The 55713-nt window shown below is 67.2% G+C and carries 53 protein-coding genes and 2 pseudogenes (1 of these 55 only partly in view); 29 read left to right on the top strand and 26 right to left on the bottom strand.

Going from position 1 to position 55713, the window contains the following annotated elements; all coding sequences use genetic code 11:
• Both EO141_RS07945 and EO141_RS07940 read left to right on the top strand, forming a co-directional pair.
• Positions 1 to 1085, top strand: the 3' portion of a protein-coding gene (locus tag EO141_RS07945; protein ID WP_104582240.1) for a formylglycine-generating enzyme family protein. The gene continues 778 nt to the left of window position 1, outside the view; the window shows 1085 of its 1863 coding nt (coding positions 779-1863); the start codon falls outside the window, past its left edge; the stop codon is at positions 1083 to 1085.
• Between the two features lie 253 nt (positions 1086 to 1338).
• Entirely contained in the window at positions 1339 to 2586 is a 1248-nt protein-coding gene (locus EO141_RS07940) for an AcvB/VirJ family lysyl-phosphatidylglycerol hydrolase (protein WP_127168913.1), read from the top strand.
• A gap of 25 nt (positions 2587 to 2611) precedes the next feature.
• Here EO141_RS07940 and xseA read toward each other — a convergent pair whose 3' ends face one another.
• Both xseA and queG read right to left on the bottom strand, forming a co-directional pair.
• On the bottom strand, positions 2612 to 3949 hold the full coding sequence (xseA, locus tag EO141_RS07935) for an exodeoxyribonuclease VII large subunit (protein WP_127168912.1): 1338 nt from the start codon (positions 3947 to 3949) through the stop codon (positions 2612 to 2614).
• Positions 3950 to 4003: 54 nt separating this feature from the next.
• On the bottom strand, positions 4004 to 5071 hold the full coding sequence (gene queG, locus EO141_RS07930) for a tRNA epoxyqueuosine(34) reductase QueG (protein WP_104649052.1): 1068 nt from the start codon (positions 5069 to 5071) through the stop codon (positions 4004 to 4006).
• Between the two features lie 24 nt (positions 5072 to 5095).
• On the opposite strand from queG, the gene EO141_RS07925 reads away from it, so the two are divergent.
• The 6 genes from EO141_RS07925 to EO141_RS07900 all read left to right on the top strand — a co-directional run bounded on the left by EO141_RS07925 (position 5096) and on the right by EO141_RS07900 (position 12779).
• A complete protein-coding gene (locus EO141_RS07925; RefSeq protein WP_127168911.1) occupies positions 5096 to 6583 on the top strand; it encodes an NAD(P)H-hydrate dehydratase in 1488 nt (495 codons plus the stop codon).
• Positions 6580 to 7080: a tRNA (adenosine(37)-N6)-threonylcarbamoyltransferase complex ATPase subunit type 1 TsaE gene (gene tsaE / locus EO141_RS07920; RefSeq protein WP_127168910.1), complete on the top strand. Its 501-nt coding sequence runs from the start codon at positions 6580 to 6582 to the stop codon at positions 7078 to 7080. The genes EO141_RS07925 and tsaE overlap by 4 nt, the downstream gene beginning before the upstream one ends.
• 70 nt (positions 7081 to 7150) lie before the next feature.
• Positions 7151 to 8854, top strand: a complete 1704-nt coding sequence (locus EO141_RS07915; RefSeq protein WP_127168909.1) for an N-acetylmuramoyl-L-alanine amidase — start codon at positions 7151 to 7153, stop codon at positions 8852 to 8854.
• 137 nt (positions 8855 to 8991) lie between these two features.
• On the top strand, positions 8992 to 10860 hold the full coding sequence (gene mutL / locus EO141_RS07910) for a DNA mismatch repair endonuclease MutL (protein ID WP_127168908.1): 1869 nt from the start codon (positions 8992 to 8994) through the stop codon (positions 10858 to 10860).
• Positions 10860 to 11798, top strand: coding sequence for a DUF1684 domain-containing protein (locus tag EO141_RS07905; RefSeq protein ID WP_164739115.1), 939 nt, complete (start codon positions 10860 to 10862; stop codon positions 11796 to 11798). The genes mutL and EO141_RS07905 overlap by 1 nt, the downstream gene beginning before the upstream one ends.
• Positions 11799 to 11828: 30 nt before the next feature.
• The gene (locus EO141_RS07900; protein ID WP_127168907.1) at positions 11829 to 12779 is read left to right on the top strand and encodes a TraB/GumN family protein; all 951 of its coding nucleotides are present in this window, start codon (positions 11829 to 11831) and stop codon (positions 12777 to 12779) included.
• Between the two features lie 46 nt (positions 12780 to 12825).
• Here EO141_RS07900 and phaR read toward each other — a convergent pair whose 3' ends face one another.
• The 3 genes from phaR to gluQRS form a co-directional block, all read right to left on the bottom strand.
• Positions 12826 to 13395: a polyhydroxyalkanoate synthesis repressor PhaR gene (gene phaR, locus EO141_RS07895; RefSeq protein WP_127168906.1), complete on the bottom strand. Its 570-nt coding sequence runs from the start codon at positions 13393 to 13395 to the stop codon at positions 12826 to 12828.
• 159 nt (positions 13396 to 13554) lie between these two features.
• On the bottom strand, positions 13555 to 14295 hold the full coding sequence (locus tag EO141_RS07890; protein WP_126947308.1) for a beta-ketoacyl-ACP reductase: 741 nt from the start codon (positions 14293 to 14295) through the stop codon (positions 13555 to 13557).
• 84 nt (positions 14296 to 14379) lie between these two features.
• A complete protein-coding gene (gene gluQRS, locus EO141_RS07885) occupies positions 14380 to 15279 on the bottom strand; it encodes a tRNA glutamyl-Q(34) synthetase GluQRS (RefSeq protein ID WP_127168905.1) in 900 nt (299 codons plus the stop codon).
• Between the two features lie 97 nt (positions 15280 to 15376).
• On the opposite strand from gluQRS, the gene htpX reads away from it, so the two are divergent.
• Positions 15377 to 16255, top strand: a complete 879-nt coding sequence (htpX, locus tag EO141_RS07880) for a protease HtpX (protein WP_119131434.1) — start codon at positions 15377 to 15379, stop codon at positions 16253 to 16255.
• Positions 16256 to 16370: 115 nt separating this feature from the next.
• On the opposite strand, the gene EO141_RS07875 is transcribed toward htpX, so the two are convergent.
• The 4 genes from EO141_RS07875 to EO141_RS07860 all read right to left on the bottom strand — a co-directional run bounded on the left by EO141_RS07875 (position 16371) and on the right by EO141_RS07860 (position 20826).
• Positions 16371 to 18440 carry an EAL domain-containing protein gene (locus tag EO141_RS07875; protein WP_126945445.1) on the bottom strand — a complete coding sequence of 690 codons (2070 nt, stop codon included), beginning with the start codon at positions 18438 to 18440 and terminating at the stop codon, positions 16371 to 16373.
• Positions 18441 to 18557: 117 nt separating this feature from the next.
• Complete coding sequence (locus tag EO141_RS07870; RefSeq protein WP_115676883.1) at positions 18558 to 19739, bottom strand: NAD(P)/FAD-dependent oxidoreductase; 1182 nt, start codon at positions 19737 to 19739, stop codon at positions 18558 to 18560.
• A complete protein-coding gene (locus tag EO141_RS07865; RefSeq protein WP_104582185.1) occupies positions 19736 to 20284 on the bottom strand; it encodes a YaeQ family protein in 549 nt (182 codons plus the stop codon). The genes EO141_RS07870 and EO141_RS07865 overlap by 4 nt, the downstream gene beginning before the upstream one ends.
• A 62-nt stretch (positions 20285 to 20346) precedes the next feature.
• On the bottom strand, positions 20347 to 20826 hold the full coding sequence (locus EO141_RS07860) for a YaiI/YqxD family protein (RefSeq protein ID WP_127168904.1): 480 nt from the start codon (positions 20824 to 20826) through the stop codon (positions 20347 to 20349).
• A 267-nt stretch (positions 20827 to 21093) separates the two neighbouring features.
• Between EO141_RS07860 and EO141_RS07855 the strand changes: the two genes are divergently transcribed.
• Positions 21094 to 21303 carry a cold-shock protein gene (locus EO141_RS07855; RefSeq protein WP_006451993.1) on the top strand — a complete coding sequence of 70 codons (210 nt, stop codon included), beginning with the start codon at positions 21094 to 21096 and terminating at the stop codon, positions 21301 to 21303.
• 171 nt (positions 21304 to 21474) lie between these two features.
• On the top strand, positions 21475 to 22173 hold the full coding sequence (locus EO141_RS07850; protein WP_115676885.1) for a glutathione S-transferase: 699 nt from the start codon (positions 21475 to 21477) through the stop codon (positions 22171 to 22173).
• Between the two features lie 118 nt (positions 22174 to 22291).
• On the opposite strand, the gene EO141_RS07845 is transcribed toward EO141_RS07850, so the two are convergent.
• On the bottom strand, positions 22292 to 23167 hold the full coding sequence (locus EO141_RS07845; RefSeq protein ID WP_127168903.1) for an alpha/beta hydrolase: 876 nt from the start codon (positions 23165 to 23167) through the stop codon (positions 22292 to 22294).
• A 169-nt stretch (positions 23168 to 23336) separates the two neighbouring features.
• Between EO141_RS07845 and EO141_RS07840 the strand changes: the two genes are divergently transcribed.
• Together EO141_RS07840 and EO141_RS07835 are read left to right on the top strand one after the other, a co-directional pair.
• Entirely contained in the window at positions 23337 to 24893 is a 1557-nt protein-coding gene (locus EO141_RS07840; RefSeq protein ID WP_127168902.1) for a YdiU family protein, read from the top strand.
• A gap of 94 nt (positions 24894 to 24987) precedes the next feature.
• On the top strand, positions 24988 to 25548 hold the full coding sequence (locus EO141_RS07835; protein WP_104582190.1) for an adenine phosphoribosyltransferase: 561 nt from the start codon (positions 24988 to 24990) through the stop codon (positions 25546 to 25548).
• 180 nt (positions 25549 to 25728) lie between these two features.
• On the opposite strand, the gene dbpA is transcribed toward EO141_RS07835, so the two are convergent.
• On the bottom strand, positions 25729 to 27105 hold the full coding sequence (gene dbpA / locus EO141_RS07830; RefSeq protein WP_104649036.1) for an ATP-dependent RNA helicase DbpA: 1377 nt from the start codon (positions 27103 to 27105) through the stop codon (positions 25729 to 25731).
• Between the two features lie 101 nt (positions 27106 to 27206).
• Between dbpA and EO141_RS07825 the strand changes: the two genes are divergently transcribed.
• Complete coding sequence (locus EO141_RS07825) at positions 27207 to 29099, top strand: ATP-binding cassette domain-containing protein (protein ID WP_104582192.1); 1893 nt, start codon at positions 27207 to 27209, stop codon at positions 29097 to 29099.
• Positions 29100 to 29304: 205 nt separating this feature from the next.
• On the opposite strand, the gene EO141_RS07820 is transcribed toward EO141_RS07825, so the two are convergent.
• Together EO141_RS07820 and EO141_RS07815 are read right to left on the bottom strand one after the other, a co-directional pair.
• The gene (locus tag EO141_RS07820) at positions 29305 to 29730 is read right to left on the bottom strand and encodes a barstar family protein (protein WP_119131439.1); all 426 of its coding nucleotides are present in this window, start codon (positions 29728 to 29730) and stop codon (positions 29305 to 29307) included.
• Complete coding sequence (locus EO141_RS07815; RefSeq protein WP_127168901.1) at positions 29727 to 30176, bottom strand: ribonuclease; 450 nt, start codon at positions 30174 to 30176, stop codon at positions 29727 to 29729. Before EO141_RS07815 ends, EO141_RS07820 begins: the two co-directional genes overlap by 4 nt.
• A 259-nt stretch (positions 30177 to 30435) precedes the next feature.
• Here EO141_RS07815 and EO141_RS07810 point away from each other — a divergent pair, with 259 nt between their 5' ends.
• Entirely contained in the window at positions 30436 to 31047 is a 612-nt protein-coding gene (locus EO141_RS07810; RefSeq protein ID WP_104582195.1) for a superoxide dismutase, read from the top strand.
• 361 nt (positions 31048 to 31408) lie between these two features.
• Here the strand turns inward: EO141_RS07810 and EO141_RS07805 are convergent, their stop codons facing one another.
• Complete coding sequence (locus EO141_RS07805) at positions 31409 to 32242, bottom strand: inositol monophosphatase family protein (RefSeq protein WP_016905058.1); 834 nt, start codon at positions 32240 to 32242, stop codon at positions 31409 to 31411.
• Positions 32243 to 32358: 116 nt separating this feature from the next.
• On the opposite strand from EO141_RS07805, the gene EO141_RS07800 reads away from it, so the two are divergent.
• From EO141_RS07800 to EO141_RS07790, 3 genes are read left to right on the top strand one after another with little or no spacing between them, the layout of a single operon-like run.
• Positions 32359 to 33132, top strand: coding sequence for an RNA methyltransferase (locus EO141_RS07800; protein WP_127168900.1), 774 nt, complete (start codon positions 32359 to 32361; stop codon positions 33130 to 33132).
• A gap of 51 nt (positions 33133 to 33183) precedes the next feature.
• Complete coding sequence (locus EO141_RS07795) at positions 33184 to 34113, top strand: phosphate/phosphite/phosphonate ABC transporter substrate-binding protein (protein ID WP_164739114.1); 930 nt, start codon at positions 33184 to 33186, stop codon at positions 34111 to 34113.
• The gene (locus tag EO141_RS07790; RefSeq protein ID WP_127168898.1) at positions 34110 to 36227 is read left to right on the top strand and encodes an EAL domain-containing protein; all 2118 of its coding nucleotides are present in this window, start codon (positions 34110 to 34112) and stop codon (positions 36225 to 36227) included. Before EO141_RS07795 ends, EO141_RS07790 begins: the two co-directional genes overlap by 4 nt.
• 96 nt (positions 36228 to 36323) lie before the next feature.
• Here the strand turns inward: EO141_RS07790 and epmB are convergent, their stop codons facing one another.
• Entirely contained in the window at positions 36324 to 37352 is a 1029-nt protein-coding gene (gene epmB, locus EO141_RS07785; protein ID WP_127168897.1) for an EF-P beta-lysylation protein EpmB, read from the bottom strand.
• Positions 37353 to 37455: 103 nt separating this feature from the next.
• Here epmB and efp point away from each other — a divergent pair, with 103 nt between their 5' ends.
• The 6 genes from efp to EO141_RS07755 are packed head-to-tail and all read left to right on the top strand — an operon-like array spanning position 37456 to position 42476.
• On the top strand, positions 37456 to 38022 hold the full coding sequence (gene efp, locus EO141_RS07780; protein ID WP_002802373.1) for an elongation factor P: 567 nt from the start codon (positions 37456 to 37458) through the stop codon (positions 38020 to 38022).
• 4 nt (positions 38023 to 38026) lie between these two features.
• The gene (locus tag EO141_RS07775) at positions 38027 to 38875 is read left to right on the top strand and encodes a hypothetical protein (RefSeq protein ID WP_127168896.1); all 849 of its coding nucleotides are present in this window, start codon (positions 38027 to 38029) and stop codon (positions 38873 to 38875) included.
• Positions 38876 to 38893: 18 nt separating this feature from the next.
• The gene (locus EO141_RS07770) at positions 38894 to 40231 is read left to right on the top strand and encodes a TRZ/ATZ family hydrolase (RefSeq protein ID WP_164739113.1); all 1338 of its coding nucleotides are present in this window, start codon (positions 38894 to 38896) and stop codon (positions 40229 to 40231) included.
• Positions 40232 to 40260: 29 nt separating this feature from the next.
• Positions 40261 to 40980 (top strand): bifunctional 2-polyprenyl-6-hydroxyphenol methylase/3-demethylubiquinol 3-O-methyltransferase UbiG, encoded by a 720-nt coding sequence (gene ubiG / locus EO141_RS07765; RefSeq protein WP_127168894.1) that lies wholly within the window; start codon positions 40261 to 40263, stop codon positions 40978 to 40980.
• 55 nt (positions 40981 to 41035) lie between these two features.
• Positions 41036 to 41758: a phosphoglycolate phosphatase gene (locus tag EO141_RS07760; protein ID WP_343135008.1), complete on the top strand. Its 723-nt coding sequence runs from the start codon at positions 41036 to 41038 to the stop codon at positions 41756 to 41758.
• 28 nt (positions 41759 to 41786) lie between these two features.
• Positions 41787 to 42476 carry a phytoene/squalene synthase family protein gene (locus tag EO141_RS07755; protein ID WP_126947267.1) on the top strand — a complete coding sequence of 230 codons (690 nt, stop codon included), beginning with the start codon at positions 41787 to 41789 and terminating at the stop codon, positions 42474 to 42476.
• Between the two features lie 177 nt (positions 42477 to 42653).
• On the opposite strand, the pseudogene EO141_RS07750 reads toward EO141_RS07755, so the two are convergent.
• Positions 42654 to 42878, bottom strand: a pseudogene (locus EO141_RS07750) (acyl-CoA thioesterase); the annotation flags it as partial.
• A 25-nt stretch (positions 42879 to 42903) separates the two neighbouring features.
• Here EO141_RS07750 and EO141_RS07745 point away from each other — a divergent pair.
• A complete protein-coding gene (locus EO141_RS07745; RefSeq protein WP_206514790.1) occupies positions 42904 to 43275 on the top strand; it encodes a hypothetical protein in 372 nt (123 codons plus the stop codon).
• Between the two features lie 81 nt (positions 43276 to 43356).
• Here the strand turns inward: EO141_RS07745 and EO141_RS07740 are convergent, their stop codons facing one another.
• On the bottom strand, positions 43357 to 43584 hold the full coding sequence (locus EO141_RS07740) for a hypothetical protein (RefSeq protein ID WP_127168892.1): 228 nt from the start codon (positions 43582 to 43584) through the stop codon (positions 43357 to 43359).
• Between the two features lie 35 nt (positions 43585 to 43619).
• Positions 43620 to 44585 carry a tetratricopeptide repeat protein gene (locus tag EO141_RS07735; RefSeq protein ID WP_127168891.1) on the bottom strand — a complete coding sequence of 322 codons (966 nt, stop codon included), beginning with the start codon at positions 44583 to 44585 and terminating at the stop codon, positions 43620 to 43622.
• Between the two features lie 20 nt (positions 44586 to 44605).
• Between EO141_RS07735 and EO141_RS21685 the strand changes: the two are divergent.
• From EO141_RS21685 to EO141_RS07720, 3 genes and pseudogenes are all read left to right on the top strand, one after another.
• A pseudogene (locus EO141_RS21685) lies at positions 44606 to 44746 on the top strand (transposase); the annotation flags it as partial.
• Between the two features lie 457 nt (positions 44747 to 45203).
• On the top strand, positions 45204 to 45692 hold the full coding sequence (locus tag EO141_RS07725; RefSeq protein ID WP_024940409.1) for a pyridoxamine 5'-phosphate oxidase family protein: 489 nt from the start codon (positions 45204 to 45206) through the stop codon (positions 45690 to 45692).
• A 182-nt stretch (positions 45693 to 45874) separates the two neighbouring features.
• Positions 45875 to 46165, top strand: a complete 291-nt coding sequence (locus EO141_RS07720; RefSeq protein ID WP_024940408.1) for a hypothetical protein — start codon at positions 45875 to 45877, stop codon at positions 46163 to 46165.
• 5 nt (positions 46166 to 46170) lie between these two features.
• Here EO141_RS07720 and eutC read toward each other — a convergent pair whose 3' ends face one another.
• The 6 genes from eutC to yidD form a co-directional block, all read right to left on the bottom strand.
• On the bottom strand, positions 46171 to 47022 hold the full coding sequence (gene eutC / locus EO141_RS07715; RefSeq protein WP_127168890.1) for an ethanolamine ammonia-lyase subunit EutC: 852 nt from the start codon (positions 47020 to 47022) through the stop codon (positions 46171 to 46173).
• Positions 47019 to 48428, bottom strand: a complete 1410-nt coding sequence (locus tag EO141_RS07710) for an ethanolamine ammonia-lyase subunit EutB (protein ID WP_104649022.1) — start codon at positions 48426 to 48428, stop codon at positions 47019 to 47021. The genes eutC and EO141_RS07710 overlap by 4 nt, the downstream gene beginning before the upstream one ends.
• Positions 48425 to 49789: an ethanolamine permease gene (gene eat, locus EO141_RS07705; protein WP_127168889.1), complete on the bottom strand. Its 1365-nt coding sequence runs from the start codon at positions 49787 to 49789 to the stop codon at positions 48425 to 48427. The genes EO141_RS07710 and eat overlap by 4 nt, the downstream gene beginning before the upstream one ends.
• Before the next feature lie 205 nt (positions 49790 to 49994).
• Entirely contained in the window at positions 49995 to 50834 is an 840-nt protein-coding gene (locus tag EO141_RS07700) for a M23 family metallopeptidase (RefSeq protein WP_164739112.1), read from the bottom strand.
• The gene (locus EO141_RS07695; protein WP_115676899.1) at positions 50834 to 52183 is read right to left on the bottom strand and encodes a dihydroorotase; all 1350 of its coding nucleotides are present in this window, start codon (positions 52181 to 52183) and stop codon (positions 50834 to 50836) included. Before EO141_RS07695 ends, EO141_RS07700 begins: the two co-directional genes overlap by 1 nt.
• On the bottom strand, positions 52180 to 52473 hold the full coding sequence (gene yidD / locus EO141_RS07690; RefSeq protein WP_104586168.1) for a membrane protein insertion efficiency factor YidD: 294 nt from the start codon (positions 52471 to 52473) through the stop codon (positions 52180 to 52182). Before yidD ends, EO141_RS07695 begins: the two co-directional genes overlap by 4 nt.
• A gap of 90 nt (positions 52474 to 52563) precedes the next feature.
• Between yidD and dksA the strand changes: the two genes are divergently transcribed.
• Complete coding sequence (gene dksA, locus EO141_RS21895) at positions 52564 to 53607, top strand: RNA polymerase-binding protein DksA (protein ID WP_126945386.1); 1044 nt, start codon at positions 52564 to 52566, stop codon at positions 53605 to 53607.
• A gap of 244 nt (positions 53608 to 53851) precedes the next feature.
• Here the strand turns inward: dksA and EO141_RS07680 are convergent, their stop codons facing one another.
• Complete coding sequence (locus EO141_RS07680; protein WP_127168887.1) at positions 53852 to 55108, bottom strand: MFS transporter; 1257 nt, start codon at positions 55106 to 55108, stop codon at positions 53852 to 53854.
• Complete coding sequence (locus EO141_RS07675; protein WP_127168886.1) at positions 55105 to 55542, bottom strand: SufE family protein; 438 nt, start codon at positions 55540 to 55542, stop codon at positions 55105 to 55107. The genes EO141_RS07680 and EO141_RS07675 overlap by 4 nt, the downstream gene beginning before the upstream one ends.
• Between the last annotated feature and the right edge of the window lie 171 nt (positions 55543 to 55713).

Raw genomic sequence — 55713 nt, 5'->3', positions numbered from 1 at the left:
CCGACGCACGCGCGCGTATCGAGCGCATGCGCCGTGCCCAGATCGCCGCCTTGCACGACGCCGGCCTGCACGATCTGACCTCCCCGCGCGGCCTCAAGGCGGCCGGCGAAACGCTGGCCGAAGTGCTGCGCATCGCTGATCCAGGCGATGCGGTGGCCGGCGATCTGCGGCGGCGGCTGGAATTGGCCACCCATTACGGCAGCTTCCGCCCCGGGCAGGTGTTCACCGACGGGCTCAAGGTCGGTGGGCGTGGTCCGCAGATGATCGTGGTGCCGCATGGCGCGTTCCAGATGGGCGCAGGCGATGCCGAGCCCGGCGCTTCCGACAACGAGCGGCCGTCGCATTACGTGCGTTTCGCGCGCGGCTTTGCGTTGTCGATCACCGAAGTGACGGTCGCCGAGTTCCGCCAGTTCGTCGAGGCGACCGGCGCCCGCCCGCGCGCCACCCGGCGCGGGCATTCGGTGGTGTACGACGAGCGCAGCGGCAACTTCATCCGCCGCAGCGGGGTGGATTGGCAGTCCGACTACAACGGCGCGCAGGCCGCCCCCAACAGCCCGGTGATGCACGTCAGCATCCGCGACGCCGAAGCCTATGCGAGCTGGCTGTCGGAACAGACCGGCCGCCACTACCACGTGCCCAGCGAGGCCGAATTCGAATACGCGGTGCGCGCCGGCACCACCGGGCGCTATCCCTGGGGCAATGCCGGCTCGCCGCCGCTGGATGCGGGCAACTTCACCGGCGGCAACGATGTCTCGCGCAGCGGCCGGCACTGGAACAACGGCTTTGTCGGCTACGGCGATGGCTTCTGGGGCCCGGCGCCGGTCGGCAGCTTTCGCGCCAACGCCTGGGGGCTGCACGACATGGGCGGCAACCTGAGCGAGTGGGTGGCCGACTGCTGGCATGCCAGCTACCGGCGCGCGCCGGCCGACGGTGCGGCGTGGTTCAATCCCGGCTGCCGGCAGCGCATGATCCGCGGCGGCAGCTGGGCCAATTCGCCGCAGCAGACGCGTGCGGCCTGGCGGCAGTCGCAGGATTCGGACAGCACCAGCGCGCGGATCGGCTTTCGCCTGGCGCGCGGCATCTAGGGCGCAGTTGCATTGCCGATGCGCATGCGCGGGTTTCACCCGCATGGCCAGCGATCGCCGATCGCCATGTTGCGTGCCATACCCGCGTCTCGGGGCGCGACATCGACGACGACGTGCACGGTCTTCCGCGTCGCGGCGGCCACACACCGAGGTGAGCGCGCTGGCTTAACCGCAGCGAACACCAGCCGTGGTCGCGCTGGAACCGGTCACCCTGGCAGCGGTCCAAGCGCCAGCGCTTGCGAGGATTGCGGTGATGGGCTGGGGAATCAAACTGTTTCGTTGGGTCGTTGCACTACTGCTGATCGGCGGCAGCGGCTACGCCGTGGCGCGGCATCTGCAGGACGGAAATACCGCCGGGCATTACCGCTCGGTGGAGGTGCTGCGTCCGGAAGGCACGCCGAAGGCCATGGTGGTGCTGTTGCCCGACAGCGGCCATGCGCAGGACGGCCAGCGGCTTGCCGAGATGCTGAGCAACGACGGCGCGCTGGTCGCGGTGGTCGATACCGCCAACTATCGCGAACGCGTGCGCGCCCATCATGCGGCCTGCAGTTCCCTGGCCGACGATGCCGAACGCTTGGGCAAGAAGTTGCTGCGCGCCGAGCATGTCGACGCATTCCTGCCGCCGGTCCTGGTGGGGCAGGGCGATGGCGCGGTGCTGGCGCGGCAGGCGCTGGCCTCGGCCGCGCCCGACGTGCTGGGTGGCGCGGTTGTCGCCGATGGCGGCGCCAGCGCTGGCGGCCTGGCCTGCGCACGCGACATGCCCGATGCCAACCAGGGCTTCCTCGACGATCTAGTCGACGCTGCCAGCCCCGCGCAGATCGCTGCCGCCACCCGCGGCCATTTCCTCGCGGCCCAGGCGCACGGTGTGGGCGATCTGCCGCTGGTCGAACTGCATGCGCCCGGCAGCGACCGCATGGTGGTGATGCTGTCCGGCGACGGCGGCTGGCGCGAATTGGACAAGGGCATCGCCGCGCAATTGCAGCAGCAGGGGGTGTCAGTGGTGGGCTGGAACAGCCTGCGTTACTTCTGGGCCAGCCGTACGCCGCAGCAGGTCGGGGCGGACCTGGACCGGGTGATCGCAAGCTATCGGCAGCGCTGGCATATCCAGCACGTTGCCTTGGTTGGCTACTCGTTCGGTGCCGATGTGCTGCCGTTTGCCTATCCCGAGCTGTCGCCGCAGCAACGTGCGTCGGTGCAGTTTGTCAGCCTGCTGGGCCTTGCCCATCAAGCCGATTTCAAGGTGCGCGTCGGTGGCTGGCTGGGCTGGCACAACGATGCCGAACGTGATGTGGAACCGGCGATCCAGTCGCTGGACGCGCATCGCCTGCAATGCATCTACGGCGATCAGGAAAAGGACACGTTGTGCCCGGAGCTGCGCGCGCGTGGCGTGCAGGTGGTGGCGCGTCCGGGCGGGCATCATTTCGACCACGATCCGGTGGTGCTGGCCGGGCTGCTGCTGCAAGGTTGGCAGCAGGCGGCGCAGACGCCCGGTCACGGTTAGCGCGCGCGTGATGTCTTGCCGGGTGTCAGGCGTCGCCCGGCTCGACCCGCACCACGATGCTGCCATCGGCCAGCTGCGCACGCAGGCGCTCGCCGGCGCTGACCTCGGCGGCGCTGCGCACCACGCTGCCATCGGCGGGGCGGGTCACGATGGCGTAGCCACGCGCGACGGTGGCCAGCGGGCTGACCGCTTCCAGCGAGCGTGCCAGGCTGCGTAGCCGCAGCTGGTCGTGCTGCAGGCGCCGTTGCATCGCTGCCTGCGGATGCAGCGCACGCAGCCGTTGTTGCAGCGTGGCCAGGTCGCGTTGCGGGTTGTGCGCCTGCAGGCGCGCCTGCGACCGTTGCACCCGCGCCTGCAGGCGCTCCAGCACCTGGGTCAGGCGCGCGCGCAGCTGGCGTCCGGCATCCTGCTGGCGGCGTTGCAGCAGCTGCAGCCGCGCCTGCGGGCTGTGTGCACGCAGGCGCAGGGCGAGCCGGTCGGCGCGCTGCATCGCAGTGGCCAGCGCATGCTGCTGCAGCTGGGCCATGCGCGCATGCGCGCGACGCACGCGCGCAACCAGCTCGCGCTGATCGGGCACCAGCAGTTCGGCCGCCACCGACGGCGTGGGCGCACGCACATCGGCCACGAAATCGCTGAGGCTGAAGTCGGTCTCGTGCCCGACCGCCGACACCACCGGCGTGCGCGTGGCGGCAATCGTGCGGGCCAGGCGTTCGTCGTTGAAGGCCCACAGGTCTTCCAGCGAGCCACCACCACGGGTGATCAGAATGACGTCGTAGCGCCCGGACGCATCGGCGCGCTGCAACAGCGAGGTGATCTGCGCAGCGGCGCTGTCGCCCTGCACCAGCGAGGGCAACAGGTCCACTTCCAGCAACGGAAAGCGGCGCGCCAGGACGCTGAGCACGTCGCGTACCGCCGCGCCGCTGGGCGAGGTGATCACCGCCAGCCGCCGCACATGCGCCGGCAACGGCTGCTTGCGCTCGGCATCGAACAGGCCTTCGGCGGCCAGGCGCGCACGCAGTTCGTCGAAGGCGCGCCGCAGGGCGCCTTCGCCGGCCTCTTCCATGTGGTCGAGCACCAGCTGGTAGTCGCCGCGCGCTTCGTACAGCGTCAGGCGTCCGCGCGCGAGCACACGCAGGCCTTCGCGCGGCTGGAACTTCAGCCAGGTGCTCTTGGGCTTGAACATCGCGCAACGGATCTGCGCGCGCGCGTCCTTGAGCGTGAAGTACAGATGGCCCGAGGACGGGCGCGTGACGCTGCTCAGCTCTGCTTCAACCCACACCAGCGGGAAGCTGCCTTCCAGCAGGTCGCGCGCGAGCGTGTTGAGCTGGCTGGGGGTGAGGATCTGTTCGTTGCGGTCGGCCATCACCGCATTATCCCGCAGCGGCGATGCGCATGCGTGAGCGTATCCGGCGCAAACCTACAAACCGTGTTGCGCCAGCGCCCAGCCCACGTGTTCGCGTACCAGTTCCGAGTCGTCGTGGCGGCGCGCCTCCAGCGCCGCCAGCACCTCCGGCGTGCCGGGTGCATTGCCCAGGCCGACGGCGATGTTGCGCAACCACCGCTGATGGCCGCTGCGGCGGATCGGGCTGCCTTCGGTGCGGCGCAGGAATTCGTCTTCGTCCCAGGCGAACAGTTGCGGCAGCGTTGCCACATCCAGCTCGTTGCGGGCGCGGAAATCGGCTTCGTCGGTGCGCTGGGCGAACTTGTTCCAGGGGCAGACCAGCTGACAGTCGTCGCAACCGAAGATGCGGTTGCCGATCGGCTTGCGCATCTGCTCGGGAATCGCGCCCTCGTGCTCGATGGTGAGATAGGCGATGCAGCGGCGCGCATCCAGCCGGTAGGGGGCGATGATGGCCTGGGTCGGGCAGATGTCGATGCAGCGCGTGCAGGTGCCGCAATGCGCGGTGGCCGGGGTGTCGATGGGTAAGGGCAGATCGAGGTAGATCTCGCCCAGAAAGAACCACGACCCGCCCTTGCGATCGATCAGGCAGGTGTGTTTGCCGATCCAGCCCAGGCCCGCGTTACGCGCCAGTGCCCGCTCCAGCACCGGTGCCGAATCGACGAATACCCGATAGCCGAATGCGCCGACTTCGCCCTGGATGCGCTCGGCCAGTTTCTGCAGCCGGTTGCGCATCAGCTTGTGATAGTCGCGCCCCAGCGCGTACCGCGCCACGTAGGCGCGGCGGCCGTCGTGCAGGGTGTTCCAGGCTTCGCTGTCGTCCTTGCGGCCGTAATCCATGCCCACCGACAACACGCGCAGGGTGCCGGGCACCAGCTCCTGCGGGCGCGAGCGCTTGTCGCCGTGCTGGGCCATCCAGTGCATGGTCCCGTACAGGCCTTCTTCCAGCCAGCTGCGCAGATGTCCCTCGTCTTCGCCCAGCTCGATGCCGGTAATGCCGCAGCGCTGGAAGCCCGCCTCGCGCGCAAGCGCACGGATGCGCGCGGCAGCGTCGGTGGGGTCGGGACGGGCGAGGACGGCAGACATGGTGACAAGTATAGAATTCCCGGCATGTACGCACCGCTCGATCTTTACGACACCGCCGCCGCGCGCAGGCTGGACACGCAGGCCACCACGCTGCTCGGCGGCGACGGCTATACCTTGATGCAACGCGCCGGGCAGGCCGCCTGGCAGGTCCTGCTGGAACGCTGGCCACGGGCACGCCGCATCGTGGTGGTCTGTGGCACCGGCAACAACGGGGGCGATGGCTATGTGCTGGCACGCCTGGCGCAGCGGGCCGGGCGCCAGGTGCAGGTGGTGCATCTTCCCGGGCACGGCCCGGCCGCGCCGCTGGCGCAGCGCGCCTGCACCGACTATCTGGGCGTGGGTGGTGCGATCGACCTGTTTCCATCTCCGCTGGCGCAGGCCGATGTGATCGTCGATGCGCTGTTCGGCATCGGCCTCAACCGCGCGCCCGACAGCGAGACCGGCGCGTTGATCGATGCCATCAACGCCGCCGGCGTGCCGGTGTTTGCGCTGGATGTGCCCAGCGGCATCGATGCCGATCACGGCGTGGCCTTCGGTGCTGCGGTGCGCGCGGACGCCACCTTGCAGTTCATCGTGCCGCACGTGGGGCTCTACACCGGCGATGCGCTGGAGCATGCCGGCACGCGCGCAGTCGCGTCGCTGGACGTGCCGGATGCGGCATTCGACGGGCTGACGCCGGCCGCGCACAGCTGGGAGATCGACGCCCTGGCCGCGCAGTTGCGCCCGCGCCGACGCAATACGCACAAGGGCGAATCCGGGCGCGTGTTGTGTGTCGGCGGCAACCTCGGCAGCGGCGGGGCGATCATGCTGACCGCCGAAGCGGCCTTGCGCAGCGGCGCCGGGCTGGTGCAGGTCGCCACCCGCGCCGAGCATGTCGCGCCATTGCTGGCGCGCTGCCCGGAAGCCATGGTGCGCGCGCTGCAGGCCGGCGACGACATCGCCGCGCTGGCCGATGCGGCCGACGTGGTCGCACTGGGGCCAGGGCTGGGTCAGGACGCCTGGGCGCAGCCGTTGTGGCACGGCGTGTTGGCGTCTGACAGTGCCGTCGTCATCGATGCCGATGGCCTGAACCTGCTGGCCGCCAACCAGGTGCCGACGCGCGGCCCGCGCGTGCTGACACCGCATCCGGGCGAAGCCGGCCGTCTGCTGGGGATGTCGACCGGGCAGGTTCAGCACGATCGGCTGGCTGCCGCAGACGCCTTGGCCAAACGTTTCGATGCCGTGGTGGTGCTCAAGGGCGCCGGCAGCGTGATCGCCGCGCCGCACGCAGTGCCGCGCATCATCGACGCCGGTAATCCGGGCATGGCGGTCGGCGGCATGGGCGACCTGCTGACCGGCGTGATCGCAGCCTTGCTGGCGCAGGGTTGGTTGCCGTTCGATGCGGCAAGCCTGGGTGCCTTGCTGCATGCCTGCGCCGGCGATGCGGCTGCGCGCGCGGGCGAGCGCGGCCTGCTGCCGACCGATCTGCTGCCCGAACTGCGTCGCCTCGCCAATGCCGGAGCCATTGCATGAGCCAGCTCAGCGCACACCTGGTCGATGCGCAGGCCACCGAAACCCTGGGGCAGGCCCTGGCCGCGGTACGGCCCGCCCGCGCAATGGTGCAACTGCACGGCGATCTCGGCGCAGGCAAGTCCACACTGGCTCGTGCGCTGCTGCGCGCACTCGGCGTCACCGGCCCGATTCGCAGCCCCACTTACACCCTGGTCGAGCGTTATCCGCTCAGCACCGGCGACGAGGCCTGGCACCTGGATCTGTACCGCATCGGGCAGGCCGGGGAACTGGATTTTCTCGGGCTCGACGAGGGCAGCGCGAGCCTGTGGCTGGTCGAATGGCCCGAGCGCGGCGCGGGCGCGTTGCCGCCGGTGGACCTGGACGTGGAACTGGCGGTCGATGGCGAGGGCCGCAGCGTCACGCTGCTGGGCCGCAGCCAACCCGGGCGCGACTGGCTGACGCGGCTGTCAGGCCTGCCGCAGTTGCAGCGTCTTTTTGCCGGCTCACAACAACAATGAACGCCAGGTTGTGGATTATTAAGGGAAATCACCTTGCAATTCACACGCTCGGGTGTTTGAATCCAGCGCCATGACACCGGGGTTCCGCCAGTTCTGTGTTTCCGCCCTGACCGCCAGCCTCAGCCTGGCGGTTTTTGCTGCGTGGGCCGGCGAAATCAAGGGTGTCGGTATCAGCACCGGTGCCACCGGCACGCGTGCGGAGATCCAGCTGGCCGGCAGCGGCGGATTCAAGACCCTGTCGCTGGCCAACCCCAATCGCCTGGTGGTGGATTTTCCCGATTCTTCCGGTGTGCGTGGCCTCAAGTTGCCGCCCGCAGCTGGCCTGGTGACCTCGGTGCGGACCGGCCAACCGGTGCCGGGCACCTTCCGGGTGGTCTTCGAGCTGGCGACGCCGGTCACGCCGTTGAAGCCGCAGATGCAGACGCTGGGCAGTGCGTCGACCCTGGTGATCGAGTGGCCGGGCGATTCGCCGGTCTCCGCCGGCACGGTGGCTGCCAACCCGACAACACCTGCGACGCCGCCGCCGCGCCCGGCCAATGCACAATCCGAGGCGGCCCGCGCGACCGCTGCGTTGGCGGCGTCTGCGCAGCGTGCGTCGGTGGTGCCGCCTGCGCCGGCGCCCGCACCGTATGTCCCTGCCTCGGCCATGCCCAGCGTGACCCCGGCGCCGGTACCGACGACGGTGGCCACCGGCGTGCCGACACCGCGTCCAGGCACGGCCGCGGCCGCGGTAACCACCAGCGCGTTCGCGCCAGCCGGCACTGCCGGCAACTCCTCCAATCGCACCGTCGCCACCGCCGGTACGTCGCCAGCACCCGCGATGACAGGCAACGCCGCATCGCCGGCTGCCATCTTGAATGGCGGCAATGCGCCGATGGGCGCCGCGTCGGGTAATGCCGTGACTGCCACACCGAATACCGCCGGCGGCGTTGCCGCGGCGGACAGCGACGATTTGCCGCCGCGTCCGGTACTGCCCAGCGAGGCCTCGCGGATCAAGATGGCACCCGGAATGCGGCCGCTGATCGTTGCGATCGATCCGGGACACGGTGGCCAGGATCCGGGCGCCATGGGCCCCACCGGCAAGCGCGAAAAGGATGTCACCCTGGCCGTCGGGCGTGAACTGGCGCGCCAGATCAACGCCACACCCGGCATGAAGGCCTACCTGACACGCGATACCGACGTGTTCATTCCGCTGCCGATGCGCGCGCAGAAGGCACGCGCCGCCAAGGCCGACATCTTCATCTCCATCCATGCCGACGCTGCCGAGAATCGCAGTGCGACCGGCTCGTCGGTCTATGTGCTGTCGACCAAGGGTGCTTCCTCGCAGCGCGCGCGCTGGCTGGCCGACAAGGAAAATGCCGCCGACCTGGTCGGCGGCGTGCGTCTGCAGCAGACCGAAAGCACGCTAGCCAATGTGCTGCTGGATCTGGCGCAGAGCGGCCACATGAAGGCCTCCGAGGATGCGGCAGGGCACGTGCTCGGCGGCCTCAAGCGGATCGGCAACAACCACAAGCCGCAGCTGGAACGCGCCAACTTCGCGGTGCTGCGCACCTCCGACATGCCGGCGATGCTGGTGGAGACCGCCTTCATTTCCAATCCGGACGAAGAGCGTCGCCTGATCGACCCGGCCTACCAGCGCAAGATCGCCGCGGCCGTGCTGGATGGCATCGATACCTTCTTCACCCGCCAGCCACCGCCAGGCACCTTGTTTGCCGCGCGCGCGCAGGCCGAAGCCGATGCCGGCGTCGGCACCGTGGCCGGCGGCAGCCGCTGAGCCGCTCGGCTATCATTCCGCACTGATTCCTTGATGACGGCGCCCGTGCGCCGCCGGATTGCCGTGCCGACGTCTGCCTTGCCTGTTACACCCTTGATGCTCCGCCCAGCTTGCGTCCAGCGCGAGCGCCTGCGCTGATGGCAATCCGTCAGCTCCCCGAGATCCTGATCAACCAGATTGCCGCCGGCGAAGTCGTCGAGCGGCCTGCGTCGGTGGTCAAGGAACTGGTCGAAAACGCACTCGATGCCGGCGCCACCCGCGTGGATATCGAGCTGGAAGAGGGCGGCGTGCGGCTGATCCGCATCCGCGACAACGGTGGCGGCATCACTCCCGACGAACTGCCGCTGGCGGTGTCGCGGCATGCCACCAGCAAGATCGCATCGCTGGACGATCTGGAGACCGTGGCCACGCTCGGCTTTCGTGGCGAAGCGTTGCCGTCGATCGCCTCGGTCAGCCGTTTCACCCTGATTTCGCGCCGCCACGATGCCGAACATGGCTCCGCGCTGGAGATCGACGGTGGCCGCCTGGGCGAGGTGATGCCACGTGCACACGCGCCCGGCACCACGGTCGAAGTGCGCGAACTGTTCTTCAACGTGCCGGCGCGGCGCAAGTTCCTGCGTGCCGAGCGCACCGAGCTGGGGCATATCGAAGAGTGGCTGCGTTCGTTGGCGTTGGCGCGGCCGGATGTGGAGTTGCGGGTTTCGCACAACGGCAAACCCTCGCGTCGCTACAAGCCGGGCGACCTGTATTCGGATGCGCGTCTGGGCGAAACCCTGGGCGAGGATTTCGCACGGCAGGCCTTGCGCGTCGATCACAGTGGCGCCGGTCTGCGGCTGCACGGCTGGGTCGCCCAACCGCATTACTCGCGCGCCAGTACCGACCAGCAGTATCTCTACGTCAACGGCCGCTCGGTGCGCGATCGCAGCGTCGCGCACGCGGTCAAGATGGCCTATGGCGATGTGCTGTTCCATGGCCGCCAGCCGGCCTACGTGCTGTTCCTGGAGCTGGATCCGGCGCGCGTGGACGTCAACGTGCATCCGGCCAAGCACGAGGTGCGTTTCCGCGAGGCGCGGCTGATCCACGACTTCGTCTACCGCACCTTGCAGGACGCGCTGGCGCAGACGCGCGCCGGCGCGATGCCCAACAGCAGCGCTACGGAAGGCACCGGCGATGCCGGCGCGGTGCCGGCGAGCATGCTCGATCGTCCAGGCTACGGAAGCGGAAGCAGCAGCAGTGGCGCCGGTGGTGCCGGCTACGGCCAGTGGACGCCATCGCAGACCCCGCTGGGCCTGCGCGTGGATGAGGCGCGTGCGGCCTATAGCGCGCTGTATGCGCCGCCGCCCAGTGGCGCGCAGCAGCAGGCGGCACGCTTGCCCGAGGGCGCGGGAATGGGCCTGCCGGCGACTGCCGCAGACAGCGGCGTGCCGCCGCTGGGCTATGCCGTGGCGCAGTTGCACGGCATCTACATCCTGGCCGAGAACGCCGAAGGCCTGATCGTGGTGGACATGCATGCCGCGCACGAACGCATCGGCTACGAGCGGCTCAAGAACGCGCACGACAGCATCGGCCTGCACGCGCAACCGCTGTTGGTGCCGATGACGCTGGCGGTGGGCGAGCGCGAGGCCGACACCGCCGAGCGCGAAGCCGACACGCTGGCCAGCCTGGGCTTCGAGGTCACCCGCGCCGGCCCGCAATCGCTGCACGTGCGCAGCATTCCCGCATTGCTTGCCAATGCCGACCCCGAGGCGCTGTTGCGCGACGTGCTTGGCGACCTGCGCGAACATGGCCAGAGCCGGCGCATTGCCGGGGCGCGCGACGAGCTGCTCTCCACCATGGCGTGCCACGGCGCGGTGCGCGCGAACCGGCGCCTGACTGTGCCGGAAATGAACGCACTGCTGCGCGACATGGAAATCACCGAGCGCTCGGGCCAATGCAACCATGGCCGGCCGACCTGGGCACGGTTTACGCTGGGCGAAATCGATCGCTGGTTCCTGAGGGGGCGCTGATGGCTGCATTGCACAGGGGGAACCGCTGGCTGCTCGGCACGCTGGTGTGTGCGGCGCTGGCCGGCTGCGGCAAGGACGCACCGCCGCCGGCGGCACCGGCCGCACTCGACAAGGCCTTCCTGGCCGACAACGCCGCCTGGCGCGAAGCGCGCCTGACCGAGCTGCGCGCGCCCGATGGCTGGACCAGCCTGGTCGGCCTGCACTGGCTGTCGCTGAAGGCGCACTACATCGGCAGCAGCGCCGACAGTGGCATCAGGCTGGCGGTCGGGCCGCCCAAGCTGGGCATGGTCGCCACCGAGGCCGACACGGTCTGGTTCGTGCCCGAGCGCGGCGCGGCCTTGAGCGTCGATGGCAAGCCGCTGACCGGCCGGATCCGCTTCCAGTCCGATCGCGACCCGCAGCCGACCTTCATCCATTTCGATGGCGGCAAGGGCGTGTTGAGCCTGATCCATCGCGGCGACCGCAACGCGCTGCGGGTCAAGCATGCCGACGCGCCGTCGCGCAGTCACTTCGCCGGGCTGGAGTACTGGCCGGCCGATCCGTCCTGGCGCATCAGCGCACGCTATGTGCCCAACGATGTCGGCAAGACCATTCCGATCGTGGACATCGTCGGCATCAGCAGCGAGCAGCCCAATGCCGGGGCCATCGCCTTCGAGCGCGATGGCAAGGCGTATCGGCTGCAGACCATCGGCGAACCCGGGCGGCCGATGTTCGTGGTGTTCGCCGACCGCACCAGCGGGCACGGCAGCTATCCGGCCGGGCGCTTCCTGGACCTGGACGTGCCCGACGCCTCCGGGCATGTGGTCCTGGATTTCAACCGTGCCTACAACCCGCCGTGCGCGTTCACTCCGTTTGCGACCTGTCCGCTGCCGCCGCCGGAAAATCGCATCGACCTGGCGGTATCGGCAGGCGAGAAAACCTACAAGGTGCCGCACTGACGTGGAGACAGCGACGTGGTAGAGGCAAGCATGCGCACCCGGCTGGCCGCCTGGTGCTGCGGCGCGGTGATCGCGCTGGGGCTGTGGGGCGGGGCAGCCGCGCCGACCTGGGCACGTGCCGGCCACGACACGCCTGCCGGTCCGCCGGTGCCGTTGTTGTGGAAGGTCGATGGCAAGGGCGGCACGCTGTATCTGCTGGGCTCGTTCCATGTGCTCAAGCCCAGCGATTACCCCTTGTCGCCGGATGTGATGCAGGCATTCGCCAAGGCCGACCGGTTGGTGTTCGAATTGCCGCCGTCCGATGCGCAATCGCCCGAACTGGCCGGCCGCATGCTGCAGGCGGCGCGGCGCAGCGACGGGCGTCGCCTGCAGGACGTACTCGATCCAAAGACCTGGCAGGCGCTGACCAGCTACGCACGCAAGCGCGGGATGCAGGTGGACAGCTTGCAGCCACTGGAGCCCTGGTTCGTGGCGTTGACGATCAGCCTGGCGGAGATGAGCCGGCAAGGCATGGATCCGGCTGCCGGCCTGGACCATTACCTGATGGCGCAGGCGCAAGCCCAGGGTAAACCGGCCGATGGGCTGGAGCGCGCCCAGGAGCAGATTGCCTTGCTCGACGGCATGTCGCCCACCGAGCAGCATCAGCTGCTGGAAGAGGCGCTGGACGACGCCGGCACCACGGATCAGCTGCGTCACTTGCACGCGGCCTGGCGCAATGGCGATGTGCACACCCTGTCCACGCAGATGGCCGAGCAGATGCGGCGGCACTATCCGGCGCTGTACCAGGACATCAATGTCGAGCGCAATGCGCGCTGGGTGCCGCGGCTGGAACAGCGGCTGGGCAAAGGGAGCGGGACCACGCTGGTGGTGGTCGGTGCGCTGCATCTGCTGGGAAGCGATGGAGTGGTCGAGCGCCTGCGCGCGCGTGGGTACCACGTGGAGCGGATCTGCGCGGCCTGCGCGGAGCAGGCTGGCCGCTGACTGGCGGCGCCGTGGAGCGTCTCACGCTCCAGGCGCCGCGCTTGCGTTACCCGCGGTTGCGGGTCTTGCCGGTGGTGCCGGCGCTACCGGCAGCAGTGCCGTGGGTGCCGGTGCCCATCGGGCCGCTGCCCATGCCGCTCGCCCCCGGCGGCGGCGTACCAGGGCCGCCCGGACGCCCGAAACCGGCGCCGAAGTTGCGCTGGAACTCCTGCCACAACTCCAGGTTGCGCTCGGTCAGCTGGTTCATCATCGCCCACGGGGTCTGCCCGAGCAGGTTGCCCATCTGCTGGCGGAACTGCTGCTGCTGATCCAGGAACACCTGCATGCTGCGCTCCAGGTAGTTGCCCATGAAGCCCTGCAGCGAGTCGCCGTAGAAACGGATGATCTGGCTCAGCAGCTGGGTCGACAGCATCGGCTCGCCGTCCTGTTCACGGTCGGCAATGATCTGTAGCAAGACGGCGCGACTGAGGTCTTCACCGCTCTTGGCGTCGCGTACTTCGAATTCTTCGCCGTCGATGATGAGCTGGCGCACATCTTCGATGGTGATGTAGCTGGAGATTTCCGTGTCGTAGAGACGGCGATTGGGATACTTCTTGATGATGCGAAGTCCGGCCATGGAACGTTCACTCACAACGATAGTGCGCGCAGGATGGCGCACCGCAGCAGCCCTTGCAACCGCCGCAAGGCCTTATTTTCTTAAGCGGACACCAAAAAAATGCTGCGCAGCATGATTTTCAAGGGTTTTTCATGCTGCATCGCGAAGTTGCAGCAAACGTTACCAGCCCATGTGGTGGCCGCCGTTGATATCCAGATTTGAGCCCGTGATCCAGGCGGCCTCTTCCGCCACCAGGAAGGCCACCGCATAGGCGATTTCCTCCGGGCGGCCCAGGCGGCCGGTGGGGATGTCGGCGACGATCTTGGCGCGCACCTCTTCCGGGACCGCCATCACCATGTCGGTGGCCACATACCCCGGCGACACGGTATTGACGGTCACCCCGAACGCGGCATTTTCGCGTGCCAGCGAGATGGTGAAGCCGTGCATGCCGGCCTTGGCGGCCGCGTAATTGGCCTGTCCGTATTGGCCCTTCAGGCCGTTGATCGAGCTGATCTGGATCACCCGTCCCCAGCCGCGCTGGCGCATGCCTTCGATCACCGGGCGGGTGACGTTGAAGACCGAGTTGAGGTTGGTGTTGATGACGTCATGCCATTGTTCGGCGGTCATGCGATGGAAGGTGGTGTCGCGGGTGATGCCGGCGTTGTTGACCAGAATTTCGATCGGCCCAAGCGCTGCCTGGACTTCTTCGACCAGGGCGCGCGCATGCTCGGAAGACGCCACGTCGCCGCGGAACAGGGCGATGTCGTAGCCCTGGGTCTGCATGCGCTGCTGCCAGGCCTGGGCTTTTTCGGCATTGCGGAAGTTGCTGGCCACCCGGTGGCCCTGGTCGGCCAGGCGCTTGCAGATGGCGGTGCCGATACCGCCGGTGCCGCCGGTGACCAATACGACGCGAGATGTCATGACGACTCCAATGGACAGGATAAGACGATGGCGGTCAGGGCACAGGCGCGCTGCCTGGCCCGATGCCGGTGCTGGGGCGCAATTCTAGTCACGCCGGGGCGGTGATGCGCGTCCGTTGGCATCCAGATACAGCTGCCGGGGCAACCGCTGCGGCAAAAAATGCTGCATCGCATGCTGCAGCACGGTGTCGAGCGCGGCACGGCGCGGCAATGCCGCCGGATCCTGTCCCAGGACCGCCCAGGCGGCGTGCAACGCCGGTTGTGGGTCTGCATCGTCCAGCGCAGGCGCGGCGTGCGACTTGGACAGCTTGCGGCCGGCGTGGTCCAGGATCAGCGGCAGGTGCAGATAGCGTGGCTGCGGCAGGCCCAGCGCGCGCTGCAGCAGCAACTGACGTGGGGTGGAATCGAGCAGGTCGGCGCCGCGCACGACATCGGTGATGGCCTGCGCGGCATCGTCGACCACCACCGCCAGCTGGTACGCCCAGTAGCCGTCGGCGCGGCGCAGCACCACGTCGCCGACATCGGCATGCACGTCCTGCACCACGTGGCCCTGCAGCGCGTCGTCGAAGCCGACCGGTGGCTGTGGGGGCACCCGCAGGCGTACCGCACGGCGGGCGCCCAGCGGCGCCACGCAGGCATGGTGGATGCCGCCCATGCCGGCAAGATCGGCGCGGCTGCAACTGCATTCGAAGGCCAGTCCCGCCTCCAGCAAGCTGGTGACGGCGGCGTCGTAGTGCGCGTGGCGGTCGGATTGATACAGCACCGGCAGGTCCGGGCGCAGGCCGAAGGCGGCCAGGGTGCGCAGCTGACGTTCGCAGGCGCCGGGCTCGGCGCGCGGTGGATCGATGTCTTCGACGCGCACGCACCACTGGCCACCGGCGTGCCGCGCGAGCAGCCAGCTGCCGAATGCCGCCAGCAGGGAGCCGAAGTGCAGCGGGCCGGTCGGGGAGGGCGCGAAGCGGCCGCGGTAGAGGAGGGCTGGCATGATCGGCTGAATCGTCGGTCAGGTGATCGCTTGATTTCAAGCGCTGACGACCGCAGATCCGCTGCAGGTCATCCTGCTCGCGTGGAGTCATCGCACCATGTTCAACCGCATTTTCCTGTTCCTGCTGACCAATTTTGCGGTGTTGATGCTGGCCGGCATCGTGATGTCGGTGCTGGGCGTCAATCCTGCGCAGATGAGCGGCCTGCTGGTGATGGCGGCCGTGTTCGGGTTCGGCGGCTCGTTCATCTCGTTGCTGCTGTCCAAGTTCATGGCCAAGCGCAGCACTGGCGCGCAGGTGATCACCGAGCCACGCACGCCGACCGAGCGCTGGTTGCTGGAGACGGTGCGCCGTCAGGCCCAGGCGGCCGGCATCGGCATGCCGGAGGTGGCGGTCTACGACGGCCCGGAAATCAATGCCTTCGCCACGGGCGCCAACCGCAACAACGCGCTGGTCGCGGTGTCCACCGGGCTGCTGCAGAACATGAGCCAGGACGAGGCCGAGGCGGTGCTGGGCCATGAAATCGCACATGTCGCCAATGGCGACATGGTCACCATGGCCTTGCTGCAAGGCGTGCTCAATACCTTCGTGATCGTGCTGGCACGCGTGGTCGGCGGCATCATCGACAGCGCCATGTCGGGCAACCGCGATGGTGGCCGCGGCTTTGCCTACTACATCATCGTGTTCGTGCTGGAGATGGTGTTCGGCCTGTTCGCGACGATGATCGCGATGTGGTTCTCGCGTCGCCGCGAATTCCGCGCCGATGCCGGTGGTGCGCAGCTGGCGGGTCGCGGCAAGATGATTGCCGCACTGGAGCGCCTGTCGCTCAACCACGGCCAGAGCACCTTGCCCTCGCAGGTGCAGGCCTTCGGCATCTCCGGCGGTGTGGGCGACGGGCTGCGCCGGCTGTTCCTGAGCCACCCGCCGCTGGCCGAGCGCATCGCCGCGTTGCGTGCCGCCAACGGTGCGGCGATGTAAGACGGCCTTGCCAGATGCCCGCGTGGCGCATTGGTTCACGCCAGCCAACAAAAAACCCGCAGCACGCGGGTTTTTTGTTGGCTGGCGCGAGGTGCCAGCGATGCGGCTGCAGGCCTCAGCCGAACTCGTAGTTCATCAACGGCCCGGTCGGTGCGACGAAATCGCCTTGCACATAGTCCACCCCCGCGCTGAAGAAGCTGCTCATCGACTGCGCATCGGCCACGAACTCGGCCACGGTGAGGATGCCGGCCGGCTGCGCGCGCGAGGTGATCTCGCGGATCTTTTCCTGGCTTTCGCGGGCCGAGGCCACTTCGCCGGTGATGCCGCGATCGAGCTTGAGGAAGGCCGGCTGGAAATGCGCCAGCAGCTGGAACGAATCCAGGCCCGAGCCGAACTGTTCCAGCCCGACCTTGCAGCCCATCGCCGACACCGCCGCCAGGAACTGCTGGGCGTTGCGCAGGTGCGTGAACACCTTCGATTCCGGCGTCTGCAACCACAGCCGTTCGCCCGGCACGCCATACACGGCCAGCTGCTCGCGGATGATGTCGACCATCTGCGGATCGGAAAACGAGTTGGGCCCGATGCGTACCAGCAGGTGCGTGGCGTGTCCCGCACGCTGCCGCTCGCCAAGCTGGCGGATCGCGCGCGCCACCACCCAGCGGTCGATCTCGGTGATCAGATCGTGTTCTTCGGCGATCGCCATGAAGGCGTTTGGCGACATCATCTCGCCGTTGCGCTCCAGCCGCAGGAAGACCTGATACAGCTCCAGCGGCTCGCCCTGCAGGTTGAGCACCGGCTGGTAATGCAGCAGGAAGCCGTCGCCGGCCAGTGCCTCGCGCAGCTGTTGCACCCAGCGTTCGATGCGTTCCTCTTCGGCCCGGTCGGCCGCTGCCGGGTCGTAGATGCTGACTGCATTGCCGCCCAGCTCGGCGGTGGTGCGTACCGCCTCGGTACCGCGGTTGAGCACCTGCCCGATGCTGGCGATCTTCTCGCCGATCTGCACGCCGCCGATGCTCACCGTCACCGTGGCCGAGCGCGCGCCAATGCTGAAGACGTGCTGCGCGAACGCGTCGCGCACCAGTTCCGCCAATGCGTGCGTGCGCGCGTAATTGCCGTCCATCAGCAACGCGAAGCTGTGCTCGCCGAAACGCGCGGCGACCACGCTGTCATCGGTCACGCTGGCCACATGCGCGGCCAGGGCGGCGATCAGCGCGTCGGCCGAATCCAGGCCGATCTCGGGCAGCAGGCGCGCGTAATGGTCGGGCTCGATCAGCAGGAAGCCGGACTGGCCTTCGCTGCGGCCGGCGCGCGCCACCGCCTGTTCCAGCGCCACCATGAAGGCGGGGCGGTTGAGCAGGCCGGTGACCTGGTCGCGCTGACGCAGGTCCTCGACCTCGCGCGCCAGCTCCGGGTCGAATTCCTCGCGGCGGCGGAACACCACCTGGATGCACGGCTCGCCTTCATACGTGGCGGTGGCGAACTCCATCGTCGCCGGGAAGGTGTCGCCTTCCAGCCGGCGCGCGTCGACCTTGTACTGCGCCGGCGGCGGCTCGCCCTTGGACATCGCCTTGAGCAACTGCTTGAAATCGTCGACGTACTGCGCGGCGATCATGTCCAGCAGCGACACGCCCTCGACATCGTCGAACGACTCGAAGCCGAACATGTCCAGGTACGCCTCGTTGGCACGGATATGCATGCCTTCGTGCACATAGGCAATCGGGTCGCGCGAGGAGGCGATCAAGGCATCGCAGCGCCGTTCGGTTTCGCGCATCTGTGCCTCGATGCGGCGCAGCCCGCGGCGTGCCTGCAGGTCGGCCCATTCCGAGCGCACCAGCGCCAGCAGGTGTTCGGGGCGATGACGCAGCACGATGGCGCGGATGCCATGCGCGGCGGCCTCGACCAGCGCGTCTTCCTCGATCCGCTCGGCCAGCAGGATGATCGGGATGTCCTTGCCGCTGCCGGCGATCTGCTGCTGCAACACAGTCATCGGGATCTGCAGCGCCTGCCCGTACAGGGCCAGGTCGATCTGCCCCGACAGCATGCTGGCGAGCTCTTCCGGGGTCTGCGGTCGCGATGGGCGCACCGCGATGCCGCCGTTGCGCAACGCGGTCACGATCGCCTCTGCGCCTTCGACGCTGTCGTCGACCATCATCAAGCGGAGGGTGAGATCTTTACCTTTTTGCATGCGCGTTTCCCTGGCGACGGGCTTTAATATACGAAGGAACTCGACTGCGTCCATGTCTGTGGACAAGGCCGCAGCCGGGGTGAGACTCAGGCCACGTTTCCGCCTGAGGACGTCGCATCAGGCTACGCTCCCGGCGGCGTGACCGGACGCCCATGCCCACTGAAAGTTGTAGCCGCCCAGCCATCCGGTCACATCCAGCACCTCGCCGACGAAGTACAGGCCGGCCACCAGGCGCGACTCCATGCTCGCACTGGAGACCTGGTGGGTATCGACACCGCCCAGCGTTACTTCAGCGGTGCGATAGCCTTCGGTTCCACTGGCGATCAGCGGAAAGGCGGCCAGCAGGTCGGCGGCGGCCTGCAACTGCGGCGGGTCGAGCTGGCGGACCGGCTTGTCCGGCAACCACACCTCGCACAGGCGCTGGGCAAACCGCCGTGGCAGCACGTCGGCCAGCACGTTGCGCAGCTCGGTGGCGCCCCGCTGGCGTTTTTGTTCGCGCAGCCACGCGGCGGCGTCCTGGCCCGGCAGCAGGTCCAGGCGCAGCTCGTCGCCGGGTTGCCAGTACGAGGAGATCTGCAGGATGGCCGGGCCGCTGACGCCGCGATGGGTGATCAGCATGAAGTTGCGGAAGCTGGCGCCGTTGCACTGCGCCTGGACCGGTACCGCCAGCCCGGACAGATCCTGCAGCCGCTCCTGGTGCTTGCCGCTCAAGGTCAGCGGCACCAGCCCGGCGCGCGTCGGCAACAGCGTGTGGCCGAACTGCTGGGCCAGCGCGTAACCGAAGCCACTGGCGCCCATGCTCGGGATCGACAGCCCGCCGGTGGCCACGATCAGCGACTGCGCCTGCACGCGTCCCTGGCTGGTCTCCACGGTGAAGCCATCGCTGTCACGCTGCACCGAATGCACCTTGCAGTCGGTACGCACCTGCACGCCGGCCGCGTCGCATTCGTCCAGCAGCATGCGCACGATCTGCTTGGACGAGATGTCGCAGAACAGCTGGCCCAGCTCTTTCTCGTGATAGGCGATGCCGTGGCGCTCGACCATCTCCACGAAATCCAGCGGGCTGTAGCGGGCGAGGGCGGACTTGCAGAAGTGGCGGTTGGCCGAGAGGAAGTTGCCCGGGGTGGTGCCGGTGTTGGTGAAGTTGCAGCGCCCGCCACCGGACATCAGGATCTTCTTGCCGACCTTGTTGGCATGGTCGATCACCAGCACCTGGCGGCCGCGCCGGCCGGCGGTGAAGGCGCTCATCAGTCCGGCCGCGCCGGCGCCGACGACCAGCACGTCGCAACGCGTGCTCATTCGGCCGGAGCTTGCCGCACCATCGGGGTCAGGGTGACGCTGCCGTGGTCGGCCAGCATCTGCACCTCGCCGTCCTGGATGATCACATCGAAGCGCATGCCGCGCTGGATCAGCGCGCCCAGCGCTTCGGTGGCCTGCGACTCCAGTTCGAGCACCCGCAGGTTGCGGTGCCGGCCCAGCGCGTTGGCATGCTTCTTCCACCAGGTTTCGGTGGCCTGGCCGCCGTAGCCGATCACCACCACCTCGCGCGAGCGGTTGCAGGCCTTGCGCACGCGGCTCTCGTCCGGCTGGCCGAGGTCGATCCACAGGTCCGGGTCGCCGGTGTAGTCGCGCCGCCACAGGTCGGGTTCGTCCTCGTTGCTGAGGCCGCGGCCGAATTCCAGGCGGTCGTCGGCAAACAGCGCGAACGCCAGCAGCCGCACCATCAGGCGTTCGTCGGTTTCGGAGGGGTGCTGGGCCAGGGTCAACGAATGGTTGGCGTAGTAGCCACGGTCCATGTCGCTGATCTGGAGTTCCGCCCTGCGGACGGTGGCGGTAAGGGCCATCAGGATGCCGGTTGCAAAGGGCGCCCATGATACGCCCCCGCTGCAACCCCGGCGTGCGGCGCTCAGCTGCGCGCCACCTCGGCCAGCCAGCGGTCCAGCTGGGCGGCAAATGCCTGACGGTCGCGCGGATGCAGGGCCGCAGGCCCGCCAGTGACGACGCCGGCGCCGCGCAGTTCCTCCAGAAAGCCGCGTACCGACAGGCGCTCGTTGATGCTGTCGCTGGTAAACGGCTCGCCACGCGGGCTGACGGCGGCCGCGCCGGCCTGCAGGACGCGGGCAGCCAGCGGGATGTCCTGGGTGACGACCAGGTCGCCCGCAGCCACCCGTCCGGCAATGAGGTCGTCGGCCGCGTCCGGCCCTCCGGGGACCTGCAGCGCACGCACATGCGCCAGGCGAGGGGTCTGCAGGAAATGATTGGCGACCAGTGTCACGGCCGCGCCGGTCCGTGCGGCAGCGCGGAAAAGAATGTCGCGAATGACTGCCGGGCAGGCGTCGGCATCGACCCAGATCTGCGGGCGGGACGGCGGGGGAGGCGTATTCATGTGCTGAAATCGGGAGGGAAAGGGCCTGACAGGTGGTCGGATCCGGCCTGACAGTAAAAAATTTGACGCAGGGTGTCGCTTTTTGCTGGGAACACGAGTACTGTGCACGCACTGTGTTTGCAAGGGTCACCGTGAATCGTGGCCTGATGCAGCCGGATCGTTACAGATCTCGCTTCATCGTTCCGCTTTACCAACGCCTGCAACTCAGTCTCAGCTCCGGCTTTTCGGACGCTGCGATTTATCCATCTATAGTTCAGGAGTTTGTAAATGTCAGATCGTCAGAGCGGTACCGTGAAGTGGTTCAACGATGCCAAGGGCTTCGGCTTCATCACCCCGGAAAGCGGCCCGGACCTGTTCGTGCATTTCCGTGCCATCCAGGGCACCGGCTTCAAGTCGCTGCAGGAAGGCCAGAAGGTGACCTTCGTCGCCGTGCAGGGCCAGAAGGGCATGCAGGCTGACCAGGTGCAGGCGGTCTAATCCGTCTGCAACCGTAAGGTTGCCAAAACGCCGGTCGCGCAAGCGACCGGCGTTTTTTATTGGGCGCGATCTGATCGATGCGCTAGAGCCGGGCAGATCGACCCGCGCAGGTGAGCGCAGCGACGACACGCGGCTCGGTAGCATAGGTGCTTTCCGCGCGCAGTCCCTGCCATGATCACTGTCCACCATCTCAACAATTCCCGTTCCCAGCGCGTGCTGTGGCTGCTGGAAGAACTGGCGCTGCCGTACCAGATCGTCCGGCATGAGCGCGATCCCAAGACCATGCTGGCACCGGCGGCCTTGCGCGCCATTCATCCGCTCGGCAAGTCGCCCATCGTCGTCGACGGCGATCTGACCGTGGCCGAGTCCGGCGCGATCCTGGAGTACCTGACCGAACGCTACGACACCGAGTGCGCCTTGTCGCCGTCGCCGCGCCCGCTGGAGTCGCCGGAGCGCCTGCAATTCCGCTACTGGATGCATTACGCCGAAGGCTCGGCGATGCCGCCGTTGCTGATGACCCTGATCTTCGGGCGCATTCGCAGTGCGCCGATGCCGTTCTTCGCCAAGCCGATCGCACGCGCCATCGTGGACAAGGCGATGGCGGGCTTTGTCGGTCCGCAGCTCAAGCTGCACCTGGACTGGATGGAGCAGTCGCTACAGGCACGCGAGTGGTTTGCCGGCGAGCGTTTCACTGCGGCCGACATCCAGATGAGTTTCCCGGTGCAGGCGGCTGCTGCACGCGGCGGCGGGCTGGAGAGCTATCCACGGCTGCGTGCCTTTCTCGCGCGCATCGAAGCGCGCCCGGCATATCAGGCCGCGTTGAAGAAGGGCGGCCCGTTCGCGCTGATGGGGCGCAAGCCGGCCGGGTGACATTGCGGTCGCCGTGTCTACCGTGCGCCCACAGAAGCTGCAGGTCACCGTGCCTTGACGGTGTCCTGCCAGGGTTGGCGACTCCCGACTCCCGGCTCCCCAATCCGTTACCGCCCCATCACGGCGCCCGACACTGCCGCAGGAACTGCAACGTGTCGCGCAGCACCGGCGAGCGCTCGGGTGATTTGCGCAGTGCCAGCACCAGGCCGAGATGGCCCATGCCCGGGTAGATCTTCAACTCGGCCGTGCCCCCCGTGCGTTGCAGGGCCTGCTGCAGCGAGGTGCTGTTCTGCAGCTCGACCACGTGGTCGGCATCGCCGTGCAGCAACAGCATCGGCGGTTCATCGCCGCCAACGAAGTGCACCGGCTGCGACTGCTGTTGCGTCTGCGGCGCCTCGCCGAAGATCTCCACCAGTTCCGGGTCGCTGGTGGGCAGGAAATCGTACGGCCCGGCCAGCCCCACCACCCCGCACAGCTGGCGGGGCTGCAGGCCTTGCGTCTGCAGCCAGCGCGCATCGGTACCCAGGAGCGCGGCCATATGCGCACCGGCGGAGTGGCCCATCACCGCCAGGCGCGTCGGGTCGCCGCCATAGGCGTGGGCATGCCGATAGCCCCAGCCGGTGGCAGCGGCGGCATCGGACATGAAGCCTTGCGGCCCCACCTGCGGATACTTGCGATAGTCGGCCACCATCGCCACCACGCCCTGGCGCGCGAGCGCACGCCCGACCCAGCGATAGTTGGCGCGCGTTCCGCGCTTCCAGGTGCCGCCATAGAAGAACACCACCACCGGTGCATCCACCGCGCCACGCGGCTGGTAGACGTCCAGTGCCAGATCATGCGCCGCATCGAACACCTGGTCGCGATGCTCGACGATGCCGTCGCGGCTGGATGCGGCGTTGATGCCACCGAAGAACACGCTGCTGCAGGCGGTCAGCGTCAGCGAACCGAGCAACAGGAGGGCGGGGCGAAACCAGCGATAAGCGCGCGAAGGCATGGGCGATGTCTGTCGAAGGGCAGGGAGGAATAACGCTGTGGTTGTCGCCAGCATGTGCAGGACGAGTCCGCTTGCTGGCGGCCAGCTGATCGAAGATACGGTACGTGCGCAAAGCCGGATGCGTGGTTGCCCATGCGAAGTTCATTGTCGTTGGCCTACGCTGGCAGCCATGACGACCCTGCAATTTGACAACCGCCTGCGCCAGCAGCTGCCTGGTGATCCGGAACAAGGTCCACGCCGCCGCGAAGTGCGCGCCGCATGGTCGGCGGTGGCGCCGACACCGGTCGCCGCGCCGCGCCTGTTGGCGTATTCGGCAGATGTCGCGCAACGGCTGGGGCTGGACGCCGCGGAGATCGGCAGTGCGCGCTTTGCCGAGGTGTTTGCCGGCAATGCGGTGTATCCGGGCATGCAGCCATGGGCGGTCAATTATGGCGGCCACCAGTTCGGGCATTGGGCCGGCCAGCTGGGCGATGGCCGGGCGATCTCGCTGGGCGAGGCGATCGGGGTCGATGGCGGCCGCTACGAGCTGCAGCTCAAGGGCGCCGGCCCGACGCCCTACTCGCGCGGGGCCGATGGCCGGGCGGTGCTGCGCTCGTCGATTCGCGAATTCCTGTGCAGCGAAGCGATGCATCATCTGGGTGTGCCGACCACACGCGCGCTGAGTCTGGTCACCACCGGCGATGCGGTGGTGCGCGACATGTTCTACGACGGCCGGCCGCAGCGCGAACCGGGCGCGATCGTGTGCCGGGTGGCGCCCTCGTTCATCCGCTTCGGCAATTTCGAGTTGCCCGGTGCGCGCGGCGATCTTGCGCTGCTGCGGCAATGGGTGGATTTCACCATCGCGCGCGATTTCCCGCAGCTGGAAGGTGCCGGTGAGGCGTTGTACGCGGCATGGTTCGCGCAGGTCTGCGAGCGCACTGCGGTGATGGTGGCGCACTGGATGCGGGTGGGCTTCGTGCACGGGGTGATGAATACCGACAACATGTCGATCCTGGGATTGACCATCGATTACGGCCCCTATGGCTGGGTCGACGACTACGACCCGGACTGGACGCCAAACACCACCGACGCGCAGGGGCGTCGCTACCGCTTCGGCACCCAGCCTCAGGTCGCCTATTGGAACCTGGGGCGCCTGGCGCAGGCGCTGGCGCCGCTGTTTGCCGACCAGGCGCGGTTGCAGCAGGGCCTGGACCGCTTCCGCGATACCTACCTGGCCTGCGACCGCCACGACACCGCTGCCAAACTGGGCCTGGCCGACTGCCGCGACGAGGATCTGCAGTTGATCGATGCGCTGCGCGCGCTGATGCTCGACGCCGAGATGGACATGACGCTGACATTCCGCGGCCTGATCGCGTTCGCGCAGGAAAATCCTGATCCGGATCCATTGCACGAGGCGTTCTACGACCAGGACAAGCGCCTCGCGCATGCCGCGCAGCTGCAGGAATGGCTGCAGCGCTACGCCGAGCGGCTGCAGCAGGACACGCTGTCGCCGGATGCGCGGCGCGAACGCATGCGCCTGGCCAACCCGCGTTACGTGCTGCGCAATTATCTGGCGCAGCAGGCGATCGACTTGGCCGAGCAGGGCGATCCATCCGGCGTGCAGGAATTGCTGGAGGTCATGCGCCGGCCCTACGACTACCAGCCGGGCCGCGACGCGTTTGCCGCGCGGCGGCCGGACTGGGCGCGCGACCGCGCCGGTTGCTCGATGCTGTCGTGCAGTTCCTGACGCGCTCAGATGCAGGTATGTCGTAAACCCAGCGTCGTCAGGCCGCGCAGCCTAGAATAGGGGCGTCCCCACCGGCCCTGATGCCACTGCCACCATGACTGACTGCACCCGCTGCGCCGGCACCCATTCTTCCGGACCCAATCAATGGTCCGAGCGCATCCGCGACATCGCCGATTTTCCCAAGCCGGGCATCGTCTTCAAGGACATCACGCCGCTGCTGTCCGACGGCCCGGATTTCGCTTCCGCGCTGGACGAAATGGCGCAGCCCTGGCGCACCACGCCGCTGGATGCGGTGCTGGGCATCGAAGCGCGCGGTTTCATCCTGGGAGCAGCCCTGGCGCGCGAACTGCGCACCGGCTTCGTGCCGGTACGCAAGCCCGGCAAGCTGCCCGGGCGGACGCTGATCCAGGAATATGCGCTGGAATACGGTACCGATCGCATCGAGATGCACGAGGATGCGTTGCCGCGCGGTGCCCGTGTCTTGATCGTCGACGACGTGCTGGCCACCGGCGGTACGCTGCGCGCGGCCTTGGGTCTGGCCGCACAGCTGGAACTGGAAGTGGTCGGCGCGGCGGTGCTGGTCGAGCTGCTGGCGCTGCAGGGCCGCGAGAAGTGGGCCAACGATGTACCGCTGCTGGCCACGCTGAGCTATTGATCCAGGCCTCTTTCCGACTGCGCGTCTCGCTGCTCTGACGGCCTGCAAACCGGCGCAACGGTCGTGCCGCCGTGTGCAGATCGCCCATGTGTGCCAGCGTGCGCATCCCTGTGGATCCCGCGGCGGGTGCTGTCGCCGCCGCGCGATCGATTGGTCGGCAGGATCTCTGCCGCAGCTTGGTTACAGCTTGCTGACCCGGAACCGGCGGCCCTTGATCTTGCCCGCATGCAGATGAGCCAGTGCCTTGGCGACGTGCGCGCGGGCGATGGCGACATAGGAGCGCGTGGGGTAGATCGCGATCTTGCCGATCGCCGCGCCCGAGAGCCCGGCTTCGCCGGTCAGTGCGCCGAGGATGTCGCCGGCACGCAGCTTGTCGGTCTTGCCGCCATCGATGCGCAGCGTGGTCATGGCCGCCTGCGGCAGCTGCGCGGGGCGGGCGGTGGCCAGCGGTGCGCGCGACCAGGTCAGCGGCTGGCCTTGTTCGGCTTCCAGCGCCTGCGCGCGGCCGGTCTCGCGCGAGGCCACCAGGCTGAGCGCCAACCCGCGCTTGCCGGCGCGTGCGGTACGGCCAATGCGGTGGCGGTAGGTCTCGGTATCGGTGGGCAGCTCGTAGTTGACCACGGCCGACAGGTCTTCCACGTCCAGCCCGCGTGCGGCCACGTCGCTGGCCACCAGCACGTTGCAGCTGCGGTTGACGAAGCGCACCAGCACTTCGTCACGGTCGCGCTGTTCCATGTCGCCATGCAGCGCGAGCGCGGAAAAGCCGAACTCCTGCAGCGAGCCGGCCACTTCGTCCACTTCCTTGCGGGTATTGCAGAACACCACGCTGGATTCGGGATTGAAGCGCAGCAGCAGGCCGGCGACGGCCTTCTGCCGGTAGGTCGGGTCGACCTCGAAGAACTGCTGGTCGATTTCCGGCGCGTTGTCGGCGCCTTCGACGGTGATTTCGATCGGGTCCTTCAGGATCTCGCGCGCCAGCGTGCGGATGATGTCCGGGAAGGTGGCCGAGAACAGCAGGCTCTGGCGGTGCTTGTCGCAGCGGCTGGCGATCTCGCGGATGGGTTCCTCGAAGCCCATGTCGAGCATGCGGTCGGCCTCGTCCAGCACCAGCGTGCGCACGCCGCCCAGATGCAGGGCGCGCTTTCGGGCCAGTTCCTGGATGCGGCCGGGCGTGCCGACCACCACTTGCGGGTCATGCGCTTCCAGCGAGGCCAGTTGCGGGCCCAGCGGCATGCCGCCGGTGAGCACCACCAGCTTCATGTTGGGGATGCCGGTGGCCAGCTTGCGCAGCTGCTTGCCGACCTGGTCGGCCAGTTCGCGGGTGGGGCAGAGCACCAGCGCCTGCGCACGGGTCACTGCCGGATCGAGCTTTTGCAGCAGGCCCAGCCCGAAGGCGGCGGTCTTGCCGCTGCCGGTCGGCGCCTGGGCGATGACGTCCAGCCCCTGCAGGATCGGCGGCAGGCTCTGCGCCTGGATGGGAGTGAGGACGGTGTAGCCAAGGGCGTCGATGCCGGGGGCCAGGGCCGGCGACAGCGGCAGCGCGGAGAATTCGTTCATGGCGCATTTTAGCGGGAATCGGGAGTGGGGAATGGGGAATCGCAACGGCGAGGCTTTTTCCATTCCCGATTCACCATTCCCGATTCCCGTACAATCAGCGCATGCCCTTAATCACTCTGCAAAGCGTCGACTACAGCGTCGGCGGCCCCTTGTTGCTGGAAAAAACCGACCTCACGATCGAGCCGGGCGAGCGTATCGCCCTGATCGGCCGTAACGGCGCCGGCAAATCGACCTTGATGAAACTGATTGCCGGCGAGCTCAAGCCCGACGACGGCGAAGTGCGCGTGCAACAGGGCGTGCGCATCGCGCGGCTGGAGCAGGAAGTGCCGCAGGGCACCGGCGGCAGCGTGTTCGACGTGGTGGCCGACGGCCTGGGCGAGCTGGGTCATTGGCTGGCCGAGTTCCATCAGCTCAGCCATGCCGAGGTGTTCGATGCCGATGCGTTCGGCAAGGTGCAGGCCAAGATCGATGCAGCCGAAGGCTGGGCGCTGGATCAGCGCGTCAGCGAAACGCTGACCAAGCTGGAACTGGACGGCGATGCGGAGTTTGCGCGGCTGTCCGGCGGCATGAAGCGGCGCGTGCTGCTGGCGCGCTCGCTGGTGTCCTCGCCGGATGTGCTGCTGCTGGACGAGCCGACCAACCACCTGGACATCGAAGCCATCGACTGGCTGGAGTCGTTCCTGAAGAACTGGAACGGCAGCGTGTTGTTCGTCACCCATGACCGGCGCTTCCTGCGTGCGCTGGCCACCCGCATCGTCGAGATCGATCGTGGCCAGGTCACCAGCTGGCCGGGCGACTGGGCCAATTACGAGCGCCGCCGCGAAGAGCGGCTCAATGCGCAGGCGCAGGAAAATGCGCGCTTCGACAAGATGCTGGCGCAGGAAGAGATCTGGATCCGCCAGGGCATCAAGGCGCGGCGCACCCGCGACGAAGGCCGCGTGCGGCGTCTGGAATCGATGCGCAACGAGCGTGTGCAACGCCGCGACCTGACCGGCAACGTGCGCATGGAAGTCTCGCAGGGCGAGTCCTCCGGCAAGAAGGTGATCGAGGCCAAGGAGGTCGGCTTCGCATTCGGTGCGCGCACGATGGTCAAGGATTTTTCGACCATCATCCAGCGTGGCGACCGCATCGGTCTGATCGGTCCCAACGGCAGCGGCAAGACCACCTTGCTCAAGCTGTTGCTGGGCGATCTGCAGGCGCAGCACGGCGAGATCCGCATCGGCACCAATCTGCAGATCGCCTACTTCGACCAATACCGTTCCACGCTGCGCGAGGACTGGAGCGCGATCGAGAACGTGGCCGAAGGCCGCGATTTCATCGAGATCAACGGCAAGCGCAAGCATGTACATGCGTATCTGCAGGACTTTTTGTTCACGCCCGAGCGCGCCCGTGCGCCGATCACCCGGCTGTCCGGTGGCGAGCGCAATCGGCTGCTGCTGGCACGCCTGTTCGCGCAGCCGTCCAACCTGCTGGTGATGGACGAACCGACCAACGATCTGGACGTGGAAACGCTGGAACTGCTGGAAGAGCTGCTCGGCGAGTACACCGGCACCTTGTTGCTGGTCAGCCACGACCGCGACTTCCTCGACAACGTGGTGACCTCCACCTTGGTGATGGAAGGCGAGGGCCTGATCGGCGATTACGTCGGCGGGTACAGCGATTCGTTGCGTCAGCGTCGCACCCCTGCACCCAACGCGATGGCGGTTGCCAAGGCATCGGCAACGGCGGCGGCGACCACGCCGGCGGCGGCTGTGGTGCCGGCCGATGCCGCGCCCAAGCGCAAGCTCAGCTACAAGGACGCGCGTGAGCTGGAGCAGTTGCCGGCGTTGATCGAAACCCTGGAGCAGCAGGTCACGGCACTGACCGAGGCCATGAACGACCCGGCCTTCTATCAGCGCGACAGTGCGGCGATGGCCGCGCACACCGCCGCATTGGGCGCCGCGCAGGCGCAGCTGGATGCGGCGTTCGCGCGCTGGAGCGAACTGGATGGTTGACGATCGGGCCGGCGCGCGACTGCATGCCGGCCCTGTGGAGGTGCGGTGCCGATAGCTGGCACCACAGATCCATGACGCGGTGGCAGGCGTTGGGGCCGCGCGTCAGGTAAAACGCGAGATAGATGCCCGCCGCCACTCACCGATCGCCCGCGCAGTGTCGGTCTTGGCCTGTTCCGTGATCGCAGGCTGGTCTTGCAGACCGCGCCTAGTCGCAGGCACTGGCAGGTGCCACGAACGCCGCGAACGTGTGCCCGCGCGTGGCCCAGGCGGTAGCGGCCTGGTCGAGAATATCCAGCAAGGTGTCGCGGTCGTTCGGCGCAGTGCGCGCGAGTGCGTCGGCGCCGTCGATCAGCAGCGCATAGCCCTGCGCTGCCGGCAGCCACGCCAGGTCGCGCAAGGCATCGGAGAGCGCGTCCCAGTTGCGGCCGAAGCTGGCCGGGAAGTCCAGTTGGGTGGCCAGGCGCATCAGCAACCTGTGCTTGTCGCTGCAACCGGCCAGGTCCACGCGCAGGATGTGCAGGCCGGCATCGCGGGCGAGCGCGGCCATGGTGTCCAGATCGTCGGTGTCGGCTTGGTAGACGCCCGATTGCTGCGGGTCGGACAGATCCAGCGCGAAGTCGCCTGCGCTCATGGCGTGCGCTCCGGGGCCGGGCCCTGGAACGATTTGAAACTCTGGTAATGATCGTCGCTGTAATACCACGCCTGCGGCGGCGTACCGCCGGTGACGATGCGCCGCGCGCCGCGATCGGGGCTGCCTGGCGTTTCCACGGTGTATTCGTGGTAGTAGCCGCGTGGGCGCGCGGGCAGGTGCTGCTCATGATTGCCGAAGACGCTGCCGTCTTGCGGATGCGGGAACGGGCCGCCGCGCTGGATCAGCACGATCGTGGCCATCGCTTCGGTCGGCAGGAACCCCGGCAACTCGTGCTGCAGGGATGGCCGTTCGGCCGGTACCGCCGCGGCGATCGGCGCGCTCAGCTGCGGCGCGAAGTGCGGCTTGGGCGTCTGCAGCGCACGCATGCCCCACAACCCGGCCACGAGCAGCACGATGGCGACGATCAGCAAAGCGGGCTTGCGCATGAAAACGTTCCGGAAGCGACGGTATGGAAGGCAGGGCAAGTATGCCGTTGCCCGACTGTGTCGACTTTGAATGCATAGCTGCGCCGGTCCGGTTCACGCCCAAGTAACCGGGGCATGGTGCAAGGTGTGCAGCGAACACGACGCGGCATGCGATGGGATGAAGTTTCCCTGCCACCACCCTTGGTAAGCGCCGCCGCCGTCCTTACCATCTACCCCGCAACGCCCGGTCTTCGCCGGGCGGCACGTCCAGGAGACACCCATGGCTTACACCCTTCCGCAGTTGCCCTACGCCTACGACGCGCTGGAACCCAACATCGATGCGCAGACGATGGAAATCCATCACACCAAGCATCATCAGACCTATATCAACAACGTCAACGCGGCGCTGGAAGGGACTGAGTACGCCGATCTGCCGGTGGAAGAGCTGGTGTCCAAGCTGAAGAGCCTGCCGGAAAACCTGCAGGGGCCGGTGCGCAACAACGGTGGCGGCCACGCCAACCATTCGCTGTTCTGGACCGTGCTGTCGCCCAATGGCGGTGGTGAGCCCAAGGGCGAGGTCGCCAAGGCGATCGACAAGGACCTCGGTGGTTTCGAGAAGTTCAAGGAAGCCTTCACCAAGGCCGCCGTCAGCCGTTTCGGCTCGGGCTGGGCCTGGTTGAGCGTGACCCCGGACAAGAAGCTGGTGGTGGAGAGCACCGCCAACCAGGACAGCCCGCTGTTCGAAGGCAACACTCCGATCCTGGGTCTGGACGTGTGGGAACACGCGTACTACCTGAAGTACCAGAACCGCCGCCCGGAATACATCGGCGCGTTCTACAACGCGGTGAACTGGGAAGAAGTCGAGCGCCGCTACCACGCTGCGATCGCCTGACGTCCTGCTTGAGCGCTGAATCCTGTGTAGCGCTCTACCAGTGACATCCAACGTACAAGGCCGGGAGCGATCCCGGCCTTGTGCATTCTGCTGCACGCTGTGATGTAGGAGCGACCCTGGTCGCGAGAGGCTTTACCGGGAAAGCCCCTCGCGCTCGGGCGCGCTCCTACATCGTGCGGCGCCATTGGTTGGGGTTGAGCTGGAACGTACAAGGCCGGGAGCGATCCCGGCCTTCTGTGTTTTGCTGCACGCTGTTGTAGGAGCGACCCTGGTCGCGAGAGGCTTTACCGGGAAAGCCCGTCGCGCTCGGGCGCGCTCCTACGTTGTCGGCGGCGATTGGAGCTCGGCTCTCAGGCAGAGATCAGAACTTGGCGTCGAACTCGCGGGCGTAGCCGGTGTTGACGATGACCTTCTGCAGGGCGTCGCTGATCTTGATGTTGCCGGCCACGATCTGCTGCGTTTCCGGACCCATGTTGTCCATCCGCGGCGGGGTGGCGCCCTTGTAGTCGCAGACGCGGCCACCGGCTTCGCGCACCAGCAGCACGCCGGCCGCGATGTCCCAGGCTTTGACGCCGGCTTCGAAATACGCATCGGCGCGGCCACAGGCCACATAGGCCAGGTCCAGTGCGGCAGAACCGGTACGACGCACGTCTTCGGCCTGCACCAGCAGCGCATCGACGCACTTCAGCTGCGCACTGATGCGTGCGCGCTCGCGCGGCGGAAAGCCGGTGTGGACCATGGCGCCTTCCAGGTCCTTGCGTTCGGCAATGCGGATGCGACGGTCGTTGAGCACTGCGCCGGCGCCGCGGCTGGCGGTGAACAGCTCGTTGCGCAACGGGTCGAAGATCACCGCATCGGTCGGCTCGCCATTTTCCACCAGCGCGATGGACACGCAGTAATGCGGGAAGCCGCGCAGGTAGTTGCTGGTGCCATCCAGCGGGTCGATGACCCAGGTGTAGCGGCCACTCTTGCCGCCTTGCACGCCGCCTTCCTCGCCGAACACGGCGTACTCGGGGTAGCCGCGCTTGAGTTCCTTGATGATGACCTTCTCGGCATCGGCATCGACTTCGCTGGCGTAGTCCATGCGGCCTTTCTGCACCACATTCAGCGCATCGAGCTTGTTGATGCCGCGCAACAGCACATTGCCGGCGAGGCGGGCGGCTTTGACCATGACGGTGACGGCGGGTTTCTGCATGGTTAAAGCTCCCGTGAAGGCAGAATCGAAAATGGCGAAGGTAAAAGAGCGGTCCGGCACCAAAGCCGGCCGCGCAGTTTACCATCTACGGCCGAATCGCTCCCTAATCTCCGTTCATGTCCGTCAGCCAGCGCATCCGTTTTGTTCTTGTCGGCACCCAGCACCCAGGCAACATCGGCGCCGCCGCGCGTGCGATGAAGACGATGGGCGTGTCGCGCCTGGTGCTGGTGGCGCCGGAGCGTGCGCTCGACGAAGACGCCTATCGGCGTTCGGCCGGCGCCGAGGACGTGCTCGGCGAGGCGCCGATCTTCGCCACCCTGGCCGAGGCGGTGGCCGATTGCACCCTGGTGATCGGCTGCACCGCGCGTGCGCGCCGGGTCGCGCTGGAAGAGCTGCCACCGGACGCAGGCGCGCGCCGCGCCTGGTCCAAGGCCAGCGAACCGGCCGAGGTGGCGATCGTGTTCGGCCGCGAGCGTACCGGCCTGACCAACGACGAGCTGCAGCTCTGCCACGCGGCGCTGCATATCCCCTCCGACCCGGCGTTCAGCTCACTCAACCTGGCGGCGGCGGTACAGGTGGTCGCGTACGAAGTCCGGCTGGCGCAGCTGGCGGCGGGCGACGCAGAGCCGGCCCCGGCAGCGGCTGCAACGGGCGGCGCGCTGCGCGACGGCCCGGCCAGCCATGCGCAACTGGAGGGCATGTTCGGCCAGTTGGGCGACACCCTGGACGAGATCGACTTCCACAAGGGGCGCGCGCCGGAGTCGGCGATGCGCAAGCTGCGGCGGCTGCTGCTGCGCGCGGACATGAGCGAGCAGGAGGTGCGGTTGCTGCGCGGTATTCTGTCCGATGCGCAGCGCATGGCCATGCTGGCAAAGCGCGCCGGAAGCTGACGTCTGTCACATCTCGAAAGATTCGGCTAGGCTGTCGGCGGCTCTAGGGGAGTGTCCGTTTTGCGCGGTCTACGATGGTGTCTGATTGCCTGCGGGCTGTTGGCGGGGGCAGGCCTGGCCGCGACGGCGACGGCGGCGCCTTCCCCGGTCTTGGTGCTTGGACGGATCAGCGACGATCCCGCCACGCATTACGCGCAACTCAAGCCCTTGCTGGATTACGTGGTGCCGCGCATGCGCGAGGTGGGTATCCGCCGTGGCGAAATCCTGATGGCGCCGGATGCGCGGCAGATGTCCAGTTACCTGCGGCGTGGCCGGGTCGACTGGGTCAGCGAGACCACCGGTGCGGCGATGCTGCTGGAACAGCGCGGCAGTGCGCACCCGCTGGTGATGACCGAGCGCGATGGCCTGCGCGAGTTCCACACGGTGTTCTTCGTCCGCCGCGACAGTTCGATCCAGTCGCTCAAGCAATTGCGCGGCCACACCCTGGCATTGCAGAACGCCTCCTCCACCAGCGGCTATCTGCTGCCGATGCTGGAGCTGGTGCGCAATGGCATCGCCTGCGATGTGCTGCTGTCGCCGGACGACAGCCGGGTGCCGGGCTCGGTGGGTTATCTGATGGTCGGGTCGAAATTGAATATCGCCGCGTTCGTGCATCAGCACCTGATCGATGCGGGTGCTTTCAGCAATGCCGACTGGGACGACGAGCGCCACCTGCCACCGGTATTCAAGCGCGACTTCCGCATCGTGCATCGCAGTGCGCCGGTACCGCGCGCGGTGGAGATGGTGCGCACCGGCATGGACCCGGCGGTGGAGCGGCGGCTGCGCGTGGTGCTGCTGCAGGCGGCCTCCGATCCGAAGGCCGGGCCGGCCTTGAAGCGCTTTTTCGGCACCACCGCCTTCCACCCGCTGGATGAGGCCAGCCGCCGGCGCCTGGATGCGCTGAGCGCCGGGTTGCGACGTGTCAGGGATCACGTGGAATGACTCAGATGCGCTTCGGGCTGCAGGCACGCTTTCTCTTGGTGATGGCACTGACGCTGTTGCTGGTCGGTGCCATCCTGGCGTCGCTGCTGCAGCGCCAGAGCGCGATGCAGCGCGAGGTGCGCGGGCTCAGTGCGCAGATCCTGCACGAGCTGTTCGATCGCAGCCTGCGCACGCGCGGCGAGACCCTGGCCACCGAGCTGGCGAACGGTCTGGCCAATCCGCTGTACTACTCGGACCTGGGCGCAGTGGGGGCCCTGGTGCGCAATGCCGCGCGGCAGCAGGTGGTGAGCTACGTGCTGGTGTTCGACCGACGCGGCCGGCTGGTGCACGACGGCTCGCCCAACCTGCAGCATTACGGTCAGGCCATGACCGACCCGCTCGCCTTCAAGGCGGTGACGGCGCGCGCCATGGTGTTGCAGTCCTCGCCGGAGGTGCTGGACGTGACCGTGCCGATCAAGATCGGCGACCAGCGTATCGGCGGCGTCCGCGTGGGCATGTCGCTTGAGCGGGTGCGCAGGATCGAATCCGGCGCCAACCTGACCCTGGTGCAGAACCTCAACGCGATCGGCAAGCGCGATCTGGGCTGGCTGCTGGTGCTGCTGGCCGCGTTGGTCGCGCTGGGTGTGCTGTTGGCCATCTATGTGCAGCGCACCCTGGTGGCGCCGGTGCGGTTGCTGGCCGCGGCCGCGCGCCAGATCGAGCGTGGCGACTATGCGGTGCAGCTGCCGCCGCATCCGCGCAACGACGAGATCGGCGAGCTGATCTCCGCCTTCGGCCGCATGAGCGAGAGCATCGCCCGGCACGATCGCGAGGTGCGCCACATGGCTTACACCGATGCGCTGACCGGCCTGACCAACCGGCTGGGATTTCGCGAAGGCCTGGATCATCTGCTCAACACCGCCCGCAGTACCGACAGCAAGCTGGCGCTGCTGTTTGCCGATATCGACGACTTCAAACGCGTCAACGACACGCTGGGCCACGAGGCCGGCGACGAGGCCTTGCTGCAGTTCGCCAGCCGCATCAGCCGCGCGGTCGGCGCATTGGGCGGCGACGATGCGATCCTGGCGCGCTTCGGTGGCGATGAATTCGTGATCCTGCTGCAGAACGGCGATGTCAGCCTGCTCGCCGCCCAGCTCGCCGACCGGCTGGTGCACGAGTTGAGCCGCCCATTGAACGTGCAGGGCCGGGAGGTGTTCCTGGGTACCTCGATCGGCATCACGCTGTTCCCGGACGATGCCAGCAATGCCACTGGGTTGTTGAAGAACGGCGACATTGCGATGTATCAGGCCAAGGTCGCCGGCAAGAACTGCCATCGTTTCTACAGCCGCGCCGCCGATCATGCGGTGGAGCGGCGTGTGCACATGGAGCACGAGCTGCGCGGGGCCTGGGATCGCGATGAGTTGCGGCTGGTCTATCAGCCGATCTACCGCACCAGCGACCGTGTGCTGGTGGGGGTGGAAGTGCTGTTGCGCTGGCAGCACCCGGCGCTGGGCACGATTGCGCCGTCCACCTTCATCGATATCGCCGAGCAGAGCGGCCTGATCGAGGTGATCGGCCCCAAGGTGCTGCGCGCGGCCTGCCTGGAAGCGGCGCAATGGCCGGTGGTGGGCGATGGCCTGTTCATCTCGGTCAACGTCTCGCCGCGTCAGCTGCGCAGTGGCGACCTGATCGACACGGTGGCCGAGTGCCTGGCCGAGTCCGGCTTGCCGGCTGCGCGGCTGCATCTGGAGCTGACCGAAACGGCGGTGATCGGCGACGAAATGATGGCCGCCAGCCTGCTCGATCAGTTGCACCGCACCGGCGTAAAGGTCTGGCTGGATGACTTCGGTACCGGTTTCTCCGGCCTGAGCCACCTGCGCCAGGTGCCGGTGGATGGGGTCAAGATCGACAAGAGCTTCATCGCCGACCTGCAGCGCGACCCGGACGATCTGGCGCTGACCACGGCCATCATCGGCATGGCGCATTCGCTGGGCATCACGGTGGTGGCCGAGGGCATCGAGCAGGAAGCGCAGTTCAACCTGCTGCGCGAGCGCGGCTGCGACCTGGGCCAGGGCTACTGGTTCAGCCGCCCGCTGAGCCCGGCCGATCTGGTCAAGCTGATCGCGGCCGGCTGATCGGCGTAGGAGCGCACCTGGGCGCGACGGGCGTTATCGGTAATGCTTCGTCGCGCCCGGGTGCGCTCCTACGGGTCCCGTGTGTGGCGCCCTTGGTTACAGCGGCCGCTTGCCGGTATCGCCGGGGATTTCGCGCACCAGGCGCGGCACCAGATAGCCGGACAGGCGCGCGGCCAGCTCGGTGTGCAAGGCGCGCGCGCGGGCATCGTCCACTTCGAAATGCGCCACGCCGGCAACCCGGTCGAGCTGGTGCAGGTAATACGGCAGCACGCCGGCGGCGAAGCTGCGTTCGCTCAGGGCCGCCAGCGCGTCCACGCTGTCGTTGACGCCGCGCAGCAGCACGGCCTGATTGAGCAGCTGCGCACCGGCCTCGCGCAGGGCGCGCATGGCGGCGTCCACCGCGCTGTCGAATTCGTTGGCATGGTTGGCATGCACCACGAAGGCCACCGGCCAGGGCAGGCTGCGCAGCCAGGCCAGCAGCGGCGCATCGACGCGCTCGGGCAGCACGATCGGCAGCCGGCTGTGGATGCGCAGGCGTTTGACATGCCCGATGGCGCCCAGCGCGTCGGTGAGTTCGGCCAGCTTGCCGGTGGCCAGCGACAGCGGGTCGCCGCCGGACAGCAGCACTTCGTCGATGCCGGGGTCGGCCGCGATCGCGGCGACCGCGTCGCGCCATCCGTCGCGCGCGGCGGTTTCCTCGGCATACGGGAAGTGGCGGCGGAAGCAGTAGCGGCAGTGCACCGCGCAGCTGCCGGTGGCGATCAGCAAGGCGCGTCCGCGGTATTTCTGGATCACGCCGTCCGCGATCTTGGCGGCACCATCGCCGACCGCATCCAGGCCAAAGCCCGGCACCAGCCGCATTTCATCGTCCAGCGGCAGCACCTGGCGCAGCAGCGGGTCGTGCCGGTCGCCACGGCGCATGCGCGCCACGAATGCCTGCGGCACCCGCAGCGGGAACTGGGCGGCGGCTGCGTCGCTGATCCCGGCCGCCTGCGCGTCCAGGCCCAGCAGCGCCAGCAGCGCGCGCGGGTCGCGCACGGCGTCGCGCCACTGCTGCTGCCAGCGTGGCGGCTGCAGGGTGGGAGGCGGAGATGGCTGCAAGGCGAGGGGGGCTGCGGGTATCATATGCGGTCACAAAACCAATGCCCGCCGGTTGCGGCGGGCGCCCCATTCTAATCCGACCTGCCACGGCCTGTGGCAGGTCGTGGTCTTATCGAGGAGCTGCACCATGGCCACTGTTGGCATGAACGACGTCAAGAACGGCATGAAGATCCTGGTCAACAACGAGCCGGCGGTCATCACCGAGACCGAATACGTCAAGCCGGGCAAGGGCCAGGCCTTCACCCGCATGAAGTACCGCTTCATCAAGTCCGGCCGCGTGGTCGAAATGACCATGAAGGCGACCGACGACGTGGAAGTGGCCGACGTGGTCGATACCGACATGCGTTACCTGTACAGCGATGGCGAGTACTGGCACTTCATGGACCCGGAAACCTTCGAGCAGGTGCAGACCGACAAGGCCGGCATGGGCGGCGCCGACAAGTGGCTCAAGGGCGAGGAAGATTGCATCGTGACGCTGTGGAACGGTGCGCCGATCTGGGTGCAGCCGCCGAACTTCGTCGAGCTCAAGATCACCGAGACCGACCCGGGCGTGCGCGGCGACACCTCCGGCGGCGGCGGCAAGCCGGCCACGCTGGAAACCGGCGCAGTGGTACGCGTGCCGTTGTTCGTCAACCAGGACGAGATCATCAAGGTCGACACCCGTTCGGGCGAATATTCGGCGCGCGTCAAGTAAGACGATGCGTCCGGGACACTGGCCTGAGCTAGCGGTACGCGGTGCCAGTGTCGGGTTGGGGCTGTGGGCTGCGCTGCTTGCGTGCCCGGCGTTGGCGCAATCGGCGGCCGCAACCTGCGACGCCGGTGACGTGGCTGCCGTTGCGGCCATTGCAACGTCCGGCGTCGTGGGCGGCGCTGCCGCCACGCTGCCGGTCGACCGTCTGGTGGCCCAGGCCTGCAAGCCGTGGCCGAACGACCCGGCGATCCGGCTGGCGGCACTCGCATTTGCTGGCGACGCGGAGGCCGTGCCTGGCGAGCGCGACCTTGAGTTGCGCGTGGCCATGCTCGATGCCGCCAGCGGTAAGGTGCTGGCGTTCTACGCGCAGGCAATGGGCGAGGACGCCGCCTTCGAACTCGCTGCCGACAGCCTGCGGCTGGATACCGCGCGTTACGACCTGGCCAAGGGCGTGCGCGCGATCGGCGTGGTGGTGCGGAGTGCTGCGCGCGGGCCCAGCTGCCCGGATTTTTACAGCAATCAGGCGTTGACCCTGCTGGTGCGCGAGGGGCGCAGCCTGCGCCCGGTGCTGCAGCGCGATCTCTATGCATGGCGACGTGTGAGAGGCAAGCCGTGCAGTCTGGGGAAGGGCGATGTGATCACCGACGTCGCCAATCTGAGCGTGAGCATGGCGCCGCAGGGACATGCCGGCTATGCGGACATCGTGCTGACAGCCAACGTGTCTACCGTGGAGAGCGCCGCTGGCAGCGACACCGATACCGAACGCACCCGTCGCGTGCGCCAGGTGCTGCACTACAACGGCCAGCGCTATGTGCCTGTGGCCGATGGCGATTCCCGCTGGCCGTTCGACAACTAACCTTTTATGGATCCGCTCATGACCAATGCCCCTCCCGAAGTGTGCGACCTGTTGATCGAAGCCGGTTACGTAGTGCCGATCGAGCCGCACGCGGTGGTGCTCGACGATCACGCGGTGGCGGTGCACAACGGCGTCATCGTGGCGATCCTGCCGACCGCCGAGGCGCGCCTGCGATTTGCGCCGACCCGGACCGTCTCGCGTCCGGAGGCAGCCTTGATCCCGGGCCTGGTCAACGCGCATACCCACAACCCGATGACGCTGCTGCGCGGCGTGGCCGACGATCTGCCGCTGATGGTGTGGCTGCAGCAGCACATCTGGCCGGTGGAGGCGGCGGTGATCGGGCCGGAATTCGTGGCCGACGGCACCACGCTGGCGATCGCCGAAATGCTGCGTGGCGGGACCACCTGCGTCAACGAAAACTACTTCTTCGCCGATGTGCAGGCGGCCGTCTACAAGCAGCACGGCTTCCGCGCGCTGGTCGGCGCGGTGATCATCGATTTCCCCACCGCCTGGGCATCGTCGGACGACGAATACTTCGCACGGGCCGGCGAGCTGCACGACCAGTGGCGCGACGATCCGCTGATCAGCACCGCGTTCGCGCCGCATGCGCCGTACACGGTCAACGACGCCAACTTCGAACGCGTGCGCATGCTGGCCGACCAGCTGGATCTGCCGGTGCATCTGCATACGCACGAAACCGCGCAGGAAGTGGCCGATTCGATGGCGCAGTACGGGCAGCGGCCGCTGGCACGCCTGGACCGCCTGGGGCTGGTCAACGACCGCCTGATCGCCGTCCACATGACCCAGCTCACCGACGCGGAAATCCATCTGTGCGCCGAGCGCGGTGTCAGCGTGGTGCACTGCCCGGAGTCCAACCTCAAGCTTGCCTCGGGCTTTTGCCCGGCCTGCGCGCTGCAACGTGCCGGCGTGAATCTGGCCATCGGCACCGACGGCTGCGCCAGCAACAACGACCTGGACATGTTCAGCGAGAACCGTACCGCGGCGATCCTGGCCAAGGCAGTGGCCAACGATGCGACCGCATTGGATGCGGCCACCACGCTGCGCGCGGCCACGCTGGGCGGCGCGCGTGCGTTGGGCTTCGGCGACAGGATCGGCTCGATCGAAATCGGCAAGCAGGCCGATCTGGTCTGCGTCGACTTGTCTGCACTGGAGACCCAGCCGCTGCATCATGTGCTGTCGCAACTGATCTACGCCGCCGGCCGTCACCAGGTTACCGATGTGTGGATCGCCGGCAAGCCCAAGCTGGTGCAGCGCGAGCTCATCGACATGGATGCCGCTGCCCTGGTCGCCAATGCGCGGCAGTGGCGCGAGCGCATCCGCACCGTCCGCGCCTGAGCGCGCGTCATCCCATCACGGAGCTCCGCATGAATCCGAATACCCAATCCACGTCCAGCAACTTCCATCAGAGCGAACTGGACAAGTTCGCAGCATTGGCCAACCGCTGGTGGGATGCCGACGGCCCGCAGAAGCCGCTGCATGCGCTCAATCCGGTGCGCCTGGACTATGTGTCCGCACGGCTGGGCCTGGCCGGTGCGCGCGTGCTCGATGTCGGCTGCGGCGGCGGCCTGCTCAGCGAGTCGATGGTGCGCCTGGGCGCGCAGGTCACGGCGATCGATCTGGCGCCGGAGCTGGTCAAGGTGGCACGCCTGCACAGCCTGGAATCGGGCGTGCAGGTGGATTACCGCGTGCAGTCGGTGGAAGACCTGGCCGCCGAACAGCCGGGCAGTTTCGATGCGGTAACCTGCATGGAGATGCTCGAGCACGTGCCGGACCCGACCGCGATCATCCGCGCCTGCGCCAGCCTGCTCAAGCCCGGCGGCAAGCTGTTCCTGTCCACGCTCAATCGCACCCCGGCCGCGTTCGCGCTGGCGGTGGTCGGCGCCGAATACATCGCACGGCTGCTGCCCAGGGGCACGCATCACTACAAGGATTTCATCAAGCCGGCAGAACTTGCGGCCTGGTTGCGCAGCGCCGAGCTGCAGCTGGCAGACGTCAGCGGCATGCTGTACGAGCCGTGGCGCAATCGCGCGCGCCTGTCGTCGCGCACCGAGGTCAATTACCTGGCCTATGCGGTGAAGCCGTGACGAGCGGGAATTGGGCAGTGGAGATTCGGCATTCGCAACGGCACGTGCGTGTTTGATGTCGGCCGAATCGCAGGTTACCGATGACGGCAGGCAAGCGCAGAGCGGCGGGGCGATGAGGTTTCCGCGTGCGGTGTTGTTCGATCTGGATGGCACCTTGCTGGATAGTGCGCCGGACATGCTGGCGACCGTCAATGCGATGCTGGAGGAACGTGGGCGCGCGCCGATGGCGTTGGCGCAGTTGCGTCCGGCGGTGTCCAAGGGCGCGCGCGCGATGCTGGCAGTGGCGTTTGCCGAACGCGATGCGGTCGAGCGCGATGCGCTGGTGCCGGAATTCCTGCGTCGTTACGAAGGCTTGATCGGCACGCAGTCGCAGCTGTTCGACGGTGTCGACGAACTGCTGCTGCGGCTGGAGCGCGCCGGTTGCATCTGGGGCGTGGTCACCAACAAGCCCGAATATCTGGCCCGGCTGATCCTGCCGCAGCTGGGGTGGGAGCGGCGCTGCGCGGTGCTGATCGGCGGCGATACGCTGGCCGAGCGCAAGCCGCACCCGTTGCCCTTGCTGACAGCGGCCGAGCGCATCGGCGTTGCGCCGGCGCAGTGCGTCTACGTCGGCGACGACGAGCGCGACATTCTGGCCGCGCGCGCAGCGGCGATGCCGTCGGTGGCGGTGTTGTGGGGCTATCGGCTGCACGACGACGAGCCATCGCGCTGGCAGGCCGACGTGCTCGTGGCGCAGCCGCAGGCACTGTGGGACGCCGTGGCGTGGCCGCAGATCTGATCCTCTTTCGTTTTCTTCTGGACCCGCCATGAGCCAATCCAGCGCTCTCGACAGTTTTCTCGACAAGTGGCGCACCCGCTGGCCGGAGTGGTCGGTTGCCGAGCCATTCATTCCCGAGCCGCAGCGACGCCTCACGGCGGCCTGGTTTGCGCTGCTGCAGGAATGGGAAGACATCATGAACATCGCCGGCGACCCGTTGCCGGCCGACGCCAAGCTGGCATGGTGGCAGCAGGAGCTGCGCGATTGGTCGCAGCAGCGCTCGCGCCATCCGCTCGGGCGTGTGCTGGAGCCGGTGCCTGCGCCATGGGCGCAACTGGCCGACACCCTGCCGGCAATGCAGGACGCGCGTGCGCAGCCGCAATCGCTGCAGCAGGCGTTGGCGAGATTGCGGGCCTTCGCCGAGGCCGTGGTCGCCGTGGAAGCCGCGCTATTTGCGCGCACCCAGCCTGGCGATGCCGCTGCGGTGGCGCTGCAATGGCTGGACGCCCGCCAGCGGGTGGCCGGCGACAGCGCCGCGCCCGGTGACATGACGCTCGCTGCATGGCGCACGCAGTTGCTGCGCGCCTGGCCGCGCAAAGCGGCGTTGGCGCGCCCGCATCGGGTGTGGTCGCGGCTGGCCCGCTTGCGCCTGCAGCGCGAGCTTGCCGGCAAGGCAGCGTATCCACCGCCGGTGCAGCAGCTGTGGCATAGCTGGCGTGCTGCCAGCGGCGCGGACTGAGCGCGCGGATCTGCGGTTCCGTCAGAGCACGACCAACGACGTGGCGAAGGTGCCGCAATCGCAGGAAACGACAACGCCTGTCGGCGTACCGCATCACACGGCTTGCCGACAGGCGGGGGTGGCAACGTCTACGCGCTGCGATCCGGCGACGCGGATGACCTGGTGTGGCAGCCGTCGGTCCGCGCTGCCGGCACCGCTATTGCCGTATTCGTAGCAACGGTTGGCCGAATTGACACGGGTGCTGCTGCAGTACGGGCGGCTGACGGTGGATGCATTGCATGGTGCGGTCTTGCGGATGTGGCTGCCCAGGCCGGAATTGCGCACCGTGACCTGGCCATTGGGCGAGCTACGGTTGACGTAGGCGGACAGGCTGCTGCCGATGCCCTCGTGTCAGGCGCGCCCAGGTCGGCGCGATACATTTATTTATATGAAGGTGAAAATGCATTTTTTAACTGAAACACCATTTATCGTCGACATTTTAATGACTGCCATTGGTTTGTTCGTGATGTTTTCAATCTTCAAGCCTGATAAAAACGAGTTGGTGGATATAAGAAACTGGAAGACCAAGGGGGAATGGCATGGTGAAATAATGACTACCGAGCCTAAAAGCTGGTTGCCAACAGACACCAAGCATGGTGATGAATTCTTCTATGATTTCAAGGTATCACTTAATATTGCTGGAAAACGGAATCTACATACTGCGAAAGGGTTGGTAAGGCCAAAAGACATTCATAAACTAAAGAAAGGCATTAAGTCATTGTTAAATATAGTGAGGATAAGCCGCCAAAAGTCGCTGTAATTGATGTTTTGTATTAGTCCTTGCGGCAAGGAAAGGACACAAAAATGGTCCTTGAGGCGCTACCCGCCGATCTGCGCTGTCCTACGTCAGGCCGGCGGCGCGGGCGCAGCCGCCCACATGCACGGCCAACTTCGGCGTCAGCTTGGTGCGCTGGATGGCGATGCTGGTGTACGGGATACGGTGGCGCATCGCGTACTTCGCCGGATGTGTCGACAGATCGTGGGCCAGCACGGCAATCCCGCTAATCTGCAGATCTTGCGGCAGGCCCAGATCACCCTGTATGGCTGCATTACCCAGCGCCTCTCTCAAGAGCCATTGAGGATTCTCCGCAAGGTCATCGCGATTCAGATCAGCAAACGATCGATCAACGCCTGCTCGTAATCGTTGAGAGGCTGATTTTCGTAGAGCTTGTCGGAGGCGTCGACTAGCGCCCGGCCCTCGACTTCACGCCCACTTTCGCCATACACGTGGCCAAGGTTCTCCAGCGACTGCAGGTTGCCGTGCTTGGAGAAGGAAATCAGATACCAGCGCTCGGCCGTCTCGAGTTCGCCCAGGCGGTGGTAGGCCACCGCCAGATTGTGCTGGGCGTAGACGTGATCGGATTCCAGCGCCTGCAACAATGCCTGCCTGGCCTGCTGGTAGTCCTCGCGCTGCAGGTACAGCAGGCCGAGGTTGTTGTAGCCGTCGACATTCCCCAGCTCGGCAGCGCGCCGATAGGCCTGCTCGGCCTGCGGGTAGCGCTTGGCGTGCAGATGGACGTCGCCAAGCAGGTTCAGCGCCTCCGCATGATCGTGGCGCACGGCGTTGTCGAGGTGCTCGACGGCGTCGTCGTGATCGCCGTCCTGATAGGCCATGCTGCCGAGGTAGAAGTGGCTGCGGGGGCAATCGTACGCGGCGGCCTTCTGGAAGTATTGGCGGGCGGCGTCGTGATCACCCTCCTGGAAGGCCATGCTGCCGAGGTTGTAGTGGCTGCCCGGATAATCGTGCTCGGCGGCCCGTTGGAAGTGGTGGCGGGCGGCGTCGTGATCACCGTCCTGATAGGCCAAGATGCCGAGGTTGTAGTGGCCGCCGGGATAATCGTGCTCGGCGGCCATCTGGAAGTGTCGATGAGCGTCGGCGTGATCTTCACGCGCCAGGCTCACCGCGCCAACGCCGTTCATCCAGCGCGGGTCGGCGGGGCACGCCTTGGCAAGGGTCTGGAAGGACTCCAGCGCGGTGTCCAGATCCTGCTCGCGAAACGCCGCCCACGCCTGCTCACTGAGCGCGGTCGCCTGCTCGTCACTGAGGTTTTTTTTATTCATGAACCACATGATGTTTCCTGCCTTGCGAGCAGGTCAAGGATGTGTGCCGTGAGCCGGGTATTTCCGATGCGACGTACTACGTCTGGAAGTCCAGGTACGGCGGCACGGAAGCCTCCGACGTGCAGCGGCTGCGTGATGTTGAAGCCGAGCACGCCAAGCGAAAGCGGATGCCCTTTCCCGAGCGTGGTTTTTGGAAAGCTCTTTCAGATCATCCGCCGTCGCGGACAGGTGTGGAACCACAAAAGGGTGGCGCGTGTATTGCCCTGATGAAGCTCAATCAGCGTCGTGGCAGCAGGCGCCGGGTCCCCACACGCTATCCCCAACCGTTGGCGTGCGGAGCATGCCCCAATGCCGGGCGGCCTGGCAGGCGAGCTTACTGACATGGTTGCTGCGGCTGCCCGGTGTCGAGGCGCAATGCTGGAGGGCTTTGCTGGCATCACGCTCTGCAAGGTGACAGCGTCGCAAACACGCAGCATGGGCGGTCGCCATTTATGCAGGTGCACCATTGCAGAGGGGGCGATCGCGTTGCCGGCGTGTGCAGGCGGAAGTGCGCATCGTCACATGCCGTGGGCAGGGGGACTTCCAGACTGAGCCACCCGCGTAGACACGCGCATGTGAGATAGCGAGATGGCAGATCCCAAAGAGCTGCAGGAAAAATTCTGGAAAGCCCTGAAGTCCGATCGCACCGTGATGCTGGGCCTGGATGGCGTGGAAGATGGGCATGCACGCCCGATGACGGCGCAGATCGAAGGCGATAGCGGTGGCCCGATCTGGTTCTTCACCTCCAAGGACAATGCGCTGATTGCCATGCTGGGGCAGGGCCGCCGCGTCATCGGTGCCTTCAGCAGCAAGGGGCACGACCTGTTCGCCAGCATCAGCGGCTCGTTGCGCGAGGACACCGATCCGGCCGTGGTCGAACGTCTGTGGAACCCGCATGTCGCGGCCTGGTATGAAGGCGGCAAGGACGATCCCAAGCTGGCGCTGCTGCGCCTGGATACCGATCACGCGCAGATCTGGCTCAACGGTTCCAGTCTGCTGGCCGGCATCAAGGTGCTGTTCGGCGTCGACCCGAAGAAGGATTACCAGGACAAGGTGGCGGACGTTCCGCTGCGCTGAGGCCTGAACGATGCAGGCGCGATCTTCGCGATGGCGCCTGCATCGTCTTCATTCACGTGCTGTCGCTTGCGCAAGTTCCGGCCCGGTTGTGAGGCTGGGTCGGCACTCGCGGCTGACTGCATGCAGGAACGCCAACGGCGCCACGCGTCCATGTGCCGTGCGCCTTCCACAGGAGAAGCGAGATGCAACAGATCGAAATTGGCCAGATGGTGTTTTTGCGCGACGGCGAAGTCGGCGTCGGTGCAATTCGCGAGATTCGCAAGGATGGCGCCGAGCTCGTCGTCAATATCGAAAACGGTGGCGACTTCGTGCTGCCTGCAACGGTGGTGCGCGATGTGCATTCCGGCAAGGTGATGCTGGATGTCGAGCAACTGCCGGAAGAGGTACGCAATGCCTTGCGTCACCCACACGACAATGAATTGCCGACCAGCACCTACGCGGCCAGCGATCCGCAGGATGGCGCGCTCAAGTAGATCGGCTAACGTCGACTACGTTCGACATCCTGCGGCAAACCATCGGGGAGTAGAAACGTCCGTGGTGCGGCGTCGGGCAGGCCGGCCGACGGCAGCGCCGGTTGCTCGGCCTCGTCCTTGAGTTGCACGCCGGACAGCTTGCGTCGGAACGACTCGCGCAGCAGATATGCGAGCTTGTGGGTGGCGTCGGCGTAGCTCAGCCCTTCGGTGCGGATGTTGGAGATGCAATTGCGCGCCGCGTCGGTCAGGCCTACCCGCGGGGTATAGGTCAGATACAGGCCCAGGCTGTCGGGCGAGCTCAGGCCTGGCCGTTCGCCGATCAACACGATCACCAGGCGGGCCTTGAGCAGTTCGCCGACCTCGTCGCCGATGGCGACGCGGCCTTGCGCGACCAAGACCACCGGCGCCAGCGACCAGCCTTCGTGCGCGGCCAGGGCGTCGACATGTTCCACCATCTGCGCTGCATGCCGATGCACGGCCAATGCAGAGAGTCCGTCGGCGACCACGACAGCCACATCGTGCCCGCCGCCATGTACGGCGGTCAGGCCACGCAGATGCGCGGCCGCCTCCTCGCCCAGGCGCCGGCCCAGATCCGGACGTTGCAGGTAGGCATGCCGATCCACCGCCGCGCTGTGCAGCAGAATGCTGTCGCGCCCACGCTGTTTCAGCGCTGTCTGCAGCGGCTGTGGATCGAACGCCAGATGCACCGCATCGCGTGCCTGCGCATGCGCCAGCTGGAAATCCAGGTGCGCGGCGGTCGGCAGGCTGGTGCCGACGCGTCCCAGCGCGATGCGCGCCGGCGTAAGCCGGCGCAGGTGTGCCCAGGCATCGCGTGGCGGGGTGGTCGGGGCACTCATTGCGCGCCGCCGGTGTGCAACTGCTCCAGCGCACGCCGGAACGGTGCGGGAAGCTCGCTGCCGAGTTCGAAGCGGCCATCGCGCAGCCGCAGGATGCCTTGCTGTTCCAGCCAGTGTTCGAACTCGGGCGCGGCGCGCAGGCCGAGCGCCTGGCGCGCATACAGCGCATCGTGGAACGAGGTGGTCTGGTAGTTGAGCATCACATCGTCCGAGCCGGGGATGCCCATGATGAAGTTGATGCCGGCGGTGCCGAGCAGGGTCAGCAGCACGTCCATGTCGTCCTGATCGGCTTCGGCATGATTGGTGTAGCAGATGTCGCAGCCCATCGGCACGCCGAGCAGCTTGCCGCAGAAGTGATCCTCCAGCCCGGCACGGATGATCTGCTTGCCGTCGTAGAGATACTCCGGGCCGATGAAGCCGACCACGGTGTTCACCAGCAGCGGCTTGAACTGCCGTGCCACCGCATAGGCGCGCACCTCGCAGGTCTGCTGATCGACGCCATGATGCGCGTTGGCCGACAACGCGCTGCCCTGGCCGGTCTCGAAATACATCACGTTGTCGCCGACGCTGCCGCGCCGCAACGCCACCCCGGCGTCATGGCCTTCCTGCAACAGCGCCAGATTGATGCCGAAGCTGGCATTGGCCGCCTCGGTGCCGGCGATGGACTGGAACACCAGGTCCACCGGCACGCCGCGGTTGATCGCCTCGATGGTGGTGGTGATATGCGCCAGCACGCAGGATTGGGTCGGGATCTGGTAACCGCTGATCACCGCATCGAGCATGCGCAGCAACGCGGTGGTGGCGGCCAGGCTGTCGCTGGCAGGATTGATGCCGATCACCGCATCGCCGTTGCCGTACAACAGGCCGTCGAGCACGCTGGCGGCGATGCCGGTGGCATCGTCGGTGGGGTGGTTGGGCTGCAGGCGCGTGGACAGCCGCCCGCGCAAGCCCAACGTATTGCGAAAGCGCGTGACCACGCGGGTCTTCTGCGCGACCAGGACCAGGTCCTGCACGCGCATCAACTTCGAGACCGCTGCCACCATCTCCGGCGTCAGCCCGGGTGCCAGTGCGGTCAGCGCCGCTTCGTCGGCCTGCGCACTCAACAGCCAATCGCGAAAGCCGCCGACGGTGAGGTGCGCCACCGCGGCAAACGCGGCCGCATCGTGCTGGTCGACGATCAGGCGGGTGACCTCGTCCGCTTCATACGGCACCACCGCTTCCTCGAGGAAGTGCCGCAGCGGCAGATCGGCCAGCGCCATCTGCGCCGCCACCCGCTGCAGCCCGGAATCGGCCGCGAGCCCGGCCAGTTGGTCGCCCGAGCGCGGCGGCGTGGCCTTGGCCAGCAGGGTCTTGAGATCGGCAAACCGGAAGCGCTCGCCGCCTGCGCTGAACGCGAACCCGCTCATCTGGCACTGGCCGCCGGCGTGGCCTGGCCGCGCAGGCTCAGCACGCAGCACAGCCCGCCGAACAGCAGCAGGCCCACGAAGATCAGCGCCACGATCGGGTTGAACCAGACCATCGCCACCAGGCACACCAGCGCCAGCAGCAGCGCGATGGCCGGCACCACCGGATAGCCCGGCGCGCGAAAGCTGCGCTCCAACCCGGGTTCGGCGCGGCGCAGCTTGAACAGGCTGAGCATGCTCATCACATACATCACGATCGCGCCGAACACCGACATGGTGATCATCGCCGCGGTCAGCGACATGCCCTGGATCTTGACCACGCTGTCGCTGCAGATCGCCGCGATGCCGATCGCGCCGCCGGCAAGGATCGCCCGATGCGGCGTGCGAAAGCGCGACAGCCTGGCCAGGCCGTGTGGCAGGAAACCGGCACGCGCCAACGCGAAGAACTGGCGCGAATAGCCCAGGATGATGCCGTGGAAGCTGGCCACCAGGCCAAACAGGCCGATCCACACCAGCATATGCAGCCAGATCGAACTGTTGCCCACCACCGCCTTCATCGCCTGCGGCAACGGGTCGTTGATGTTGGAGAGCTGACGCCAGTCGCCGACCCCGCCCGCGAACACCATCACGCCCAATGCCAGCACCACCAGGGTGAGGATGCCGGCGATGTAGGCGCGCGGAATCGTACGCTTCGGCTCCTTCGCTTCCTCGGCCGCCATCGCCGCGCCCTCGATCGCCAGAAAGAACCAGATCGCGAACGGGATCGCGGCGAAGATGCCGGAGATCGCCGCCGGCCCGAACACATCGCTGCCGGCCCAGCCGTTGGCGGCAAAGCGCGCAACGCTGAACCCCGGCGCCACCACGCCCATGAACACCAGCAGCTCGATCACCGCCAGCAAGGTCACGATCAGTTCGAAGGTGGCGGCGATCGCCACACCGACGATGTTCAAGCCCATGAAGATCGCATACGCACCGATCGCGGCGATGCGCGGGTCCAGAGTCGGGAATTGCACATTGAGATAGGCGCCGATGGCCATCGCAATGGCCGGCGGCGCGAACACGAACTCGATCAGCGTGGCCAGGCCCGCCAGCATGCCGCCGTAGGTGCCGAATGCGCGCAGGCTGTAGGCGAACGGCCCGCCCGCATTGGGAATGGCGGTGGTCAGCTCGGTGAAGCTGAAGATGAAGCAGGTATACATCACCGCGACCAGCAGCGTGGTCACCAGAAAGCCCAGCGTGCCGGCGGTGCCCCACCCGTAGCTCCAGCCGAAATATTCGCCGGAAATCACCAGGCCCACGGCGATCCCCCACAGTTGCCAGGTGCCCAGGGTGGGTTTGAGCTGCTCGTTGCGCATGTCGCACATCTCCTGCGGTCGGGGGAGGGGAGATGAAGCGGTCCGGCGCCTAAACGCGGGACCGACCGCCAGCGACCGCCCCCGCTGCTGCAGGGCGACGATCGACGGTCGTTCCGGTTATACCCCAAAGGTCCGCGGCGAACACGAGCACGGCGGGTGGGGCGCAGCGACCATGCCGCCACGCGCCGGCCTTGTTCGGATCCCGACGCTCCGACTATTGATTGCGTTCCAGCACCAGCAACGGATCGATCCGCACGTCGAACCAGTTCATTCCCCAATGCAGGTGTGGCCCGGTGGCGCGCCCGGTGGCACCGACCGCGGCAATCACCTGGCCTTGCTCCACCCGGTCGCCCACCTTCACGTCGATGCGCGACAGGTGCAGAAAATTCGAACTCACCCCGAAGCCATGGTCCAGCAGCACGGTGCCGCCGGTCAGGTACAGGTCCGGCGCGGCGAAGGTCACCACGCCGGCGGCCGGCGCCTTGACCGGCGTGCCGGTGGGCACGGCGATATCCATGCCCGAATGGCCGGCACCGGGCTGGCCGTTGTAGACGCGTGCATTGCCGAAGCGCCCGCTGATGCGGCCCTGCACCGGCCAGATGAAGGCTTGCGCGAAATCGGGGCGGGCATCGTCGCGATCGCGCGCGGCGGTGACCTGCGCCTGCTCGCGCTTGATCCGCTCGGCGATCGCCGCAGGCGGATTGACGGTCTTGGGCGGCACGCCGTTGACGCGTTCCACCGGCCAGTCGCGCGGCGTCACCGCGATGCTGGCGGTCTGCGTGCTGCCATCGGGGCGGGTGATCTGCACCTGCAACGGGCCGCTGGCATCGCGGCCGATGCCGAACACCACGCTGCCGTAGCCGCTGACGCGCAGCGTGCGGCCGGCGTACTGCACCTGGCTACCCGCCGGCACCTTGCCGATCACCAGCGCGCCCTGCGACGCGCTTTGCGGAAACACCACGTCCGCCGCCGCCGCGGACTGCGCAACGGCACTGCCGACGGCGAGCGACAGCGGCGCCAGCGCAAGCCAGGCGCCAAACAGGGCTGCGCGCATCAGCGGTCGAAGGTCAGGCGCTGGCCGGCGGCACTGCCGAGCAACTGTTCGCCATCCCACACCTGCTGGCCGTTGACCCAGGTCGCGGCGATGCGCGAGCGGAACGTGGTGCCTTCGAACGGCGACCAACCGCACTTTGACAGCACCTGCTCGCGCTTCACGGTGAACGGGGTGTTGTCGATCATCACCAGGTCGGCGAAATAGCCTTCGCGCAGGAAGCCGCGTTCTTCCACATCGAACAACTGCGCCGGCGCATGCGCGAACTTCTGCACGATGCGGGTGATCGGCAGCTTGCCCTCGTGCACCAGCTCCAGCGCGGCGACCAGCGCGTACTGCACCAGCGGCAGGCCGGAGGGCGCCTGCGCGTAGGGCTTCTGCTTCTCTTCCCAGGTGTGCGGCGCATGGTCGGTGGCGAGCACGTCGATGACGTCCTCGGCCAGCGCCTCGATCAACGCCACGCGGTCCTCGGCGTCCTTGATCGCAGGGTTGCACTTGATCAGGTTGCCCAGCCGCGCGTAATCGCTGCGGTCAAAGCGCAAGAAGTGGATGCAGGTCTCGGCGGTGATGCGCTTGCGCAGCTTGCCGTCGGCATCGACCAGCGGGCCGGCCTCGAACAGCGCCAGCTCGTCGGCAGTGGAGATATGCAACACGTGCAGGCGGGTGTTGTGCCTGCGCGCCAGCGCCACCGCCAGCTGCGACGACTTCAGGCAGGCCTGCCGCGAGCGGATGTCCGGATGCATCTCCGGGGTCAGTGCGTCGCCGTACTTCTCCTTGTACTGCGCCAGCGTCGCATCGATGGTCGGGGTGTCTTCGCAGTGGGTGATGATCGGCGTCGGTGCGTCGCGGAAGATCGCGTCCAGCGTCTCGGGGTTGTCGACCAGCATGTTGCCGGTGGAGGCGCCCATGAACACCTTGATGCCCGGCGCGGTCTTCGGGTCCAGGGTCTGGATCGCGGCCAGGTTGTCGTTGCTGGCGCCCATGTAGAAGCCGTAGTTGGCCCAGGCGCGCCCGGCTGCAGCGTCGTACTTGGCCTGCAGTGCGGCCGCGTCCAGGGTCGGCGGATTGGTGTTGGGCATGTCCATGAAGCTGGTCAGGCCACCGGCCACCGCGGCGCCGGATTCGGTCGCGATGTCGCCCTTGTGGGTCAGGCCCGGCTCGCGGAAGTGCACCTGGTCGTCGATCATGCCCGGCAGCACCCAGCGTCCGGCGGCGTCCACCACGGTGTCGCCGGCGGCCGGGGGGATCTTGCTGGCGATCTTCGCGATGCGGCCGGCGTCGATCAGCAGATCGGCGTCGAATTCCTTGCCTTCATTGACCAGGCGGGCGTTGACGATGAGGGTTCGGCTCATGGATGAGGTCCTTTGCAACTGCAGGAAGGGGAGACGGGCGAGGCTGCAGACGCAGGCGCGTCGGGCACGGGATCGAACCCGCCCGGATGGAATGGATGGCAGCGGCCGAGCCGGCGCGTGGCCAGCCAGCAACCGCGCAGTGGGCCGAAGCGGCCGATCGCGGTCATCGCATACTCCGAGCAACTGGGCGCAAAACGGCAGCGCGGCCCCAGCAAGGGGCTGATGAACCGCTTGTAGAAGCGCAGCAGCGCGATGAGCAGGCGTGAGATCACTTGCCAATGATATGCCACTTGGATTAATACGTGGTTGCCGGGGGTCCGTGGGGTAAGCTATAAAGGCCCGCTTTCCCGGGCCCCGGGGGAACCAAGGATGAGCGTTTCGTGGCTGCTAAAAAACCTGCAAAAAAGGCCGTAGAGGCCGCCAAGAAGTCCGCCAGACCCGTTGCGAAGAAGGCAGCGGCGCCCGCCGCTGCAAAACCGGCCGCCAAGCAGGCGACACCGCCCGCCAAGCCGCCTGTCGCCAAGAAGGCAGCTGCGACGAAGACCACGGCCAAGCCGGCGCCGGTCTCCAAGAGCGCAGCGTCCAAACCCGCGGCCTCCAAACCTGTAAAATCTCCTGTCGCCAAGAGTGCTGCCAAGCCGGCGGCGAACAAGGCAGCTCCGGCTGCCGCCAAACCGGCCGCCAAGCCGGTGGCGCCCAAGTCCGCACCGAAGCCGGCTACCAAGTCGGCTCCGGCCAAGTCAGTCCCGGTCAAGGCTGAAAAGCCCGCGCCCGCACCGGCCTCCAAGGCCGTCCCTGCGAAGCCGGCAAAGCCTGCGACCCCGTCACCTAAGAATCCCGTGCCCGTTTCGAAATCTTCAGCAAAAACGCCAACCAAAACCGAAGCCCCCGCCAAGCCCGCCGCGACCCGTCCGGTCGGCAAGGTGGCCGTGGCCGTGACCTCCAAGCCGTCCAGCCCGACCCCCAAGACCAAGTACAAGGTGGTCGAGTACAAGACCGATGAAGCCACCGGTCGTCCGATCCTGCCGCAGGGCTACAAGCCTGCAGCCGATGAGGAGTACATGAGCAAGCTGCAGCAGGAGTATTTCCGTCAGCGGCTGCAGAGCTGGCGCAACGACCTGGTCGAAGAGTCCAAGCAGACCATCGAAAACCTGCGCGAAGAAGTGCGCGACATCGGCGACGAAGCCGAGCGTGCCACGCGCGAGACCGAGAACTCGCTGGAGCTGCGCACCCGCGACCGTCACCGCAAGCTGATCGGCAAGATCGACAGCACGCTCAAGCGCCTGGAAGACGGCGATTACGGCTATTGCGTGGACACCGGCGAAGAGATCGGCATCGACCGCCTGGAAGCGCGTCTGACCGCCGAGCGCACCATCGACGCCCAGGAGCGTTGGGAGCACCTGCAGAAGCAGCAGGGCGACTGATCGGTCGACGAGGTCCAGGCCTTGTCCGTCGACTGAAAAACCCCGCCATGTGCGGGGTTTTTTGTGCGCATCGCGCACACGCAATGGCGTTCGATGCATCGACATGCCTGACGCAGGGCAGGCGGCCTGGTGGGCGTCGCTTGCCTGATGTGGGCCCGATGTACGCGCGTGCCGTGCCCGGCCCGGCATACGCAGCGAAACAGTGCCGGCTGCATTGGCAACCGGCACCGCATCGTTGCAGGGCTCACTGCAGGTCGCGCAGATCCAGCGTGCGCAGCTTGGGCGCCTTCCACGCGGTGGTGGCGACCACGCCCAGGGTCACGCAGCCGCCGATCACCACCGCCGGCACCAGGCCGACCAGGCGCGCCATCACCCCGTCGTAGAACGCGCCCAGCTCGTTGGACGAGCCGATGAAGATGCCGTTGATCGACGACACCCGGCCGCGCATCGCATCGGGCGTGGCCAGCTGCAGGATGGTCTGACGCACCACCACCGACACGCCGTCGCACATGCCGTACACCAGCAGGATCGCCGCCGACAGCCAGAAGTGCCGCGACAGGCCGAATGCGATCGTGCACAGCCCGAAGCCGGCCACCGACAGCATCAGGATGCGCCCGGCATTGCGTTGCAGCGGGTGCCGGGCCAGCCACACCCCGACCACGATCGACCCCAGCGCCGGGGCACCGCGCAGGATGCCCAGGCCTTCCGGGCCGTAATGCAGGATGTCGTGGATGAAGGCCGGCAGCATCGACACCGCGCCGCCCAGCAACACCGAGAACATGTCCAGCGCCATCGCGCCCAGCATGATCTGGTTGGACAGCACGAACTGCGCCCCTTCGGCGATGCTGCGGAAGATCGGCGCGCGGGGGCCTGTGTTGACCGGCTCGCTGACCCGTAACAGCGCCAGTGCCAGGATCGCCACCAACGCCACGCTGGCGGCCACGCCATAGGCCAGCCCCTTGCCGCCCCAGCCGACCAGCACGCCGCCCAGCGCCGGGCCGATCACCATGCCGGCCTGGAAGGTGACGCTGCCGATGCTGGCGCCACGGGCGAAGGCCTCGCGCGGCAGCGCACGCGCGAACAGCGCGTTATAGACCGGCGACAGGAACGAGCGTGCCGCACCGGTCAGTGCGATGGCTGCATAGATCGGCCACACGCCTTGCACCGGCAGCCAGCCATGGGTGATGGCCAGCAACAGCAGCGCGGTGGCGACCAGGCCCAGCACCGCGATCGTGCCCAGGCGGCGGCGCGGCAGGTGATCGACCAGATAGCCGGCAAACGGCGCGATGCAGAAGAACGGCAGGATCTCCGCCAGGCCGATCAAGCCGAGCGAGAGCGGATTGCGGGTGATCTCGTAGATATGCCAGCCGACCGTGACCGCGACGATCTGGTACGACAGCATCGCCGCCACGCGATACAGCAGCACCAGGCCGAAGCCGGGGTGGGCGAGCAGCGTGCGCAGCGAGGCGGCGGGCGAGGGCGTCGGCGTCGGCGTACTCACTGCTGCGCGCGGGCGGTGTCGCGGATGAAGGCCAGCATGGCCGCCACGCCGTTGCTGCGGGTCGGCGACAGATGCTTGGCCAGCCCGATTCTGGCGATGTAGTCCGGCTCGGTGGCCAGGATCTCCTGCGCGCTACGCCCGGAGTACACGCGCAAGGCCAGATAGATCAGCCCGGACACGATCGCCGAGTCGCTGACGGCGTGGAAGTCCAGCCGCTCGGCATTGCCCTCCGGCACGATCCACACCATCGACTGGCAGCCATGCAGGCGGTGTTCTTCGGTCTTCCACTGTTCGGGGAAGCTGGGCAGCTTGCGGCCCAGGTCGATCAGGTACTGGTAGCGCTCGGACCAGTCGCCGAAGAAGGAGAACTCCTCGGCGATGGCGGCCTGTGCGTCGACGGCGGTAGGTTCGAGCGGGAAGGGGGTGGTGGTCATCAAAAATCCAGAGTCGGTCGGTGATCGCGCTGCCCGGCGACACCGCAAGGGTGCCCCTCTCCCGCCGGGGCGAGAAGGCGCGGTTTGCGCGCCATTGGCGCGCGTGCCTTGGAGCGCCCGCGCCGCCAGCGCGGGCCGGGGCGCGGAGCGGGGATTGGGGGTGAGGGTAGG

It is taken from the genome of Xanthomonas sp. BRIP62415 (assembly GCF_003993515.1).
Classification (GTDB): Bacteria; Pseudomonadota; Gammaproteobacteria; order Xanthomonadales; family Xanthomonadaceae; genus Xanthomonas; species Xanthomonas euroxanthea.
Note: the sequence above shows the minus strand (reverse complement) of the source record. Positions and strands in the feature narration are given on the sequence as shown.

Bases quoted from the DNA above. Each gene is read 5' to 3' on its own strand.
- EO141_RS07940 (WP_127168913.1), top strand. From the start codon at position 1,339: ATGGGCTGGGGAATCAAACTGTTTCGTTGGGTCGTTGCACTACTGCTG.
- xseA (WP_127168912.1), bottom strand. From the start codon at position 3,949: ATGGCCGACCGCAACGAACAGATCCTCACCCCCAGCCAGCTCAACACG.
- queG (WP_104649052.1), bottom strand. From the start codon at position 5,071: ATGTCTGCCGTCCTCGCCCGTCCCGACCCCACCGACGCTGCCGCGCGC.
- EO141_RS07925 (WP_127168911.1), top strand. From the start codon at position 5,096: ATGTACGCACCGCTCGATCTTTACGACACCGCCGCCGCGCGCAGGCTG.
- tsaE (WP_127168910.1), top strand. From the start codon at position 6,580: ATGAGCCAGCTCAGCGCACACCTGGTCGATGCGCAGGCCACCGAAACC.
- EO141_RS07915 (WP_127168909.1), top strand. From the start codon at position 7,151: ATGACACCGGGGTTCCGCCAGTTCTGTGTTTCCGCCCTGACCGCCAGC.
- mutL (WP_127168908.1), top strand. From the start codon at position 8,992: ATGGCAATCCGTCAGCTCCCCGAGATCCTGATCAACCAGATTGCCGCC.
- EO141_RS07905 (WP_164739115.1), top strand. From the start codon at position 10,860: ATGGCTGCATTGCACAGGGGGAACCGCTGGCTGCTCGGCACGCTGGTG.
- EO141_RS07900 (WP_127168907.1), top strand. From the start codon at position 11,829: ATGCGCACCCGGCTGGCCGCCTGGTGCTGCGGCGCGGTGATCGCGCTG.
- phaR (WP_127168906.1), bottom strand. From the start codon at position 13,395: ATGGCCGGACTTCGCATCATCAAGAAGTATCCCAATCGCCGTCTCTAC.
- EO141_RS07890 (WP_126947308.1), bottom strand. From the start codon at position 14,295: ATGACATCTCGCGTCGTATTGGTCACCGGCGGCACCGGCGGTATCGGC.
- gluQRS (WP_127168905.1), bottom strand. From the start codon at position 15,279: ATGCCAGCCCTCCTCTACCGCGGCCGCTTCGCGCCCTCCCCGACCGGC.
- htpX (WP_119131434.1), top strand. From the start codon at position 15,377: ATGTTCAACCGCATTTTCCTGTTCCTGCTGACCAATTTTGCGGTGTTG.
- EO141_RS07875 (WP_126945445.1), bottom strand. From the start codon at position 18,440: ATGCAAAAAGGTAAAGATCTCACCCTCCGCTTGATGATGGTCGACGAC.
- EO141_RS07870 (WP_115676883.1), bottom strand. From the start codon at position 19,739: ATGAGCACGCGTTGCGACGTGCTGGTCGTCGGCGCCGGCGCGGCCGGA.
- EO141_RS07865 (WP_104582185.1), bottom strand. From the start codon at position 20,284: ATGGCCCTTACCGCCACCGTCCGCAGGGCGGAACTCCAGATCAGCGAC.
- EO141_RS07860 (WP_127168904.1), bottom strand. From the start codon at position 20,826: ATGAATACGCCTCCCCCGCCGTCCCGCCCGCAGATCTGGGTCGATGCC.
- EO141_RS07855 (WP_006451993.1), top strand. From the start codon at position 21,094: ATGTCAGATCGTCAGAGCGGTACCGTGAAGTGGTTCAACGATGCCAAG.
- EO141_RS07850 (WP_115676885.1), top strand. From the start codon at position 21,475: ATGATCACTGTCCACCATCTCAACAATTCCCGTTCCCAGCGCGTGCTG.
- EO141_RS07845 (WP_127168903.1), bottom strand. From the start codon at position 23,167: ATGCCTTCGCGCGCTTATCGCTGGTTTCGCCCCGCCCTCCTGTTGCTC.
- EO141_RS07840 (WP_127168902.1), top strand. From the start codon at position 23,337: ATGACGACCCTGCAATTTGACAACCGCCTGCGCCAGCAGCTGCCTGGT.
- EO141_RS07835 (WP_104582190.1), top strand. From the start codon at position 24,988: ATGACTGACTGCACCCGCTGCGCCGGCACCCATTCTTCCGGACCCAAT.
- dbpA (WP_104649036.1), bottom strand. From the start codon at position 27,105: ATGAACGAATTCTCCGCGCTGCCGCTGTCGCCGGCCCTGGCCCCCGGC.
- EO141_RS07825 (WP_104582192.1), top strand. From the start codon at position 27,207: ATGCCCTTAATCACTCTGCAAAGCGTCGACTACAGCGTCGGCGGCCCC.
- EO141_RS07820 (WP_119131439.1), bottom strand. From the start codon at position 29,730: ATGAGCGCAGGCGACTTCGCGCTGGATCTGTCCGACCCGCAGCAATCG.
- EO141_RS07815 (WP_127168901.1), bottom strand. From the start codon at position 30,176: ATGCGCAAGCCCGCTTTGCTGATCGTCGCCATCGTGCTGCTCGTGGCC.
- EO141_RS07810 (WP_104582195.1), top strand. From the start codon at position 30,436: ATGGCTTACACCCTTCCGCAGTTGCCCTACGCCTACGACGCGCTGGAA.
- EO141_RS07805 (WP_016905058.1), bottom strand. From the start codon at position 32,242: ATGCAGAAACCCGCCGTCACCGTCATGGTCAAAGCCGCCCGCCTCGCC.
- EO141_RS07800 (WP_127168900.1), top strand. From the start codon at position 32,359: ATGTCCGTCAGCCAGCGCATCCGTTTTGTTCTTGTCGGCACCCAGCAC.
- EO141_RS07790 (WP_127168898.1), top strand. From the start codon at position 34,110: ATGACTCAGATGCGCTTCGGGCTGCAGGCACGCTTTCTCTTGGTGATG.
- epmB (WP_127168897.1), bottom strand. From the start codon at position 37,352: ATGATACCCGCAGCCCCCCTCGCCTTGCAGCCATCTCCGCCTCCCACC.
- efp (WP_002802373.1), top strand. From the start codon at position 37,456: ATGGCCACTGTTGGCATGAACGACGTCAAGAACGGCATGAAGATCCTG.
- EO141_RS07775 (WP_127168896.1), top strand. From the start codon at position 38,027: ATGCGTCCGGGACACTGGCCTGAGCTAGCGGTACGCGGTGCCAGTGTC.
- EO141_RS07770 (WP_164739113.1), top strand. From the start codon at position 38,894: ATGACCAATGCCCCTCCCGAAGTGTGCGACCTGTTGATCGAAGCCGGT.
- ubiG (WP_127168894.1), top strand. From the start codon at position 40,261: ATGAATCCGAATACCCAATCCACGTCCAGCAACTTCCATCAGAGCGAA.
- EO141_RS07760 (WP_343135008.1), top strand. From the start codon at position 41,036: ATGTCGGCCGAATCGCAGGTTACCGATGACGGCAGGCAAGCGCAGAGC.
- EO141_RS07755 (WP_126947267.1), top strand. From the start codon at position 41,787: ATGAGCCAATCCAGCGCTCTCGACAGTTTTCTCGACAAGTGGCGCACC.
- EO141_RS07745 (WP_206514790.1), top strand. From the start codon at position 42,904: ATGAAGGTGAAAATGCATTTTTTAACTGAAACACCATTTATCGTCGAC.
- EO141_RS07735 (WP_127168891.1), bottom strand. From the start codon at position 44,585: ATGTGGTTCATGAATAAAAAAAACCTCAGTGACGAGCAGGCGACCGCG.
- EO141_RS07725 (WP_024940409.1), top strand. From the start codon at position 45,204: ATGGCAGATCCCAAAGAGCTGCAGGAAAAATTCTGGAAAGCCCTGAAG.
- EO141_RS07720 (WP_024940408.1), top strand. From the start codon at position 45,875: ATGCAACAGATCGAAATTGGCCAGATGGTGTTTTTGCGCGACGGCGAA.
- eutC (WP_127168890.1), bottom strand. From the start codon at position 47,022: ATGAGTGCCCCGACCACCCCGCCACGCGATGCCTGGGCACACCTGCGC.
- EO141_RS07710 (WP_104649022.1), bottom strand. From the start codon at position 48,428: ATGAGCGGGTTCGCGTTCAGCGCAGGCGGCGAGCGCTTCCGGTTTGCC.
- eat (WP_127168889.1), bottom strand. From the start codon at position 49,789: ATGTGCGACATGCGCAACGAGCAGCTCAAACCCACCCTGGGCACCTGG.
- EO141_RS07700 (WP_164739112.1), bottom strand. From the start codon at position 50,834: ATGCGCGCAGCCCTGTTTGGCGCCTGGCTTGCGCTGGCGCCGCTGTCG.
- EO141_RS07695 (WP_115676899.1), bottom strand. From the start codon at position 52,183: ATGAGCCGAACCCTCATCGTCAACGCCCGCCTGGTCAATGAAGGCAAG.
- EO141_RS07675 (WP_127168886.1), bottom strand. From the start codon at position 55,542: ATGACCACCACCCCCTTCCCGCTCGAACCTACCGCCGTCGACGCACAG.